Source organism: Muricoccus pecuniae, assembly GCF_014199205.1.
GTDB classification, from domain to species: domain Bacteria; phylum Pseudomonadota; class Alphaproteobacteria; order Acetobacterales; family Acetobacteraceae; genus Roseomonas; species Roseomonas pecuniae.
In genome coordinates this window covers 1-41090 of record NZ_JACIJD010000028.1, presented here as the reverse complement: position 1 = coordinate 41090, position 41090 = coordinate 1, and the positions used below count along the sequence as shown (strand labels likewise).

The window sequence follows — 41090 nt, the reverse complement described above, 5'->3', positions numbered from 1 at the left end:
TCCACCCGCTCGGCGCGGGCGAGCTTGGCAGCCGCCTCCGCGGCATTCGCGGTCGCCATGCGCTCCTGCTCGATCGCAGCCAGGCGGAAGCCCTCGACCGCCTCGGCCATCTGGCCCACCTCGTCGCGCCGGCCGGCGCCGGGTACCGGGCTCTCCTTCTCGCCACCGGCCAGCAAACGCATGCGCTCGGCAATGCGCCCGATCGGGCGAGAAACGCTGGACTGCACCATCCAAAGCGCCAAGCCGACCGAAATGGCGGCGCCCAGGACGGAGGCGGCCAGGGTGGTCCACCAAGCGACGTTGGTGTCGGCAGTGGCGTCGTCGGAGGCGCGCTGCGCCATGCTGTCCACCCGCTCGATCAGCTCGAGCGAGAGGCGGCGCGCCTCCATAGCGGCCGGGTCGTAGCGCTCGGCCATGACGCGCAGCGCGCGAGCGTTGTCGTCCACCAACGTCGCCGCCTCAGCCTCGGCTGCGGTCTCCACGGCGCGGCGGAAGGCGGAACCCACCGCCTCGGCATCGCGTGCGATGGACGGGAGCACCTTCGCAGCCTCGGCCAAGCGCTCGTTCACCTGCCGCCGCACGCCCTGCATCTCGCGCTGGATGGCGCGCATCTGCTCGGCCTCGGGCTCGGCGATCATGCGGTTGAGCAGCCGGCCGGCGTCGATGATCGAGCTGTTGGTCCGGGCCATCCAGGTCGCGGCCTTGGCCTCGCGCTCGAGGAGGGCGCTGTACCGGGCGTCAGTAGCCGACAGGCTGGCTACGGCGAACCAGGCGGCACCCAGGGCCGAAGCGGTCATGAGGGCAAGAGCCAGCATCACCTTGCGGGCGATGGGGACGTTGTCGAGGAAGCGGTTCATTCGGCGTCGGTGCTCCGATGCGGCCGCTCCTTCATGAGGGCGCGACGGCTGCTGGGCGGGTCGGCCCGTGTCGGGCCCCGCACCATAGTCGTTCCGAATAGTCACTAGATTGTGAAAATGTCGACGGACCGCGCCCACTACCAGCCTCCGTGAACGATGCGGGCAGTCGAGGCTCCAGCACGGCCACTTTGGATTCGGAGGTCGACAATCGTTTGGCGTCAACGGAGCGGTAATGGTCGGAACATTAGTACAACGGTGCCTTGGGATCGAGTGTCGCCGCTCGCCTGCGCAAGGCTGCTGATTTCGGAACGGCACCCGTTGGAGATGCTCATGGCTTCCAGCCTAGACCCTCAGCAGAGCAGGCGCTTCGCCGCTTTCGGCATCACGGAGAGGGACCTTCTGCTACTGAGAAGCCAGTCCGGCTTCGCACGGGATCGCCTTCCTTCTCTGATCACCGAGCTGCACCCGGCGTTTGCCGGCTGGCCGGAGATCCAGGCAGCCCTGATGGATCCCGAGGTGCACCAGGTCCGCGTGGCCCATTGGCAGCGCGTGATCTCGGGCGAGCTGGGTGAGGGCTTCATGGAATCGGCCGAGCGGCTGGCCAAAGCCTTCTATGAGCGCGGTGTGCCGAGCTATGCGGTGGCCCTTTGTCACTCCAACGTGGGTGCCGCGATCTGCCGCGACCTCGGGCTGGATGCACCGCCGCCGGCAAACCCTTTGCTGACCCTGCTCGGCCGTGGACAACGGGCGGCACGGAGCCGCGGGGCACTGGCCGCGGCGCTGAACCGGGCTGCGTGGCTCGACCTTGAGGTGCTGCTCGAGACCTATGTGGCGGCCGAGCGGGCCTCCCGCCGCGCAACGCTGGACCAGTTGGCGCAGGCCTTCGAGATCAAGATCGGCGGGGTGGTGCAGGGCGTGGCCGCGTCCTCGCAGCTGATGGAGGGCGCGGCGCGGCCCATGGCCGAGGTGGCGGCGCGCACCACCGAGGGATCGGCCTCCGCCGCCGCCGCGGCCCAGGCGGCAAGCGGCGATGTGCAGACCGTGGCGGCAGCGGCAGCGGAGCTGACCGCCTCCATCGGTGAGATCACGCGGCGGATGGGCCAGTCCTCCCTCATGGCGGAGCAGGCAGCGAAGCAGGCGCGGGACACGGATCTCGTGGTGCAGGCGCTGGCGGCCAACGCGGGACGGATCGGCGAGGTGGTGCATCTGATCGGCGACATCGCGGGGCAGACGAACCTGCTGGCGCTCAACGCTACCATCGAGGCGGCGCGGGCCGGCGAGCACGGCAAGGGCTTCGCCGTGGTGGCCTCCGAGGTGAAGGCGCTCGCTGCCCAGACCACAAGGGCGACGGGCGAGATCAGCGGGCAGATCGATGCCATCCGAACGGCGACGGAGCAGGCAGTCGAGGCGATCGGCGGCATCTCGCGCCAGATCGGTGACATCAGCGGTGTCATGATGGGGATCGCCGCCGCGGTCGAGGAGCAGGGTGCCGCGACGGTGGAGATCGCGCGCAGCGTGGAGCACGCCGCTGCGGGGAATGAGCGCGTGACGGCGCTGATGGAGGGCATCCACTCGGACGCGGCTGGAGCCTCAAGGATCGCGGGCGAGCTGGTTGGCACGGCGCAGGACCTTTCCGCGCAGTCCGGGATCCTGCGCCACGTGGTTGACGGCTTCCTGGCAGAGGTGCGGGCCGCTTAGGGGCGCTGGCAAGCAGTCCGGCACGCCGATGCGCGACCTCCTCCCCGCCCTGGCAATGTCCCTGGTAGCAACCATCGCCATCACGGGGAGCCGCCTCCTGCCGAGCGGTGATGGTCTTATGCTGGTGCGGCTCGGACCTTCCGGCTTCTCCGGCGCCCTGGACGCGCCCGACATGGCCGACATTGCCCTGGTTGACTTGCCAGCGCCCGGCTTTGCCGTGCTGCGGGGCGATGCGGCCCAGATCCGCTCCGTCTTCGGCGCTGGCCTTCGTTGGAAAGGAAATGCTCCATGCTCCCCACTGCTCTAGTCTCTGGTGCCACGCGGCTTGCCCACCTGCGCGCGTCCGCGGAACGCGTCATCGTTGGCATCGTCCTCCTGCACGGCCCGGCCCTGGCACTCACTGGATGGCTGTTCGACGGTTCTCTGCTGTTACCCTTTGTTCTCTGGGCAGGCATTGCTGCCACCGCCGTGTTCACGCACCTGCTGCTCCCGGGCAAACCCGCCACCCGCGCGACCGTCGCCACGGCCCTGTGCCTCATGCCCGGCCTGCTGGTAGAGCAGCTGATGGGTCACCCCTGGCAGGCCGACGCGCACATGCACTTCTACGCGGTGCTGGCCGTCACGGCCGTGCTTCTCGATCTCGGCGCCGTGCTGGCGGGCACGGTGGCCATTGCCCTGCACCACCTGATCCTGAACTACGCCCTGCCGGCGGCCGTGTTCCCCGGCGGCGGCGCCCTGGACCGGGCCGTGCTGCACGCCATGATCGTCGTCTTTGAGGCTGCCGCACTCGGCTGGCTGGTCCACCGCGCCGCCAGCGCTCTCGTCGAGGCGGAACGCGCCGGGACAGAAACGGTGCGCCTGGCCGCTCTTCGGGCGGAGGAGCAACTGGCTGCTCAAGCCGAGATCCAGACCGAGAAGGAACAGCGTGCCGTTCGGCTCACAGGTTTGGTTCACACTTTCGAAGCCGAGGCGGCCGAGGTTCTGCGCAAGGTAGCGGCAGCCGCCACCAAGCTAGATACGACGGCGGAGGAAATGGCTACGACCGCTCAGGACGGGGTGGGGCGCGCGACTTCAGTGGCGGCGGCCTCGGAGCAGGCAAGCGCGAACGTGCAGACGGTCGCGGCCTCGACCGAGGAACTGGCTGCCTCAATTGCCGAGGTATCGCTGCAGGTTACGAGCTCGGCTGCTGTAGCCCGGCAGGCGGTGGAGGCTGCCCAGCGGACGGATAGGGCGGTGCAAGGGCTCTCGGAAACGGCCCGTAGCGTTGGCGACGTTGTCAAGCTGATCAGTGACATCGCGGGCCAGACCAATCTCCTGGCACTGAACGCAACGATCGAGGCAGCGCGCGCCGGCGAAGCGGGGCGGGGTTTCGCGGTGGTCGCCTCCGAGGTGAAAGCCCTGGCCGCCCAGGCTGCCAAGGCGACGGAGCAGATCGGCAGCCAGATCGCGGCCATGCAGGAGGAGACTAGGCAGGCAGTGTCGGCGATCGACGGCATTGTGCGCACGATCGGGCAGATGAACAGCATCGCCACCCAGGTCGCCGCAGCGGCCGAGGAGCAGGCCTGCGCGACCCGCGAGATTGGCCGGGCCGTGGCCGAGGCGGCTGCCGGTACCCAGGACGTGTCGCGGCACACGGCGGGTGTCACGGAGGGGGCGGAGCGCACGGGGGTGGCGGCCGCCCAGGTGCGATCGGCTTCAGGCGAGCTGGCGCAGCGGGCGGAGCAGCTGCGCAGCCAGGTAGACAAATTCCTCAACGGAGTACGCTCGGCATGAGCAGCGACATGCAACACAGCAAGCCGGTCGCTCATCTGGTGGAGTTCGCCACTGTTGCGGCTAACCTCAACCAGGATTTCGAAACTGTAGCCTTGCTGCTGGAACAGCTCGGAGAAGTGGACAAGGCTCGGCAATTGCGAGCGCTTGATATTCCGAAGCTGCTGACTTTGCCTCCGGATCAAGCAAAGGAAGCATTGACGAAACTCGCTCATTATCTGAGCCGGTTCTATGTTCAGATTTGTGCATGGGATAACCATTCGCGTCAGCTTGGCTGACGATGATGCTTCGCGATTCTTGATGTCACTTGCTGTGTAGTCCCGGGGAGTAGTGGTGCATCTTTCACCCGCGAGGGGGAGGATGCCCTATGGCAGGCGGTCTTCACGGTTCAGCCCCAACGACGCCGCATGTTCGAGCCGAGCTCCAAGCGTCGCAAGAGGGCTGCCGCGCCCTGGCCGCCCGCTACGGGCTGAACCCCAAGACAATGGCGAAGTGGCGGGGGCGAGCCAGCACGGCTGATGCCCCGATGGATCCCGCCCGGCCCCGCAGCACCGTTCTGACCGAGGCTGAGGAGGCGATCGTCGTGGAGTTCCGGCGTCGCACCCTCCTACCGCTGGACGATGTCCTGGGCTGCCTGCGGGAGACCATTCCGGCCCTGTCCCGCAATGCTCTCCACCGCTGCCTCGCTCGCCTTGGCATCCCTCGCCTGCCCGAGAACGAGGAGATGGCCTCGAAGCGGAAGCGCTTCGCCGAGACCACAATCGGCTACCTTCACATCGACGTCTGCGGACTGCGCCGGGCGGACGGCAGACTCTTCATGTTCCTGGCCATCGACAAGGTGTTCAAGTTCACCCACGTCGCCTTTCTGGATGCCAACACAAAGATGAACGGCGCCGCTTTTCTACGCGAGGTCGTCGATGTTTTCCCCGAAGCCATCCATACCGTCCTGACCGACAACGGCATGGCCTTCGCCGACATGCCGAAGTACCGCGACGGCTCAACAGCACGATGGATGGGCCACATCTTCGACCGGGTCTGCCACGAGAACGATATCGAACATCGCCTCATCAAGCCTTACCATCCCTGGACCACGGATGAGATTGAACAGCCTTTTCTTGGTTCCGATGCTATGTTTCTCCAGGTCACGGGTGACCGCGTGGCACAGAGTGGGGCCTGGAGGTGCAAGCCCCGCCGCGCCGCCTACGACAGTCGCGCCTCCGTAGCGGCAACCGTGGGCACCCGCCGCTCTCGCTTTGGTTCAGCCCTCGGTCGGGCGCCGGTACGCGACCTCCGCCTGCTCGGCCCGGCGCTTCTCCTCCTGCCGGGTGCGCGTCAGGTTGTACTCGCGGGCGGAGCCACGTTGTCCGCGCCGCTCCGGCTATCCTGAGCGCAGTTCGAGGTCGCGCAGCTTCTTGGCGTGCAGCGCAGGCCTGACCCTCGCGTAGTCCTCCGCCTTGCTCTGCATGTGCCAGACGATGACGGCCAGCTTCTTGGCGACCGCCACGGCAGCGATGTGGGTGCCCCGCCGGGCTAAGACGCGTTGGTAGAAGGCCCGCAACGGCCCACGCCCGCGCACGGCTTGCCAAGCAGGTTCAGCTCGCCTCCGACCGGCTCAATGCCGTGCTGGAGGTAGCCGGCGCCAGCTTCCGACGACGTGGTGGACGTGACCACCTTCCACACCGACCTGGGAAAGCAGTTTGAGACGGGGATGGTCGTACGCGACTGGGCGATTGGCGCGTTACCCTATCCCAACTGGACCGCGGTGGGCGTGATGTTGCTTGCGGGCTTCGCCTTGAGATCAAAGCTGTCGCGCGCATCCCCTTGATAGCCGATCAGCTTAGAAGCAGTGAGCCGCGGGTTGGCAACTTCACCTCGCGTACCGCCCGTAGAAAGGAAAGAAATGCGCGGCCGCTGATCCCATGCTCCTGGTTGGGCCAAATGTTCGTGTGGAGCGAGCCACCCCGCTCCACATGAACATCTGACTGAGGATCTCGGCCAGGGTCAGCGCTGGGCGGAGAACATTCCGTCAGCCGAACCGCTCCCATGCCATTTGCCCCGAGACGCCCAGAGCTTGGCCGATCGCGGACCAACTAACCTCCTGCGACCGAAGCGCATCAACAACACGTTGAAGGTGTTCTCGATGCGTCACGGCTGTGGCGTTAAGAGGGCCAAGCAAAGCTATCAGTCGCTCCTGCGGCCAGGTTCCCGGATCGAATGCACAGCTCGGACCAACGCTGTCCGTTCGCATGATCACGTCGCACACTGCCACGCACTCATTGCAGATATGAACGCCGCCCGGCCCGGCAGCTAGCTTCTCGATCTCGGCCTCCGACTTGCCGCAGAAGGAGCAATGCAACGTCCTGCGCATGATGCACCTGTCAAGATCAAGTTGGCAGCCACATAAAACTTGGCAGGCCCAAATGCAAGGCGGCCCGGATGCAAGATCCAGATCCGCTTAACAACTCCAGCAACACCCGGTGTAGCTACGTCTACCCTTAAGAAACGTATTATCCTGAAACATCTACAGCAAGTTTTGCCCGGCAGCCTATACTTTGGTTTACATCTCTGTGTGAATGTATGCTGGCCCCCAGCATGAAACGGATAATGTTTAGCTCGCGCAACTTGGCGTACTCAGCCCGCGCGGTTCAGCTTTGACCGGTTCTGCGGCAGCGGCTCAAATATCGTTCAAAGGTTATCAGCAATGAGAGCCGCAGTTACTCCCTGGTGCCCCAGCCCGAAGTTACCTTGAGCTTTAAATGTTCTTTACGGTTTACACATGAAACTGCCTGCTTCAGAAGGTTAGTGGGTAGCAGATCGATGCGCGACAACGGACCGATTACCAACCGCGAGGTGTCGCTTCCTGACGGGGAGCTCCTCGTTTCACGAACCGACACTGGTGGTCGCATCCAGTTTTGCAACAAGGCTTTCGTGGATGTCAGCGGCTTTCTGACGGAGGAGTTGACTGGCGCACCGCATAACCTCGTCCGCCACCCGCACATGCCGCAGGAGGCGTTCAAGGACCTCTGGGCCACGATCAAGGGCGGCCGCCCTTGGGAAGGGCTGGTAAAGAACCGTACCAAGTCCGGCGACTACTACTGGGTGCGCGCCAACGTCACGCCGGTGGTCGAGAACGGCCAGGTCACCGGCTTCGTCTCCATCCGCTTCAAGCCGGAGCGGGCGTCGGTTGCAGCGGCCGACGAGGCCTATGCCAAGATCCGCACCGGCCAGGCGCGCGGCATTGGTCTGCGTGACGGCGAGCTCATCGCCACCGGCTGGCGCGCCCGCTTGGCCACCGCGGCGGCGGGTGTCACCGGTCGGCTCGCTGCCACGGTGGGCATAGCTGCCCTCTCACCGGCCCTCACGGCCGGCTGGGTCTCGTTCACCGGTGTGCCGGCAAGCGGCACCTTATCTGCAGCAGTCGCACTGTGCGCCGCCACCGCCGCCGCGGTTCTGGGATGGCTCACGCTCGCCGCCGTACGTCGGCCGGTGCACGATTTAGAGACGCACCTCTCGGCCATTGCCGCTGGCGAGTTCGGCCGTGCGGTTGAAACGCCGTCCGCGCCGGAGTTCTGGCGCCTAGCCTCCCTGATGCGGGCGACACGCGCCAAATTCGCCTATGCGGCGCAGGAACGCGAGGAGCTCGACCGCCGGGCGCGGGAGGAGCGCGCGGCGACGCAGCGCGCCATGGCGGCCGAACTGGAGCGCACCGTGGGCGGTGTTGCCAATACCCTCTCCACCGCTGCGACCACGCTGCAGGCCTCGACCGACAGCATCGCCGGCATTGCCGACCGCACGGCCCACCAAGCCACCGCCGCCGAGGCCGGCGCCATGCAGGCGAGCACCAACGTCCAAACAGTAGCCGCCGCAGCCGAGGAGATGGCGGCCTCGGTCGCCGAGATCTCCCGCCAAGTAACGGAGGCGGCCCAGGTGGCCCGCCGCGCCGCCGAGGAAGCGCGCGCGACGGACGGCACGGTCCGCCTGCTGGCTGAGGGCGCTCAGCGTATCGGTGAGGTGGTACGGCTGATCAGCGACATCGCCGGGCAGACCAACCTGCTGGCCTTGAACGCGACCATCGAGGCGGCGCGGGCCGGTGATGCAGGCAAGGGCTTCGCCGTGGTGGCCTCGGAGGTGAAAATCCTGGCCAGCCAGACGGCGAAGGCGACGGAGGAGATCGGGCGGCAGATCACCGAGATGCAGGGCGCAACCGCCTTGGCGGTGGAAGCGATCCGGGGCATCGGCGCCACCGTGGGGCAGTCGAGCGAGATCGCTGCCGCGATTGCAGCAGCGGTGGAGGAGCAGGGCGCGGCGACGCGCGAGATCGCCCGCAACGTGAGCGAGGCGGCAGCCGGCACCAACGAGGTGTCGGCACAGGTGGGCAGCCTCACAATCGGGGTTGGCGAGACCACGGGCGCACTGGGTAGCCTGCGCGCGGGTGCTGACGACGTCGCCCACCAGGGTAGGGCGCTGCGCGCCGAACTCAGCGGGCTGATCGTGCGACTGCGCGACACGGGCACGAGTATGGGCAAGAAATCAGCGTGACCTAGGCCACCTTGGGGGTGGCTTCTCTCTAGGAAGTCCTTCGAGTCTCGCGAGCGGCATATAGCGGCTCTTGGGTGGCAGCGCAGATTGGAGGTGTACTGCGACGCGCTCTTCCATGGGCCGCTCTTTCCGGAACGGCGGTCTCCTCTCACCTGAGTGCGAGACCTCCTCCGTTTCCGCAATACCAATGGAGCGCGCTGTATATGGACCGGACAGGTGGCGTGCCCTCGAGGACCTAGGATGAAGCCCGAGAGACCTATCCGGTTTGCTGGAAAGCACTCCAGTAGACACGATAAACGGATGCGAAATCTTCATCGTGGATTGTCGGTATCAGGACCATCGAGGCCAGTTCGTTATGCAGCATACGCGTGCTCTGGGCGAGAAGCGCCTGAGCCCCGTTTTGCATTCCCGTCCACTGCGGGCATGCATAGCGAGGATACACCTCAGCTTTCAGGTACGGCTGACCGCAGAAAGCCCGGTACCTATGCTTCCAGCAAAGCTCGCCCAAAATCACGGGAGCGATACTGGGCTTGACCCTTCCTTCGAGACGGGGTGCCCGGCATGACCGCGGGCGAGCCTGCTGGCAAGATACGCGACCTGCGCGATCGTTTTCTTGCCTTCGCCTTTGCGGCCGCCGACCTCCTGGTGGAGGTAAACGCGGAGGGATGTATCACCTTCGCTGCCGGTACCTTCCGTACCCGGTTCGGCGAGGCGCCTGAAGCGTTTCTCGGCCGCTCGGTTCAGGTGCTGGTCGCACCGGAGGATCAGGCCGCCCTTGCTCTCGGCCTCGGCACCCTTTCCGCGTTGGGTCGCCTGGCGCCTGTCATTCTGCGCCTGAACGATGCCCAGCGCTGCGAAGTGACAGTGGCCGGCCTCGCCCCACCCGGCCCGGGAGAGCGACTCTTCCTTACCTTTGGACCGCGCCCCGGCCCACCGCCCGTCGACCGCCCAATCAGCCCGGAGTCCCTTGCCTGCCTGGCCGAGATGCGGCTGCGCGACGGCATGCGTGGAACTCTCGGCCTGATTGAGTTGCCTCGCGGCTCTGACGTGGTCCTTGCCCGCACCCCTGGCCTGCGCATGGCGCTCATGGAGGATCTTGGCCACGCAGGCGAGGTAGCCCCCGGCCGCTTCGGCCTCCTAACCAGCGGGGAGGACGCCCTCAACGCCCTAGCCCGTGCCGCCGAGGCGACACTTGCGTCACATGGGCTACCAGGTCCCGTCGCCACCCGCGCCGTGGCCTTGGAGGCGGAAGGCTTGACTCTCATGCAGGCCACGCGTGCCCTGCGCCACGCGCTCGCCGCCTTCTCCCGCGACGGCGTCTCGGGGGTTGATACTGCGGGAGCGCCGGCCGGCCTTGGTGGCCTCGTCGCCCGGCTCGCCTCCGATGCCTCGGCGGTGCGTCGCGCCATTTCCGCCCGCCGGTTTCAGCTCGTCTTTCAGCCCATCGCCGACCTGACGACCCGCGCCGTCCACCATCACGAAGCCCTGCTTCGCCCCCCAGCCGAACTGCCCGACACGCTGAGCAGCACCGACGGCTTCGTCCGTTGTACCGAGGCGGTAGGTATGACCGAGGCGCTCGACTTTGCTGTCACCGAACGGGTGCTAGAGGCGCTCGCATCCTCGCCGGGCACCCAGGTGGCGGTGAACCTCTCGGGCCTCTCCGTCCAGAACCCCGCCTTCCGAGCCGACGTCGTCGCCTTGCTGGACAGCGCGTCAATGACCGCCCGGCGGCTAATGGTCGAAATCACAGAGTCGGCCGAGATTGAGGACGAGGCGGAGGCGATCCGCACCCTGGACATGCTACGAGAGCGCGGGGTCAGTCTCTGCCTCGACGATTTCGGGGCCGGCGCCGCGGCCTTCCGTTACCTCCGCGCATTCCGGGTAGACTGGGTGAAGGTGGACGGGCTCTACGTCTCCAACGCCGTACGGTCCGAGCGCGACCGGGCCTTCATCGCTTCCATGGTGGACCTCTCAACTGCGGTCGGCGCGAAGGTCATAGCTGAGCGGATCGAAACCGAGGCCGACGCGGCCGCAATGCGCGCACTGGGCATCCAGTTTGGCCAGGGCTGGTTCTATGGCAGGCCCGGGCCTCTCCCCCGGCCTGTCCACACCGCGCCTCGCGGAAGCGCGGACCGTGAAGTCTGGGCCTGACACTGTGCTCACAGACGTCGGCACGCAGTCCAGAGTGAACCGCTCCGTGTGTGGATCCCCCATAAATGCAAGTAAAAACTGTATCTGCTAACGACTGTGCAGTGAGGCGCGGTCGTGTGTCCGGGCTGTTGGTGCGGCTACTCCGTATGTAACTCTCTCGCAAGCAGCGGAGGCCAGAATAGCCTTACGAACTTCCAGCGCGTGCCTTTCGCCTTTCTGCAAGATGAGCGTGAAAAGGAGTTGGGAGAGATGATGGCTGCCATGGCGCCGGCCCTCAAGGACCTGTCGAGCGATCAGGACGCGGTAGCCGTCGGCGGTCTGCTCAGCGAGCTGGCCACCAAGCGGGCGAGTGGCCAGGATGCGGTGCTGATCGCCTTCGAGGTGCCTGAAGGCGCCCGTCCTCCTCAGGCGATCAGGCGCGCAATCAGTGCCTCGAGTCGGGCATTCTTGCCATGAAAGCTCTCGATCGCCGCCCGGAGCATTTGATTCGGCTCCAGCCGCTCCACGCCCAGCGGGTGTCCTGCCCGTGCGGCGAGCAACGCGAGGAAAGCAAGGCTCGTGCGCCCGTTCCCCTCGCGAAAGGGGTGGATCGCGTTCAGCTCGGCGAGCAAGTGGGCGGCATCGCGCGCGAAGTCGGCAGCCGGCAGACCCCGTAGGCACCGGCGCTCGCCCAGCCAGCCGAAGAGGCGCACCATTTCGCGGTCGATGTTCTCGGGATAGGCAAAGGCGTTGCCGTCCTTGGAGATCCGCACCGTCCTTCGCCTACCGGCCCACGAGTAGACGTCGCCGAAGAGATGGCGGTGGATAGCCATGTAGTGCCGGACACCGAGGCGACCTGGGGGTAGGGGCTCGGAGGCCCGCTGCGTGGTCATGTCGAGTTCGTAGGCGTCGAGGGCGACTTGGTCCGTCAGCCCCGCCCGGTTCCACAGGACCGTCGTGCCCGGATAGCAGTAAGGGTCCTCGACGGCGTCGTACACGCCCCCGCGTCAGCCCCCTGTGCGGCGCCGTGCGGAAGTGGCCGCGACCCTCGCGCCGTGCCGGGCGCGGATCGCTTGGCGGCGTTCCTCGGCGTCGAGGCTGCAGCGGTCGAAGTCGGCGAACATGGCCTCCGAGGCTGCGTCGCGGCAGAGGCCCTCGACAGCGGAGATGCGGTCGAAGGCGGCGCGGCCGAGGACGAAGGCGGAGCTCTGGGATGGGGCGGGGCGCTTCGGCATGCATTGAATGTAGCACCCCTGACCGTCAGGCGTAGAGCAGATCGACGGAGGCGTGCTGGCGGGCACCACCTGGAAGCCCGACACATCAGGGCCATGACACAGGGTCAGTTGCATGAAGGGTCAAGCCCTCCAGGCCACGATCCTACGCTCACAGTTGCAAAAACCGCTGAGGTGAGGAGCCATGGGCGAGGATGTGGCGGGGGTTCAACGCCGCCATCGGCAGGAACCCGGCGTCGCGCAGGCCGCGGATCGCGTCGGCGGTGGGGATGTAGGTGTAGCGCGCGCTCCGGCTCTCGTGCGCCTCCCCGGCAAAGGCTGAGGGCGCCACGCGATGGATGTCCTCGTCCAACAGAGGGGTAACGCCGTTCGGGCGGAGGATGCTAGTGCGGCCGATGAACGACATGGTGCTCGCCTTTCTTGCGCTGACCAGCAGGGAAGCAGCCCCGCTGCTTCCCTGCCCGTCGCGAGACCGGGGAAGGAGGGGTGGCATGCGGGCGGACGCGGCCGGGCCCTGGAGAGAGCGTGGCCTTGCAGGCCATGCGAGCGAGGGGTCTTGCCGTGCTGTAGCCGGCATGCCGAGGGGAACCTCCGGGGCAGAGCCCCGTGGTTCCCCTGTCCAGGCCGCGTCCGCGGCCAATGTCCCGCGTCAGCGGCCGTCACCCGCAGGGCGGAGACATGCCCGGCATGGCTCCGGGAGCGGCCGGCGGCCGCGAGTAGGACGCGGCCCCCCGAAGCAGGGGGGGACGCCCAGAGGCGGCTTGGACGCGAGGCCGACGGAGCCGATACTGCGCGGGCATGGAAGAGCCAGAGGACGCCACGACAGGAGGTGGGCAGCGGATGCCCTGGGACCTGCACCCCGCGCTGACGGAGGAGCGCCTCTCGGCCTGCGCGCGCCTGCTGGCCCGTGGCCGCACCGACGCCGTTGCCATGGCCGACCCTTGGGCCGGCGACGACGCCTGGTCCGTCGGCTGCCGCGCCTACTCCTTCTCGCGCAACCGCCTCCGCCAAGCGGCCGAGGGCGGGCGCTACCGCTGGCTCGGCGTGCTGGATCACACGCACCACTTCGTTTTCCTCATCGATGGCGTGCCGGTGCGCTTCTTCCGGGGCGACGCGGAGGAGCCCTCCAAGCGCACGCTCCGCCAGCAGGGGAGCGAGGCGCAGCAGCTCGCCCTGGCCCTCGGGGACGCCGTCGGCGCGGACGGCCTGATGTGTCGCCTCGCCGTGGAGACGGGCGAGGGCGGCGAGGTGACGCGGGTCGTGTTCCTCGCGCTCCGCGGCGAGGAGGGCCAAATGGAGTGTTTCTGGCCGGTCCCGCTCGGTAACGAGGACTTGTTCGGGGTGGGCGGGCGCAACGCCGGGACTGGACTGCCACCGCCCTTGGCCGCTGCCCTGCCTCGGCGCGGTGGCTGAAACACGTCTCTCTTTTCTGACCATTCTTACGAGTCCGGTTTTGTTCCTCACGGCAGAGTTAAGGAATTGCCTGCCCTTCTGACCGGCCATGGCCTCAATTGCATCTTGTATGCGCTCCACCACGGTCGGTAGCATCGCCCGTCTCCGCCCCTTCGGAGCCGGACCGCAATGCAACTTTCGGTATTTTGCAACCTCCCCGTGCTCCGTGCCTCACCCGTATGGGGCCTCGCCCGGACTGCGGAATTCGCTAGCCTCCCGCTGGCACGAATCGGAGGAGCGGCCGGGGGTTGGGCGACACGCTCGGCGAAGCGGACCTGCGGGAGGGATTGCTCCGCGGCGGCCGGATCGAGGCCGCCGTCGTGGTCGCGCGCCGGGATCCGGACGGCGGCGTGGACCACGTGCCCTATCTCCTGCCCTCCTGGCGCCGCGGCTACGTCGCCATCGCTCTCTTCCGCGGACCCGGCGTGCGCGGCTGGCGCGACCTCGACCGGCTCCTGCGCTTCCTCCGCGACGACATGTCCTACAAGCTGCCCGTCTCGCTCTACGAGGAGGACTGCCCCCGCCTCGCGCGGCTGCGCTCGGTCTTGCCGCGCGGCGCCACCACAAAGCACGTCAAGGCGGACGAGAGCCCATTGCCGCCGGGCGTGGACCTGCCGGAGCCTCCACCCGAGTAGCAAGGTGAGTCCCATTGGGGGCCTGCCACGCTTAGCTGCACCTCCCCTTGTTCCGTTGCAGCGGTTCGTTCTGCACCGCTGCCATGCGGGCCGGTGTTGCGGTTACACCAGGGGCAGACTTCACCGTCCGAATAGAGCTCCTCGCTTGATGCCGTGGTCGGCCTGTTCAGTTAGCAGCCCCGAACGGTTTCGGATCGCGCTCGGCTGGTCATCCGCGATCCTGTCCGACGGATCAGCCGGACGGTCGCTCGTCGGTAAAGGCCTCGCTGTTGCGCAGATCGGATACCCTGTCCCTGTGGACTGCCTCAAAGGCCAGCAAAGGGCCGAAACCCTTCTTGCCAGCCATCCCGCTGCCTCTATTCGCCAAATCGTCAGCATGACGCGCGTGTGCGGCCGCGCCTCGCCGTCGGCGCTCATCCCCAGTGTACGTTCAGATCCGCGGCTATGCCACGTGCGACAAACTCTCCCCACATGAAGTTCCGCGCTAGTGCGACCGCTTCGGCCTTCGGCAGGACACGCGGCAGCGCCACTTCCATGTCGCGCGCGAGGCGCGCGAGTTAGGTATCGCACCGCCGCTCACCCGCCTCCGACTCGTTTACACAGAGCAGGCACCGCTACCAGCACGGCCCTAACCCGTCTCAATCTCGCCCGTGACGTGTCTCAATGTGCAGACGCTCGCACACACGACGACGCAAAGACCAATAAGCGCAGAATCGTTTTTCCGTCTTTACGGGGGAACACCTGTTTCCGTAGCCTTGCCTTTGCTCACCGAAGAGTGGGCCGGCGACCGCCGGAATTTCAGCAATAGGTGGGACAATGCGGCAGCTTGGAGAGCAGCAATGGCCGGCGCCAAAGCCGAAATCGCGTCGATACGGCTTCCCCACGATGTGTGTGTTGCCTACGGTGCGCCTGCTAACGAAGAGGCGGGCGAGTCAGTGCAGCGCGACAGATCAATCTCAGAGGCTGATCTGCGCCAACGCGTGGCCGAAGGCGGACGCATCCAGCGTGTCGTCGTGGTTGAGGTTCCGGTCACGGCGGATTACGTCGCCTGGGCCCGCCTCTCCTGTTTTCAGGATTATCGCCTCCTCGCCATGCGGAAGTACGAGGGCGCCCGGACCTGGTCAGACTTCCGCACCCTCCGCCGCGCCTTCAGTGGTTGGGGGTATGCCGGGCCCGTTACGGTCTACCCTGAGGGGCATCCGCGGCTCGCTTGCCTGGGGCTCACCACGCGGGACTAACTTACTTGGGCGTCCGGACCGGGGCGCTGCCGGATTTCCGGCGGTGGGCGTGGCCGCATGAGCGAGCCGCTGACCGCTGTCCTATTCCTCGGCCACCTTGCCGCCTGCGCCGCGCTGCATCCCGTGGTGAAGGAAGCGCCGGCCGCCCGTGCGCTTGCCACCGCCCAGGCTGAGAGTGCGCTACACCCCTTCGCAATCGGGGACAACAACACCGGGCGCAGCTACTTCCCGGCCACCCGGGAGGCCGCGGTGGCGAAGGCGCGCGAGCTGCTGGCGCTGGGCCACCGGATCGACGCCGGCGCCATGCAGATCACCGACCGCAACTGGCCCGGCTACGGGCTGACGGTCGAAACCGTCTTCGACCCTCGCGCCAACATCTGCGCGGGCGGGCGCATCCTCGGTGAGGCGTTCCAGATAGAGCGCCGCGCCTCCTGCCGCTACAACACCGGCCGCCCTGACTGTCGCCGAGAGAGCGGCACGAACGGATATCCGGAGTGGGTGGACGCCGCGGCGCGCTCGGTCGGCGTGCTGCCTCCCCCGCAAGAGTCCCCGGCCCCTGCCCCACCCCCGCCCTCGCCGGCCGTCGTCGCCGCATGCGGGCCTGAGCCTGCGCCGTGGGACGGCTGGGCCCTGCAGGCGCACGAGCGATGCGCCCGCCGCCGCGGCCGGGATGCGGCTCACCCTTCTTCGCCGGACGGGGCGGGGGCCCCTGCCGTCGTCGCACTCAACCAGCCCTCGGAGCCTCGATAATGCCAAGCAACAGGACGCTCGCCATTGCGGCGCTGGCTGTGCTCGCCCTCACCGTCGCCGCGGAACCTGCCTTTGCGCAGATCGGGGGCGGCGGCGGAAGCGGCCAGCTCACGCAGCTCATCCAGTGGGTCATCACCAACATCGTGCGGGTCGCGATCTCGGCCGGCGTCATCGGTGTGGCCATCGCGCTACTGATGTTCCGCTTCAGCTTCGCGACCGTCGCCATGGTGGCCGTGGGCGGCCTGATCGCCGCCAACTACGCGACCATCGCCGGCTTCTTCGGCATCTGACATGCGGGCGCCCTCCATCCTCCATCCGGCGGAGGCGCGCCGCGTGCGCGAGGACGCGGTTCCGGTCGGCAGCACCCGGCCGGCCCGCTTCCTCGGCCTGCCGTTCCCCCTCGCGGTGGTGATGGGGGCGCTGGCCTATCTCATCCAGACCAACGTGACGGGCTGGCGCGGCCTGGGCTGGGCGGTTGCGGTGGTCGCGCCCTTCTGGTTCGTCGCGGTGCTCGCCATCGCCCGCGACCCCTACGGGGCCAACGTCTTCCTCGCCTGGTTCCGGTGCTGCGCTCTGCTGCGCGATCCCCTGCGCCTGGGCGCCCCGTCCCTCTCGCCCCTTCCTGGCAACCGTGCAGCTCCTGAGCGGAGGACGCCGCGTGTTCGATAACGGCCGCTTCACCCTGACCGACAAGCCGGCGGACGAATACCTACCGATACTCGGGCACGTCGCGGACAACGTGGTGGAGCTCGAAGACGGCACGCTGATGATGGTGCTGCGGCTAGACGGCCGCCCCCTCACGCTGCTGACCGAGGAAGCCCGTTACGCGGCTCGCCGGGAGCGGCATTCCGCCCTGCGCGCCCTCTACGACACCAACGTCACCATCCTGGAGCATCACGTCTGCCACGACCGGGTGGATGCCTTCGCTCCGGGCCCCTTCCGCTCGGCATACGGGCGCGACCTCCTCCAGGCCTATCACGCCGCCCTGGATCGCGACCTCCTGGCCCGGGAATGGTTCGTGACCATCCTCGTGCACCCCCGGCCCATCTCGGGGGCGATGGCGAAGCTCTCCCGGATCTTCGGGAAAGCGGCCGAGGTGGATGCCGCGCTGCTGCGCCAGGTGCGCGACCGGGCGGCTGTCATCCGCCGCTCCCTCCGGGCCTATACCCCCCGCATCCTCGGCCGCCGCTGGGCCGACGGCGCCCCCTTCTCCGAGATCGGTGAGGCGGTGCGCCTCATCCTCTACGGGCGCTGGTCTCCGGTGCCGGAGATGCGCGGCGCGCTGGCGAGCGCGATCTACACGGACCGGGTGGTGTGCGGCCTCGCCGGCATCGAGGTCCGCGCACCCGGCCGGAACGGCTACGCCGTCATAATGGGGCTGCGCGACTATCCCGAGATCGCACGGCCCTGGATTCTGGACGGGCTGCTGGCGGTGCGCCGGCGCATCGTGATGACCAACCGGTTTGCCTTCCAGTCGGCCGCCGCGGCGACGGGTCGGATGGCCCGCACCCAGCGCCAGATGGCCAATGCTCGTGACCGGGCGCACTCCGTCTCCGAAGGGCTGGACGAGGCCATGGACGCCGTGGAGAGCGGCCGGTCCGTGATGGGGGATCACCACTGGTCCCTCACCGTCCACGCCGATACGCAGGAAGAGCTTTCAGAGGCGCTGGGCGAGGTGTCCGGCATCCTGACGGAGCGCAGCAACGTCTCCGCCATCCCCGAGGCCCTGGGGTGCTTCCCCGCCTACTGGGCTCAGGTACCCGGGGCGCCTGGCGCCACTCTCGCCCGCCACGGCGGCGTCCACGGCTTCAACTTCCTGTCCTTCTCCTCCTGTGCCGGCTTCCCCAAGGGGGCGGAGCGGCCCTGGTGGGGCGCGCCCCTGCTGCGGCTCGTGACCGAGGGGCACACCGCCCACGACTTCGACCCGCACGTCCGGCGCGTCGGCCACACCCTCATGCTCGGCCCGACCGGCTACGGGAAATCCACCTTCCTCGGCCTCGTGGCGGTGGCGCTGGAGCAGGTACTGGCCCCCAAGGGCGGCGTCTGCGTCATCCTCGACAAGGACGCCTCCAACGAGCTAACCATCCGGGCCTGCGGCGGCTACTACGCACGGGTCCGGCGGGGTGTCGGCAGCGGCATGGCCCCGCTCAGGGCACTGCAGGACACGGACGAGGCCCGGAGCTGGCTGGAGGGGTTCGTCCTGGGCCTCATCCTGCTGGACGGGCGGGGCGAGCCGCCGCCGCACATGACCGATCGCCTCCGCACCGCCATCGCCTTCCTCATGCGGCGCCCGCCGGAGATGCGGTCCTTGGGCGGCCTTCGGCAGTTCCTCGACCACGGGGCGGAGAGCACCGGCGGGCGGCTGGAGCGGTGGTGCCGCGGTGGCGCGCTGGGCTGGGCCTTCGACGGGGAGGAGGATCTGATCCGGCTGGATGCCGGGATCGTCGGCATCGACAACACCGAATTGCTAAGCGACGACATGGCCACCATCCGCATCCCGGCGGCGGCCTATCAGTTCTTTCGCATCCGGGAGAGGGTCGGCCGCGGCGTGCGCGGCGCCGTGCTGGTGGACGAGGCCGCCTCCTACTTGCCCAACGACGGCAGCGGCTTCGCGGAGGGCTTCGATGCCTTCTCCCGCGAGCTCCGTAAGGGCAACGGCCTCCTCTGGCTGGCGGCGCACAAGCCCGAAGACATGGCCCGCACCGAGGCCGGCCGGACGCTCCTCACCAATACCCCCACCAAGATCCTCTTCCCCAACCCGGAGGCCAACGAAGCGGCCTATCGGGACCTCCTCCACTGCTCGGAAGGCGAGATGGAGCAGATCACGGGGCGGATGCGGTCCCTGGGGGAAGGCACGTTCCTGGTGAAGCGCCCAGAAGGCAGCTTCGTGGCCCGCGCGCCTCTCGACACCCTGCCCGAACACATCGCGGTCCTGTCCAACGACCCGCTCCGCTCCGCCCTGTGGGAGCGCATCGGCCGGGAGATCGGCACCACCGACCCCGCCGCGATCTGGCCCGTCTACCGCACCCGCTACATGGAGGCTTCGGCATGAGGCTCGCAGTTCTGGCGGCCGTCTCCGTTCTGGCGCTGGCCGCCCCGGCACAGGCGCAGATCCCCGTCACCGACACGGCCAGCATCGCTGCCCGCGCGCTGGAAGCTGCTCGGTCCCTGCAACAGGGGCTCCAGCAGCTTCAGCAGCTCCAGGCGCAGTATCAGCAGGCCGTCACTACCTACAACGCCATCGCGCACGCCACCGACCTCGGCGGCATCGCGAGCGCGCTGGGCGGCGTCAGCCGGTCCTATCTGCCGCCCGGCAACACCATCACCGAGGGCCTGTCCGCGGTGACGAGCGGCGCCTATGGCGGCATCCCCGGCGCCCTCGGCGGCGCGGAGCGGTTCCTCAGTAGCAACCAGCTCTATGCGATGCCCGGCACCCCCGACGCCTGGCAGATCGAGCAGAACCGCCGCGCCATGGTCACGGCGAACGCCCAGGCGATGGCGGCCGAGAGCATGATGGAAGCCGATCAGCGACTCGCCAACCTCTCCGCCCTGCGGGCGCGGCTGGAAGCGGCGAAGGACGGGACGGAGGTCGCGGCCGTCAACGGGCTCATCGCGATTGAGCAGCAGAACCTGGCCATCCATCAGGCCCGTTTTCAGAACATCTCGGCCATGGTCTCGGCCGACAACCGCGTCATCGAGCAGCGGATCGAGCAACGCCAGCGCCAGAGCGCGGACGAGCTGCGGCTGATGACGGCCCCGATCACGGGGAGCCTCCGGTGAGGCGCGCCCTCCTCCTCGGCCTGGTCCTGCTGGCGCAGCCGGCGGTGGCGGAGCCGTATGACGTGCCCTGGTTCCAGCAGAACCCGTCCGCCCGCGCCGACTGGCTCAAGCGGTGCGGCAACGATGCCCGCCTCAGCCGCACGGACGAGTGCGCCAACGCTCGCGCCGCCCAGACCCGCGGGCGCCTCGGCCGCCCCCTGCCGAACGCCCCCACGCAATTCGAGCGGGAGTTGCCCGCCTACCTGCGGCGGACCTGACCCATGCCGGCGCCCGCCATGCCCACCATCTTCACCGATATCGCGACCTCGATGGACACCATGCTCATCGCGAGCATGGACGCCATCATTTCGAGCGGCCTGGCCAGCATGCGGCCCCAGATCGCGCTGGCCCTCTCGCTCTACATCATCGGCTTTGCGGCGCTGACGGTCTTCGGGAAGACGGACATTGGCGCAGCGGCGATGGCGGCGGTTCGGGCGCTAGTAGTCGCCCAGATCCTCCGGGCCGCCTCCTACACCTCCTACGTCCGCGACTTCTTCTTCACCGACCTGCCCAACACCATCGCGGCCGCGCTCGGCGGGCCCCGGTCAGGCATCTCCTCCGCCCAGCAATTCGACCTGCTGTGGTCGGCCGCGCTTCACGCCACCAGCATCGTGCTCGGGCAGGCAACCGGCTTCACGATGATGCTGGAGCGCGGGGTGGCCTGGATCGAGGCCGGAGCCATGCTGGTGGCGCTGGGCGCCATCTTCCTCGTGTGGCTGATCGCGCGCGTCTTCATGGCCATCGTCATCTGCCTGGGCGTCTTCATCATCTTGCTGTTCCTGTTCAGCGCCACGCGCGGCTTCGTGGAGCAGTGGATCGGCAAGCTGGTAGGGCTGATCGTCCTGCAGATCACCTCCTCCATCCTCCTCCGCATCGTGCTCGTGGTCATCTCGGACAAGATGCGGGCCATGGGCGCGGCGCCTCCCGGGGACGTGGACGCCATGCTGGCCCAGCTCGGCAGCATCGCCGCCGTCTACTGGATCGGCGCCGCCCTGATGATCGTTCTTCCCTCTTTCTTCGCCATCGGTTCGGGCGTGAGCGCCGGGGCCGTGGTCGCAGCCGGCCATGTCAGCCGCTTCGCCAGCGGCGCCGGCCGCGCCGTCGTAGCCCCCTTCCGTCATGCATCCAGGAGCTAACCGAATGATCCGCCCTGCCGTCCTCGTGGCGGCGCTGGCCCTCTCTGCCTGCGCCGGCCACACCCCGCCGCCAGCCTGTCGCGGCGAGATGTTCTCCCTGAACCCGCCCCAGATGGCGAGCGCCACGCCCCAGGCCGGGGCCGGGCTGATGCCGGCGGTGGCGCCATGAGCGCCCGCGAGGCAACACCGCAGGAGGTCATGGACGCGGCCGATATCATCATCCCGGCCTCCGAGCTCTCCCGCGCGATCAAGGATCGCCAGGACGATCAGGCCCGCCGCCGCCGCGGCGAGTGGTGGCGGCAGACGGGCAAGAACGTGACGATCGGGCTCCAGTGGGCGGCCATCTTCGGCCTCGGCGCCTTCATCTGGGTGCGCCCGCCCCAGACCGATCCGGTGCCTGTCATCGTCTACCAGCGGCCGGACGGCACGGTCACGAACTACGCGCAGTGGGACGCTCTGCCGGCCCAGGTGCGGCGGGACAGCACGGTCAACGTCGTGTGGACCTATGTCCAGCAGCGCGAGAGCTGGAACGACGGCAATGCCGGCTGGGCGTGGCAGGTCGTCTCCGCTCTCTCCTCCCCTCCGCTCCGCGATCAGTTCCAGGCCTGGTATCGGCGCGAGAACCCGGAGAGCCCGGCGCGGCGCTACCGGGACGGGACCACCGTCGAAGCCCAGTACGTGAACTGGGGTGTCGTCTGTCCCATCGAGGGCTGCACGGGGGACCCGGACACCTACCGCATCTGGTTCAAGCGCGTGGAGACGCCGGCCGGCGGGCAGCCGATCGACCGCGGCACCTACGCCTCCACCGTCCGCATCCGCCGGAACGTGCCGATCCCGCAGGACCGCATCTGGCAGCGGTGGACCTTCAACGCCCCGCAGATCCAGGTGGTCGATTACGCCGGCCCCCAGCGCGACGGAGTGACGCAATGAGCCGTGCCCTCACCCTCGCCCTCGGGGCGACCCTCTCCCTGCCCGGGCCGGTCCTGGCGGCCGAGACGCCCGCCCCCTGCGGCCCGGACCCGCGGGAGCGGTGTGTGGCCTTCTCCCCGGGCCAGATCGTCCGGATCTACGCCGCGCCGGGCGCCACGCTGGCGATCGAGCTCCCGGCAGCGGAGCGCGTGGCCTTCGTCGGCACCTCCGACAACCAGCTCCTCCAAGGCGGGGAAGCGGTGGAGCGCGTGGCCGCCGGTGGGGACGGCAGCAGCACGGCCGATCCGAACCTGATGACCAGCGTCCCGCGCACGGACGGCGCCACGGGCAACTTCGTGATGATCAAGCCCCTCCGGCACCTGGAGCCGCAGCCCTTCACGGTGCTGGCGTGGTGGGTGAACCCGACCAACCAGGCGCGGGAGCTGCGTCGGCACACCTTCGAGCTACGCACCCGGCCGGGGGAACTGACGGAGGACGTGCCGGACACCTTTTTCGCCGTGCGCTTCTCCGACCCCGTGGGGGAGCGGATCGTGGCCGAAGCGGAGCGCCGGGCAGTCCAGAAGGAGGCCAGCGAGCGGTGGGCGGCGCAGCGCGCGGAGCGGGAGCAGCGCGCCGCCGCGGCGCGGCTGGTGCAGGCTGCCGCCCTCGGCACGACCCGCCAGAACACCGCCTATGACGGCCAGGGGACGGCCACGGATCGCACCGCGCTGGCCCCGGCCCCTTCCGCCACCGCCCCGGCGATCTGGGACGACGGCCAGCGCACCTACCTGCGCTATCCCGGCAACCGCCGCCCGCCCATGCCCTACCAGGTGCTTGCCGATGGGACGGAGGCGGTGGTGGGCCAGAGCACCAACCCCGACCCCACCACCAACGGCAACATCCTCGTCCTGCACGGCGTCTTCCCGATGCTCCGGCTGCGCGACGGGGACAACGTGCTGTGCATCGTCAACCGCGCCTATGACCCGACCGGGCAGAACCCAGGGACGGGCACGGTGAGCCCGGACGTGCTGCGCGTCAGCCGCTCCACGCCGCAAAGGGAGGCGCCCCGTGCCGCGCGGCGCTGATCGCAAGGAGGAGGGCGAGCCCACATTCTCGCCCGTCGCCGGCCGCAGGCCCATGTCCGGCCGCATGAAGGCCCTGGTGGGCGTCCTGGGCGTCACCTCCGCTGCCGGCGTCTTCTGGCTCCTCTCGCAGGGAATGCAGGCGGGAGACGGCGCGGAGAACGGGGGGCGGCCCCTGAACGCGGAGCGCGTGGGCGAGGTGGGGGAGCGGTGGTCCCCGATCCCGCGCGAAGCCCCTCCCCCGCCTCCGCCAGTGCTCCAGCCGGCCATGGTGGTGCCTCCGCCGCGCCCGCCCTCGACTATGGGAGCGCCCGGGGCCTTCACGCCCTTCGCCCAGCGCGCCGCGCCGTCTCGTGTGGGCATCGTGGCCTTCGAGCTGCCGGGCGGTGGCGGTCCGCCGACGCCTGGGGGCGGGCCGTCAGGAGCGCCGGAGGTGACGCCGGGGATGCCGGCCACGCTGACGGCCGGGCGCCGGGATGCCCTCGCTGATCGGCTCCAGGCCGGTGACGACATGGATACCGCCGTCGCCACGGTGCTGCCGGACCGGAACCTGTTCATCACCATGGGCACCCCCATGGCCTGCACGCCGGAGCAGCCGATCAACACCGACCAGCCGGGCCCCTTCCGGTGCAAGGTCTCGGCGCCGGTCTATTCCACGAGCGGCGCCGTGCCCCTGCTGGATGCCGGAACGTGGTTCGTCGGCCAGGTACGGGAGAGCCTACAGCGCGGCCGACGGCGAGCCTTCGCCGTGATGACGCGGATCGAGACGCCGCAGGGCTGCCTCATCCGGCTGCGTGCGCCGGTGGCGGACCAGCTCGGGGAGGCCGGGCTGGACGGCGAGGTGGACAACCACTTCTGGGAGCGGTTCCGCGGGCTCGCGGCCGTGGCCTTCCTCGACGCCGCATCCCAGGCCGCCGCCACCGCCGCGGCGAACGCCCTGGCCAGCCGTAACGGCAATTCCGTCAGCTTCAACTCCTTCGGCGGCGTTGGCGGGCGCGCCGGGAGCGGTTTCGCGGATGAGGCGGACATTTCCCCAACGCTGCGCCGGAACCAGGCGCGGCCCATCCTGGTGATGGCGATGCAGGATCTGGACATGCGGCCGTGCTTCCAACTCCGCATGAGGGAGGTCCGCCGATGAGCCGCCAGATGGAAGCCCTGCCCCTCCTGCAGATGGCCCTCTCCCTACTGGACCCGCTCTGGGCGGACCCGGAGGTGGAGGACGTGCTGATCAACCGCCCGGGCGAAGCCTTCGTTCGGCGGCGGGGCGAGATGACCCGACATGAGGTCCCGCTGGACTTCATCGACCTGGAGGGCATCGCCATCCTGGCGGGGTCGCTCAAGCGGCAGAACGTGGGTCGGTCGCAGCCCCTCCTCTCCTGCGACCTGTCGGGCGGGATGCGGATGCAGGCCATCCTGCCGCCCTGCGTGAATGACGGCTCGGTCGTGCTGGCCATCCGGCGGCCGAAGAAGGTGGCCCCCACCCTCAGCGAGCTTGGGGAAGGCGGCATCTTCGCGGACGTGCGGCCGGCGGCGCGCGGCCTGTCGGAGACCGATCGCCACCTCGTCCACCTCTACCGCGAGGCGCAGGAGGCCAGGCGCTGGCGCGAGTTCTTGAGCGCCACCGTCCAGGCGAAGCGGACGCACGTCCTCTGCGGCCTGGTCGGGACGGGCAAGACGCACACGGCCATGGCGCTGGCGGGAGAAATCCCCCTCTCCTCCCGGCTGGTGACGATCCAGGACGCCGACGAGATGAGCGCCCTGCCTCACCCGAACCGCGTGGATCTCTTCTACAGCAAGGGGGACCAGAGCGAGGCGTCCGTCTCGGCCAATGACCTGGTGGAGGCATCGCTCCGGCTCTCCATGGAATGGCTGATCCTCCAGGAGCTGCGCGGCGGCGAGGCGTTCTCCTTCGTGCGGGCGCTGCGCTCGGGGCATCCGGGCATCACGACCTGCCACGCCCCCTCTGCGGCCGAGGCCATCCCTGCGCTGGCGCTGATGGTGCGGCAGCACCCGGCAGCAGCCACCGTGGACCTGGACACCATCGGGGCCACCTTGCGCGGGCTCGTGGACGTGGTGGTCCATATGCATCGCCCCGGCGGACGCTTCGAGATCTCGGAGGTCTGGTTCCGGCCGGCGGCGGATGGAGCAGAACGGTGAGCAACACGAAAGATGAATGGCATCCGATTCACACGGGGCCGATGAATGGAACCGGCGTACTGCTCTGGGCTGCGGGGTGGAAACGGGTGCGGGAAGGGTTTTACCGCTCACCCCAGCAGCGGCCCGACGGGACGGTGGAGGCCGGCTCATGGGTGACTTCTGAGTTCGGCCGGATCTTGCCTTTTCCGACCCACTGGCGGCCACTGCCGGACCCGCCTGAGACATGAGGAAGGCTGTCCTCAACCTTCTCCTCCTGCCCTTGGTAGGGGGACTGGCGGCTGTGGCTTGGCTCGTGATGGCGTCCCTGCTCTTCCTCTATGGGGTCGGGCTCTGGGGCCATCCTGAGCTCTCTTGGTGGGAGTATCCTTGGGCGTGGTGGCGGTACGCCCCCTATGCCGGGCGGAGCTGGGAGGAGAGCGTGGCCATCGCCGCCTCTGCCCTCTTCGCCTTCGCCCCGCTCCTGGCGCTGGGGCGCTGGCAGTGGCGCCGGTGGGGCGGCGTCGCCGGCATGGCGCGCAAGGGCCTGGGGATCGACCGCATCCGGCGCGGCACCACGAACAACCACGGCTCTGCGACCTTCATGAACATGGCGGAGGCGGCGAAGCTGTTCCCCTCCACCCCGGACCCTGACCTCGGCGGGGTGGTCGTAGGCGAGGCGGAGCGCGTGGACCTCGGCCCCGTCGCCCGGGTGCGCTTCGTTCCAGGGGACCGCGAGACCTGGGGGAACGGCGGCAGGGTTCCGCTGCTGATCGACCCGTGCAAGTCGGGCACTACGCACTCCATCGTCATCGCGGGCGGCGGTGCCTACAAGTCCACCACCCTCGTCACCTCGCTGCTCACCTGGAAGAAGTCGCGAGTGGTGCTCGACCCCAGCACGGAGCTTTCCGAACAGGTCGGCGCGGCCCTCGCGGAGACAGGCCAGCAGGTTGTCCGCCTCGGCATCGGGGACGTCGGCCCGAACGTCCTGGAAGCGATCGACATTGACGACGACATGGCGGAGACGCGCCTCCGTGCCGTGGTCGGGCGCATCATAGGCCCCATGCCGGACGCCGGCAGCGGTGGTGGGGACGGGACGAATGCCCGCTTCAAGCAGTGGGGCAGGACCATCGTCACCGCCCTGCTCGCGCACATGCTGTGGGATGACGAGTTCCCGGCCGAGCTGAAGACGCTGCGGACCCTGCGGGCCGGGCTCTCGGTGTCGGAGGAGAGGATGCGCGACCGCCTGCGCGGCATTCACGAGACCAGCCCCTCCCCTCTCGCCCGCAGCCTCGCGGGCTCCATGATGGGGCTGGCTGACGTGACCTTCTCGGGCGCCTTCGGCAACGCCACCGATGACACGGAATGGTTGGCGAGCGAGGTCTATGGGGATCTCGTGAGCGGCGATGCCTTCCGCATGTCCGACCTGGTGCGCGGCAATCTCTCAGTCTTCGTGCAGGTCCCGATGGAGGCCCTGCGCGAGACGCCGGCGGTGGCGCGCGTGCTGGTCGGATCACTGTTGGATGCGGTCTTTGCGGCTAACGGCAAGGTCAACGGGCGAGTCGCCTTCTTCCTGGATGAGGCGGTGCTGCTCGGCCCGATGAACGCGCTGGAGACGGCGCGCGACCAGGGGCGTAAATACAAGGTCACGCTCCAGCTATTCTACCAATCAGAGGGGCAAATCGAGAAGGTTTGGGGCCGGCCCGGCAAGGATGCGTGGTTCGACGGCGTGAGCTGGCGCACCTATGCCGGCATTCAGAACCTCAACACCGCCAAGGATCTGTCCGCGACGCTCGGGACCTATGGCGCGGTCGCGACCAGCAAGGGCGAGAACAAGGGCCGTAGCGGGCGCATCCTCGACCTGCCGACGAGTTCGGTGGGCGCGAACCTGAACGAGCACGAGATCAGCCGCGAGGTCGCGAAGCCTCACGAGCTGCTGCAAGAGATGCGCGGGGATGAGCGGATCACCCTGCCCCGCGGCGAGCGGCCCATCCGGCACGGTGCCGCCATCGGCTTCCGGCGGCCCGCCATCGCGGCGCGGCTCCGGGAAACCTCCTACACCGCGACGTGGGAGGACGAGGAGGAGGCGGCACCGGCCTGACGGTGCCGCCTCCTGCGTCTAACAAGCGAAGGAGAAGGCAATGGCGATTGCAGAGCCCAAGGAAGTGAAGACGGCGCGGGCCAAGGTCCGCGCGAAGGAGGCAGGCGCCTGGGACAAGGTGGAGGCGGCCGGCCGCACCGCGCGCCAGGCCGAGGGCGCGCAGGCGTCCAAGGCCACGACCAAGGCCAGCAGCGACGACACCGACGAGAAGGCGAAGAAGCGGCAGGGAATGACGGCCTGACCGAGCATGTCCCATTTTGCTGCCTCAGATGAGGCGGGGTTTTGGGACATGCTCTCTGCTACGCGCTCAAGCCCTGCCTTTGGCGCGGCTTGGGCGCCCCTCCTGCATCCGCCACGCGAACCCCCTGCCCTCCCTGCTGTAGCTTCGTCGCAAAGCGGTCCACCGCGGCGGCCAGCGCGCTCTCTGCCCGCTCCATGATCGTCTCCGAGGGCAAGCCGCCCCGCGGCAGACGGTGCACCGGATCCAGTTCGGCACTCCGGTTCTGGGCGGCCCGCTCGCGCTTCAGCATCAGCGTGGCCGCCTCGCTGAAAGCCATCTGCCCACGCGCGACCAAGGGCGAGTAGACCCGCGCCGTATAGACCAGGCGGTTCTCCATCTGTTGCTCCGGCGAGACGGAGCGAAGCCGGTCGAGCACCGGCGCCAGCGCTGCGAAGGCGCCATCCAACCTCTCCGCCAAGCGCGCCACCGCTTCCTTGGCGCGGCGCAGATCGAAGGTTCGGCGCAGGGTCGTGGGCGCCTGTCCTGCTGCCGCACGTGCCTCCTGCACCCTGAGCCCTTCTTGGAGCGCGTGCGCCGCCTTGCGCGTCTCGGCCGCCACGCTGGCGACGAAGGCAAGGGCGCTTTCCTTCACCGGTTGGCGCTCCAGGTTCTTCGCCACCGCGTCCCAGAGATCGCTTGCGCTCAACGGATCGTTCACGCCCAGCGGTCGGTGGTCCTGCGCTTCCCGCAGCTCGGCGCCATGGCTGGTCACAAGCCAGGATGAGACGCGGTGGCGGCTCTCTGCCACGTAGCCCTTGAAGCCCTGCACCGCACGCGAGCCGGCCGGCAGCGCGTTGATATGCTCGTCCGAGGTAAGGCCCTGGCTGCTGTCAATCGTGCGGCAGTCACCGTGCGCCAGCTTGATCCGCTCGGACCCTTCATCGCGCAGGGCGGCCCAGGGGACGAAGCCGACCTTGCCGCTCTCGGCGCGGAGGTGGATGCCGTCACGCGGCTGCACGCGCACCACCTCGAGCACGCTGCCGTTGTCCCCGATGTTGGCGGATTTCCGGCGCCCCTGCTCGTCCGTGAAGGTGGCGCGGGTGCGGGCGAAGAGCCGCACGCAGTCGCCTTCCGCCAGGGGCAGCGAGTACGTGGCGCCGTTCTGGTCAGTGGCTTGGATGCTGGCGCGATCCGCGCCGAGTTCGCCGGCCGCGCGCCGCCTCTCACGGATCGCGAGGCTGATGGCGCGCGCATCCGCGTTCGTCGGCGCGGAGATGCTGACGGTGTAGCCGGCCGCCGTTGCCTTCCCGGCCTCGGTGCGCTCCTGCCATAGTTCCGCTACACGCTGCACCGCCTCGCGATAGCCGCCCGGCACCATCTCGGCCGTTCCGTCTTCCCGCTTCATCGCCAGCGCGTCGCGCGCCTTGCCCTCCCGGAACAGGCCGGCGATCTCGCGCTCGCGTTCCGTGCGCTGGCGGACGGTGGTCAGGATCTCGGGGACGGCTTCCTTCCCCAGCGCCTTCCGCAGCAACTCGATGACGGGCCCGGCCTCGATGCTCTGGCATTGCTTGTCGTCGCCCACGGCCACCACGGAAAAGCCGTGTCGCTGCTGGAGGCGCAGGAGGTGCAGCATCTGTCGCGTCCCGACGCGCCCCACCTCGTCCACCACCACGACGCTCTGCGCGGAGAGGGCGAAGCGCCCGGCCTCGACGCCATCTAGGAAGGGCTGGAGCGCGCGCGTCCGGGCATCGGTCACGCCCGCCTCCTGCAGCGCCGTGGCTTGGCGCCACGCATCGGCCACGCCCCACACCTCGCGGCCCCGCTCGGTCCATGCGTCCACCAGCGGGCGCAGCATGGAGGTCTTACCAGCGCCTGCCACGCCGATGGCCACCCCGAAACGCCCGCCGGTGCCCAGGGCTTCCATCGCCTTGCGCTGCGCCTGTCCATGCTCCCCCGTGAAGGCGAGGCCGCTACGCGCGACGGCCGCAGCGAGAACCGAGGAGGGGAGGGCGGTGGAGCGATCGGCCGCGGCACTCTTCGCCAAGGCCACCAGCTCCCGCTCCTGGGAGACGTGCAGTTCCGTGGTGAGCTTCGTCCGGCCGTCGCTGCCCTCCTTCCAGATCAGGCGCGTGAGGGCGCCGTCCTGCTCCACCCCGCGCTTGGCCATGGCGCGTGTCAGGGCGCCTATGTCGTCGGTGGTCTCAATGCCGGCGGCGATCAGGCCCCGCACTGCGGCGAGCCGGGCATCCGTGCCCAGGACGACGGCGCGCTTGGCCAGCTCCTCGGATAGGAGGGGGAGGGCGGTCTGATACCCGGCCTCCAACCGCTCCTCGCGGCTCTGCGGGGCCGGGCGGGGGCCAGCGCCGATGGCGGTCCGGTGCGTCCACCCCATCGCCTCGGCCTGCGTCCTCCACGCCTCGACGTTGGCCAGGTCGTCGGCCTTGAAGCGCCGGCTCTCCTTCGCCCCGCCCTTCAGGAAGTCGATGCGGGCATTGGTGGGCATGGCGTCCCAATCCAGGCCGCGCGCCATCGCCTCGGTCCGGGCGGAGCCCTCGGCGTCCCGGGTGCGCTTGGAGAACTCGTCCGCCACCGCCTCGGCAATGGCGGGAAGGCGGGCCATTTTCGTGCGCTCGCAGAGATCCACGTCGATCCCGGCCCGGCGCAGGTTGCGGGCGAGGAGGGCCTGATAGACGGCGCCGAACTCGTGGATCCGGTTCCGCAGGTGGTCGCGGTTCACCGCCACCAAGCGCCCGCTCTCCGTGACCATCGCGTTGGGGACGATGCAGTGGCTGTGGATCTGGGGATCACCGGCCACGCGGACGGAGTGCAGCTCGGTATCCATGACGCCCGTCACCGGGTCAGGGCGCGTTACCGCTACCGTGGGACGGCTGGTGAAGTGGTCGAACGTCATCCAGGCGAGGCTGCCCCGCTCCTCGCCCTCCCGGCCGCCATGACCGAAGCCGGCCTTGGCGATCTCCTTCTCGACGTAGCGGAGGGCATCGTCCCGGGCGTCCCTGTGCGCCTGCAGGATGGTGTTCCGCTCGGCCGCGGTCTCCGCGAAGGCCCAGGCGAGGGAGGCTGTTTTGGGCGCCGAGAAGCACAGGTCCACGTAGGAGATGCGGAAGCGGTCGGGCTTGCTCCCGTCCTCGCTCTCATAGCGCCTCACGTCCCGCTGGTGCCCGGGTAGCTCCTCCCCGTCCGCCCGCCGACCGCCCAGCAGGTTCGCAACGGCGGTCTCGTCCAGGAAGGCACCCGGCGCGATGCCCAAGGTGTCGGCCAGGTCGGCGTGTATGTCCGCCCGGACGGTCGGCACGCACCCCATACCCCGCACCAAGGCCTCCTCCACCCCGGAGCCGCCTGCGTAGTATTCGGCCAGCCGCATCTCCTCGTCCGGGACCGTCCTCTCCAGCAGGTGCGCCGCCATCGCTGAGGCCGCCGAGGGGGCGCCCGCCGCTCCGGTGCGGTAGGTCAGCACGGTCAGTCTCCCTGCGAGGGCTCGCGCTCGGGTGAGGGGGCGAAGGCCGGGGTGGCATCAGGGCTGGGGGTCGGCCGGACCATCTGCTCCACCGCTCCCGGCAGTCGGACGATGGCCGCTTCCATCCGCTCCATGGTGGCGAGGATCTGGGTCAGCAGCTCGGGGAGGTTGCTGTCCCCGGGCGTCTCCTGCGTGGCCGCGGCGAGGAGCAGCCGGAGCATTTCGGTCTGCGCCCCCAGCAGGGGGACCAGCCCGGAGATGCCCTGCACCACGGCGGCGATGGAGGTTTCCAGGTCGGCCGTAGCCTTGGCCTGGGCCACCTGTCCGGCCAGAAGGCGGTCCAGCTTCGAATGGATGTCGGTGCTCATCAGTGGCTCCGCTTGTTGAGGGTGAGACGGCCCCGCTCGGTGAGCACAACTCTGGCTTCGCGTGAAAAGGGACCGTCGCCCCAGGACACGAGACCCCGGCCAGCAAGCGCGCGCAGGGTGGCAAGGGAGGCGCCATGGGACGCTCCCTTTTGCATGTTCAGGAGCGTCCGGCGCTGAGGCTGCGAGATCGATCGCCACTCGTTGGCTGCGTCGAAGTCAGCCGCTTCGCCTTGCGAAGCGTGTGCATCCGGGGCGTTTCCCATGAGCCTGTCCCTTGGACAACTGACCGCGTGAGCGGTCACTTGGTCTGCAGGGGATTGCTTCACTCTGCAAGAGGAACAGTATTCGGACTAGAAACGGGATGCATCCAGGACAGATGCCGGATAAGGTTCGGAACGCGAGAGGGACGGAAACCTGGCCGGACGGCCGGCTTCCGCCATGGTGACGGGCTCGTGAGCAGGGGTGGTAATGGGCATGGGAGCCGACACGGAGGAGAGCGGGGCGCGACTACACGCGATCCTAGCCGCGGCGAAACGGAGACCGGCCGGGGGAACCCGCAAAGCCCACTCGCCCCTCTATGAGTGGATGTGGGCCCACGCCTCAGACTTGGTGGCGGAGCTGAACCCACCCCGGACGCCCAACTGGCAGGCCATCGCGGAGGAGTTCCAGCGCGCCCAGGTGACGGATGGGCAGGGACGCCCCCCGACTGCGGAAAGGGTGCGCAAGACGTGGTGGAAGGTCCGAGCGGATCGCCGGGCCCAGGAAGGGGGCGAGGCCGTGCGGCAGGCCCCCAGGCGAGCGGTGCTGCCACCGCCAGTGCAGGAGACGCCCGCGCCCCAGCCGGCCGAGGCATCGAGTGAGCATGAACCGGCGAGCCCGCGCTTCGGGTTCGCCAAGCCGAGAACGTGACGCAGCAGGAGGGATGACGATGGCAGCACAGACGAAGAAGCCGGGGGCGGTGAACGTGGTGCCCCTGTTCAAACGTGGAGCCTCCTTCGAGGGGGAGGAGGAGTTGCCGGTGGGCCTGCCGCCCTCCGCCGTCCCCAGCGCGGGGCCGGTCGCGAAGGCGGGGGTGGACCTGGGCGGCCTTCCGCCCGTGTGGTTCCTCGTCGGCGCGGGCTGGAGCGGTAAGACGATGCTCGCCCGCTGGCTGGGCTGGCGGACGGCGGAGGAGGGCAGGGCGGCCGTGCTCGCGGCCCTGGATCCGCAGAACCGCACCCTTCCCGGCTTCTTCGAGGGGGTGGCCCAGCCGCCCAACGCGGACCCGACGCAGACGGCCCGGTGGCTGCGCGAGCTGGTGGAGTGGGTGATGGGGCAGAAGGCGCCCGCCATCCTCGACATGGGCGGTGGCGACACGTCCCTCGCGGCGCTGATCGACAACGCGCCCACCGTCGCGGCCGACATGGAAGAGGCCGGGGTTGCCCCGGTGGCGGCCTACCTGCTCGGCCCGCGCGTGGACGACCTGGCCAGCCTGGACACCTTCGAGGCGCGCGGCTTCAAGCCGAAGGCGACAGCAATCATCCTGAACGAGGGCCGCGTTGAGGGTGGCATGGAGCGGGAAGAAGCGTTCGCCCGGGTGCTGCGGCACTCGGCCGTGAAGCGCGCCATGGACCGCGGCGCCGTGCAGGTCTGGCTCCCACGCCTGGACCCGCCCGAGGTCGCGCAGGAGATCGAGGCGAAGCGGCTGACCTTCGGCTTGGCCCGTGACGGGTTGGTCCCCGAGGGCAAGACCTTCGCGCCGATCGGCGGTCTGAACCGCTCCGCCGTCCGGCGCTGGCTCGATCGCATGGAAGCGGAGTTCGCCCCGGTCCGCGGCTGGCTGCCGTGAGCCAAGGGGCGCCACCGGCCGAGGCCGTAACCTACGAGGATCTGGCGGAGGCGGTGGCGTCTGCTCAGGCGGAGATTTCCGAGGCGGTGCGGCGCGCGGAGTTGACGCGCGACCCTTACCGCTTCGTGCTCGGTGCCCTCTTCGTGTCGCTGGGGCTGTTCCCCCGGCTGGTGGAGCGCATGGAGGAGGCGGCCGAGGCGGCGCGCGTCCCCATGACGTCGGAGGAGAAGGCGGCCTTCCGCCGCGACGTGCGCGACGGCCTGCGCCAGGAGGCGGGAAATCTGGCGAGGGCAACCACCCGCCGGACCGCGCTCCTCGCCGGCGCCGCTCTCGCCCTTACCGCGCTGGCGGGGGTGGGAGGCGGTTACCTACTGGGGCGTTCCTCCGTGCGGGAAGAGGTGGCGGCCCTGAACGCCCGCCTGGCACTGCCTTCAGACGCCTCGCGCGCGTGGCTGGAACTGATGCGTGCGAACCCGGACCCGCGCCCCGCCATTGCTGCCGGCGCCGCTTGGCAGGACCCGGCCACCCAGCGGCGGGCGGTCGAGTTCCGCTTGTGGACCGACCCGCCACCCGCTACGGCGCCACCGCGCCGATAGGAGGGCCCCGCCGTGGTCTCGTTGCTCTGCCTGGTGGTAGCGGTGGCGGTGGTCCTCACGGCGGCGGGCCTTGTCGCCCGCCTCATGCTGCTTGGTGTCTGGGCTCTCGCGGTGGCCGCGCTGCTCGGCTGGGTCGCCGTGTCTCCCGAACCCCAGATCTTCCCAGCAGCATGGTGGGTGCTGGGGGCTTGGGCGAGCGCTTGGGTACTGGCATGGGGGCTAAGGCTCCGCCGATGGTTCATCCGCGCCTAGACGACTTTCCTCGTCTCCCCGCAGCAAGGCCGCGAGTAGCGAAGCCAGAGCGCGAGCCTGTTCCTTGTGCCCCCGCTCTACAGCTTCGCTGGAGATCAGGGGCGGGGGCGGCTGCTGCGCGGCACTCTCTACGAGACGCGCTGCGGTTTCTCCGGCGACGGGATCAGCATGCATCGCAAGTCCAGCAACAGCAGCTTGAAGGAGGTGAACCTGTGTCCTCGTCGCGTCCAAGGCGCTGAGGATGGCCGCCAGAGAGGGGCGTGGGAGTTCGGGATCGGCCATCACGCCGTCTTCCTTTCTGTACTCTGACCGGCAGACTCTTCGAGGTGTCGCTCCATCTCGCGGCCGAGCTGGAGTGCGCCCGTCACGGCAAAGTGGGTCAGGGTTTTCAGCCGCTCCCCCGTCCTTTTTAGCGCCAGCTGGAACTCCGGCTTAGCGGCCACATCTCCCAAGACCTGATACGGATTGGATTGCCTTCTTCCGAGGGCTCGCATGGCGGCTTGCGGCTCACGGGACAAGATAGCGAAGAGCACGCGCGCCGCCGGATCGGGCGTCACGCGGCCCTGCTCCCAGTTCCGCAGCGTCCCCAGGGGAATGCCCGTGAGACCCGAGAAGGCCTGTTGCGTCATGCCGAGTTGCGCGCGCACGGCCGCGGCAGGCACCACTAGGCGCCCCGCCGGCGGCGGACTGTCCGGGTCCTCGCCATCTTCCACCTGATAGCGCCGGATATCGGCTTCGCTCGCTCCCTCGATCTTAGCCCGATCCACGTTGTGGGCCCTGGCCTTGATCTCCGCGAAACTCATCCGCGTGACTGCCATTGCCTGCGCTCCTTCCTGCTGGCGGCCCGGGCGGAGATGATCCGGCGGGCGTCCTCCCGATCCGTGTAGACCACGACCAGAATCGATCCCTCTGCCTCGCCCAGTGCCCGCATCCGGGTCTCACCGTAGTCGCGGCGGGCGTCTTCGGCCTCGATGGTCTCCCCACCGAAGATGAGAGCGGCAAAGACGAAATCGAAACCGCGTTTTTGAAGCGTCTCGTCGTTCTTGTCGCTGTCCCACTCGAATTCCATGGGCAGATTGTACGCTTCCAGCGTGCTTGCTGCAAAGGGGATATGCGCTTGAAGCGCATCTCCGATGGGAAGGAAATCGGAGCGGGAAGACTCGGCTGGTATGGCTGCCTCCTTTGTGGAAGAGCCAAACTGGCATCACGACCGTGTGATATCGGTCACATCGGGAGCGCGTGGAGCACGATTTGCCCCGCCGGTCGTCCGGACCAGGACGAGAACTCGGATTTCTCTTAGCGCCTGCTCGTCATGCTCCCCTCCTCGGCTGCCATGCCCGAGTTGACGTCACGCCGGCCGGAACTCGGTGCCGTCCACCCACATGCGGTGGAGGATCACGCCGAGCTTTCTGGCAAGTGCGACACTGGCCTTCTTGTGCCCGACCTTCGCTCGCAGCCGCAGCTATGGCGCGACAATCAGGATGCGATCGCGCATTGCCTCACCGTGATCACCGCGCAGCACGCAGCGCCCATTCCCGCAACGCGCCACCTCCGCCTGCGCGGGTGATCAGGCTGGATGCCGCCTCGAACAGCAGCGTCCTGAGCAACCCGTCGCCCCGGCGGGTGATACGACCTGAGTAGTTGATCTCACCCGACTGATAGCGTCTGGATGTCAGGCCGACATAGGCCCCCACCGATCTCGAATGAGCAAAGCGGGTCGGATCATCCACGGTGGCGACAAAGGCATAGGCGGTGATGGCGCCGACCCCTGGCACCGTCATGAGCCGGCGGCACAGCCCCGAGTTCCTGGCCTCAGCCAGGAGCCTGCGGGTCAGCTCCAGCAGGGAGCGCGCCAGGTCCAGGCGCAGCAGCAGTCGCAGGGCCAGGGCAAGCGCCTCGTTCGCCTCAAGCGCCAGCTCGACACGATCAGACCAGCGACGCGGCCCCTTGGGCAGCCGCACCCCCATGCTGGTCACCAGGCCACGGATGGTGTTGTCGAGGTCCATCCTCTGGCCCAGGACGAGGTTGCGGGCCTTGAGCAGCGCCCGCATGGCTTGGGACGCCTCGCTCTTGACCCGCACCGCCCGGTAGAACCCCGTCCGCGCCAGCTCGGCCAGCATCGCCGCATCGTTCGCGTCCGTCTTGTTCGGCATCTGGCTCAGCACCGCATGCGCCTGGCGGGCGTCCACGCAGACCGCCGGCAGATCACGGGCGACCAGCTGCCGGTGCAGCCAGTTCGCCATCCGGCCCGTCTCCAGCACCACCCGCTCGGGGTGGCCAAACCGCGCCAAGGCGCCGACGATCGCCTCCGGGTCGGTCGCCACCTTACCCTGGCCAAGGATGCGGCCCTCAGGGCCGCGGACACAAAAGGCCGTCTCCTCCATGGAGACGTCGAGGCCAACATAGCAGGTCATCTCGCACTCCTCCTGTTCGCCGAACCGGCAGCCCATTCTGGCCACCAGACCGGGAGTGCGCCCGCCCTCAGCTACGCCGTGTCTGCTCGGTCATCCTGATCGTGCGCACCGCCTCGGCGGCGGTCTTGCCCTGCGCCAGCAACACCTCGACCTGCCGCAGCTTGGCAACTATACTTCCGGCTTGTGGTGCTTCCTTGCCATCCTGACACCCTCCACGGTTCCGCCGGTCTCACCTTACCGGCGGACCGCTTCTACGGGGGAAGGTCAGGGGGATTTCGGCCATCAACATGCTCTGCTGAGTTGCATAGGAGGGTATGGGGTGGCGAGGAACTAGAAACCAGCCTGCGCGAGTGGCCGGAGAACGCATCTGCCAGCCCTATCGGTTTTGGCCGCCGCGACCGGTAGACCTTCGTTAACCCGCCCTGTGCATACTGCCTTCTGAGAGGGCCACACCTCTACTCGGCATGGCGGCCTTTCCTACGTGGCCTGGCCCGGCGCGACACCCCTCGCGTCGGGCCCCCTCATTCCTCAGCCTCGTCGCTACGTGCCGGCGTTTGCGGGCTTAAGGATCGGATCTTCGCGAGCGCCGGACTGCCCTCCTCATGCAGCGCGATTGTACCGCGGTAGGCTAGATCCTCGCGCACGAACCTGACCAAGCGGGTCAGGTCACGATAGGCTCGTACGCCGGCGCCCCGGAACAAGCCGATCGGAACGTATCCCCTCCGCCAACTCGGCAGCAGGTAGGGGACGTGCTCACCCCCCCCCCCCGGCTTCGTCACGACGAGCCACGATGACGACGGCCTCGATCCAGCCGCCTCGCTGAAGGCCGGCGCGGAAGTCGGCCTCCTGAATCGTTTCTGCCATGAGCTTGTCCTCAGGTATTCATTTCCGCGGTCTGCGTTTGATCGAAAGTGCAGGCCAGCCCTGTGCCGCCTCTCCCACCGGATTTGGACGCGCCAGGCACCTGACGCCTTTCCTGACGCCACTCTCCAGGGTGGCACCCTCTACGTTTCGGGCAGCGCCCACAGCCCGCGCCGCAGCGCTACGCCGTTTCCCTCATCACCAGCAGCGCCGCGTCATGACTGTAGCGTCGATACACCCAGGCCGCAGCCGGCGCGTCACGAAAACTCACAGTTCTGGCCTGGCGCCTCTGGATGGCACCCCGTACACCCCGTCGCGACCCAGCCTTTCACTGGGCTGATTAGGACTGATTGCAGACGAGGAGACGTCCTGCCACTCGCCATCGGTCCTTGTGTTCCTCGCGAGTGGGCGGGGGCTGGAACTCTTCGGCGCTCCCTCGCCGTGGACTTCGACCCTCGTCGCGCGCGGGCTAGCTGCGGGTGGATCCGGAGGCGGATCCGGCAACCTGGTCCCCCATGGGGTCGCTCCCCTCACGACCACGCCCGCTGTAGCCCCTCTCCTGCACCAAAGATGGTCGGCTGCTTGGTGGGCCGGAAACTGACTGGCCGCCCTGCGGCCGTATTCCGCTGGTGATCTCCCGGCGCCTCGGATTCAACCTCTCCTTTACGGTCTGCGTTACGGCGAAAACCACCATGGAGGTTCAGCATGTCAAAGGCAGGCTATTTCGCGCGCCCGGTCGAGGCGGACGGCAAGCACCATCCGCAGGGCGCCCACAAGGAAGAGCAGGAGCCGGAGCGGTGGTCAGATACCGTCCACAAGGTTGCTGACACCATCCGGAGTTGGCTGCCCTCCTCCACAACCTCCAAGAAGGGGTAGAGGAGCGGCGAAATCGTCACGGTCTAGCGCCGCCACCTTCCCGTGCCGCGCTGAAGCAGTTGTCGATTTTCCTCATCGAGGATAATGGGCCCGATACGCTCCCGAATTTTCCTTAACCGTGAGAATGGCACGGTGGGCTGGTGGGGCCTTGGCCGGAGGTGAGCCCTGCCAGACGTTCGACCATTTCCGTTGCTTATGGGCGAGCGCTCTTCGGTCGTCGTCACCGAGCCGTCGACCCAATGTTTCCAGATCCGCTTGCCAGTTCCCGGGCAATGGCAGGAACGCTTGGCGCAGGGATGATGACCCGGTGAGGACCGCGGCCGTTGCCATGAGCAGATGGCGTTCGGTGACATGCAAGCGCCTGAAGTCAGCCGGACCGGGCCGACGCCCCTGGGCCATGATCCAGGGGTTGTCCAGGACTGGCGAGGCGAAGGCCTCGTAGACCAGCCGGTCACGGTATGGATAGTCGGTGCGGGTAAAAGCCCAGACTAGGTCCGACACGATGAGTGCCCGCTCCTCCGAGGCGCTGCGTCCCCGACCCGGCTGATTTCCGGCTTCCACCGTTAGGATCCCGTCCTGGAGCTCCGCCATTTGCTGGTGGAGGGCCGCAGCGGCGGCGGTGTCCGGAGCCCAATGTGCATGGTGGGCCACGGCCTCGACGCCAGGAGGGAGAAAGCAGAGAGGGTTGTCGGAGCGCTGGTGCTGACGAAGGTACGCGGCCAGCACGGGGTGCAGCAGCGTGCCGGGCCGCGCCTCCACGAGCGTCACGCGGTGCAGGGAACAGACGGTCCGCGGCGCCATGCCCCAGGCCCGCCGAAGGTAACAGATCCCCCGGTCGGCCCGCTGCTGCTCCAGGCAGTGCGGACAGGCCGCGTAGCGCAGCCTTGGACGGCTGAAGCCGTCCGGGCGGGCGGCACCGAAGGCGACGAGTTCCCCCGCCCGAGGATAGGCGGCGGCCACGGTATGTGGGAGCAAGCCGTCCAGGGAGAGCCCGAGCAGTTTCGCGACCGGTGAGAGACCTCTCCGCGGGTGGCCAAGATCAATCGCAGCCAGGTCGATCGGCTTTCCGCCCGGTGCAATCCGACCCAGAAGTGCCTGTAGAGGCTGCCCGTAGAAGCGGGCGGTCCGATCGAGCCATGAAGAGATGAGCTCATCCTCCTCTGGCGGCGGCACGATGGGCCGAGTTCCAGGACGGCTTCGCATCGGAGGAGGACCTACCATGGACCATCACGCTGGGATTGACGTTTCGTTGGCGACGAGCGCTGTGTGCATCCTCGACGCAGCTGGGCGCGTCGTTCGGGAGGCCAAGGTTGGCAGCGAGCCGGAGGAACTCGCCGCCTTCCTGACTGGCTGCGGTCATCGCCTCATCCGCATCGGCCTGGAGGCAGGACCGTTGTCGCAATGGCTCCACGCCGGGCTGGTACGGGCAGGGTTGCCGGCGATCCTCGTCGAGACCCGGCACGTGAAGGCGGCGCTCTCGGCCATGCGGGTGAAGACTGACCGCAACGACGCCCGCGGCATCGCGCAGCTGATCCGTCTGGGCTGGTTCCGGCCGGTTCTCTAATCGCCTCTCCTTTGTCAATGGCCGTCGCTACTCAGCTGCTGCTGTTGTCGCCATACTAGGTCACGGTTCTCTCCGCGGTCGGCGTTTGCCGCCGCAACATCCGGTTCGAAGCACAGGTGCTGCAATGTCCACAACGGGCTCACGTGGATGCCACGCGGCCCAACGGCCTCCCTCGCAGCCAACCTGCACCCTCGCCCTGGCGGGCAACTCGCACCCGCGCTGCGTCGTGCGTGGGTGGATCTTGTCAGGGTCGGGTCAGGCCGCCGCTGCTTGCTCCGACCAGCGGAACGGCTCGCCGGACCGCCAGATGCTGTGCAGGATCACGCACAGCTTCCTGGCCAGCGCCACGCGCGCCTTGCCGGGGCCGGACCGTTTCGCAATCGCCTGTGCCCAGTCCTTCAGCGGCGAGGCCCGCTTGACCCGCGTCAGCAGAACAACAGCCGCCTCGTACATCAGGGTGCGGGCCAGCGTGTCGCCACACCGCGAGATCCGGCCGCTGCGGTCGACCTCGCCGGACTGATACCGTCGCGGTGTCAGGCCTACGTGTGCACCGACCGACCGTGATCGGGCAAAGCGCCGCGGGTCCTCGACAGTGCTGACGTAGGCCAGCACGGACAGAACCCCGACGCCGGGTACGCTCATCAGCAGGCGGCAGGTCGGGTCCTTCTTCGCCAATGCCCGTACCTCCTTATCGAAGGTTGCGATCTGCTCGCGCAACTGCCGCCAAGCCACCAGCATGGGCCGGACAAGCGGTGCCAGGTCGTCGCGGTCGACCAGCAGCTCCTCGACACGGCGGTCGAACTGCAAGCCCCGCATGCCACCCGGCAGCAAGCCGAACGTCTTGAGCACGCCCCGGATGTGGTTCGACAGCCGCGTCGTCATGCCGACGAGTTGCGCCCGGGCGCCCAGCAAGGCCCGCGCACGGTGGGCGTCGAGCGACTTCACGTGCACGGGCCGATACCAGCCGGTGCGCATGATCTGCGCCAAATCCTCTGCGTCGTTCTGGTCGGTCTTGTTCATCTGCATCTTGAGGGCGGCGCTGGCGTGCCGAGCGTCTAAGTGCGGATTCCGACGGAAGTCGGCCACCGTTTCCGATTTGATGTCGGCCAGTGATTCCGAGATGAAGTCGGCCATTCCGATTTGATGTCGGCCACC

The 41090-nt window shown here is 68.5% G+C and carries 38 protein-coding genes and 5 pseudogenes; 28 read left to right on the top strand and 15 right to left on the bottom strand.

The features are described 5' to 3' along the window. A partial coding sequence (locus tag FHS87_RS20480) for a HAMP domain-containing protein (protein ID WP_184521183.1) occupies window positions 1-857 on the bottom strand: 857 nt, incomplete at its 3' end. Between the two features lie 330 nt (window positions 858-1187). On the opposite strand from FHS87_RS20480, the gene FHS87_RS24335 reads away from it, so the two are divergent. From FHS87_RS24335 to FHS87_RS20455, 5 genes and pseudogenes are all read left to right on the top strand, one after another. Continuing rightward, a complete protein-coding gene (locus tag FHS87_RS24335; RefSeq protein ID WP_184521182.1) occupies window positions 1188-2555 on the top strand; it encodes a methyl-accepting chemotaxis protein in 1368 nt (455 codons plus the stop codon). Between the two features lie 28 nt (window positions 2556-2583). Then, window positions 2584-2862, top strand: coding sequence for a hypothetical protein (locus tag FHS87_RS20470; RefSeq protein WP_184521181.1), 279 nt, complete (start codon window positions 2584-2586; stop codon window positions 2860-2862). Next, window positions 2844-4328: a methyl-accepting chemotaxis protein gene (locus FHS87_RS20465; protein ID WP_184521180.1), complete on the top strand. Its 1485-nt coding sequence runs from the start codon at window positions 2844-2846 to the stop codon at window positions 4326-4328. Before FHS87_RS20470 ends, FHS87_RS20465 begins: the two co-directional genes overlap by 19 nt. Then, the gene (locus FHS87_RS20460; protein ID WP_184521179.1) at window positions 4325-4603 is read left to right on the top strand and encodes a hypothetical protein; all 279 of its coding nucleotides are present in this window, start codon (window positions 4325-4327) and stop codon (window positions 4601-4603) included. The genes FHS87_RS20465 and FHS87_RS20460 overlap by 4 nt, the downstream gene beginning before the upstream one ends. Before the next feature lie 89 nt (window positions 4604-4692). After that, window positions 4693-5433 (top strand): annotated as a pseudogene (locus FHS87_RS20455) (IS481 family transposase); the annotation flags it as partial. A 92-nt stretch (window positions 5434-5525) separates the two neighbouring features. On the opposite strand, the pseudogene FHS87_RS20450 reads toward FHS87_RS20455, so the two are convergent. Continuing rightward, window positions 5526-5919 (bottom strand): annotated as a pseudogene (locus FHS87_RS20450) (IS110 family transposase); the annotation flags it as partial. A 63-nt stretch (window positions 5920-5982) separates the two neighbouring features. Here FHS87_RS20450 and FHS87_RS20445 point away from each other — a divergent pair. Further along, the gene (locus tag FHS87_RS20445; RefSeq protein WP_184521178.1) at window positions 5983-6150 is read left to right on the top strand and encodes a RidA family protein; all 168 of its coding nucleotides are present in this window, start codon (window positions 5983-5985) and stop codon (window positions 6148-6150) included. 201 nt (window positions 6151-6351) lie between these two features. Here the strand turns inward: FHS87_RS20445 and FHS87_RS24690 are convergent, their stop codons facing one another. Then, window positions 6352-6693: a ClpX C4-type zinc finger protein gene (locus FHS87_RS24690; protein ID WP_184521177.1), complete on the bottom strand. Its 342-nt coding sequence runs from the start codon at window positions 6691-6693 to the stop codon at window positions 6352-6354. 449 nt (window positions 6694-7142) lie between these two features. Between FHS87_RS24690 and FHS87_RS20435 the strand changes: the two genes are divergently transcribed. Both FHS87_RS20435 and FHS87_RS20430 read left to right on the top strand, forming a co-directional pair. After that, entirely contained in the window at window positions 7143-8864 is a 1722-nt protein-coding gene (locus FHS87_RS20435; protein WP_184521176.1) for a methyl-accepting chemotaxis protein, read from the top strand. Between the two features lie 561 nt (window positions 8865-9425). Next, complete coding sequence (locus FHS87_RS20430) at window positions 9426-11015, top strand: EAL domain-containing protein (protein ID WP_184521175.1); 1590 nt, start codon at window positions 9426-9428, stop codon at window positions 11013-11015. 404 nt (window positions 11016-11419) lie between these two features. Here the strand turns inward: FHS87_RS20430 and FHS87_RS20425 are convergent, their stop codons facing one another. From FHS87_RS20425 to FHS87_RS20415, 3 genes are all read right to left on the bottom strand, one after another. After that, window positions 11420-11992 carry a Fic/DOC family protein gene (locus FHS87_RS20425; RefSeq protein ID WP_184521174.1) on the bottom strand — a complete coding sequence of 191 codons (573 nt, stop codon included), beginning with the start codon at window positions 11990-11992 and terminating at the stop codon, window positions 11420-11422. Window positions 11993-12001: 9 nt separating this feature from the next. Then, window positions 12002-12229 carry a hypothetical protein gene (locus tag FHS87_RS20420; RefSeq protein ID WP_184521173.1) on the bottom strand — a complete coding sequence of 76 codons (228 nt, stop codon included), beginning with the start codon at window positions 12227-12229 and terminating at the stop codon, window positions 12002-12004. Between the two features lie 148 nt (window positions 12230-12377). After that, window positions 12378-12632, bottom strand: a complete 255-nt coding sequence (locus FHS87_RS20415; protein WP_184521172.1) for a hypothetical protein — start codon at window positions 12630-12632, stop codon at window positions 12378-12380. Window positions 12633-13066: 434 nt separating this feature from the next. On the opposite strand from FHS87_RS20415, the gene FHS87_RS20410 reads away from it, so the two are divergent. Next, window positions 13067-13639, top strand: a complete 573-nt coding sequence (locus FHS87_RS20410; RefSeq protein ID WP_184521171.1) for a hypothetical protein — start codon at window positions 13067-13069, stop codon at window positions 13637-13639. 287 nt (window positions 13640-13926) lie between these two features. Then, the gene (locus tag FHS87_RS20405) at window positions 13927-14313 is read left to right on the top strand and encodes a hypothetical protein (RefSeq protein ID WP_184521170.1); all 387 of its coding nucleotides are present in this window, start codon (window positions 13927-13929) and stop codon (window positions 14311-14313) included. Between the two features lie 413 nt (window positions 14314-14726). On the opposite strand, the pseudogene FHS87_RS24685 reads toward FHS87_RS20405, so the two are convergent. Next, a pseudogene (locus FHS87_RS24685) lies at window positions 14727-14855 on the bottom strand (MobA/MobL family protein); the annotation flags it as partial. Window positions 14856-15152: 297 nt separating this feature from the next. On the opposite strand from FHS87_RS24685, the gene FHS87_RS20395 reads away from it, so the two are divergent. The 15 genes from FHS87_RS20395 to FHS87_RS20325 all read left to right on the top strand — a co-directional run bounded on the left by FHS87_RS20395 (window position 15153) and on the right by FHS87_RS20325 (window position 27722). Beyond that, window positions 15153-15551, top strand: coding sequence for a hypothetical protein (locus FHS87_RS20395; protein ID WP_184521168.1), 399 nt, complete (start codon window positions 15153-15155; stop codon window positions 15549-15551). Between the two features lie 57 nt (window positions 15552-15608). Further along, window positions 15609-16301, top strand: a complete 693-nt coding sequence (locus FHS87_RS20390) for a transglycosylase SLT domain-containing protein (protein ID WP_184521167.1) — start codon at window positions 15609-15611, stop codon at window positions 16299-16301. Next, the gene (locus FHS87_RS20385) at window positions 16301-16591 is read left to right on the top strand and encodes a TrbC/VirB2 family protein (RefSeq protein ID WP_184521166.1); all 291 of its coding nucleotides are present in this window, start codon (window positions 16301-16303) and stop codon (window positions 16589-16591) included. The genes FHS87_RS20390 and FHS87_RS20385 overlap by 1 nt, the downstream gene beginning before the upstream one ends. A gap of 1 nt (window position 16592) precedes the next feature. Next, the gene (locus FHS87_RS20380; RefSeq protein ID WP_184521165.1) at window positions 16593-16970 is read left to right on the top strand and encodes a VirB3 family type IV secretion system protein; all 378 of its coding nucleotides are present in this window, start codon (window positions 16593-16595) and stop codon (window positions 16968-16970) included. Next, entirely contained in the window at window positions 16960-19353 is a 2394-nt protein-coding gene (locus FHS87_RS20375; protein ID WP_184521164.1) for a VirB4 family type IV secretion/conjugal transfer ATPase, read from the top strand. The genes FHS87_RS20380 and FHS87_RS20375 overlap by 11 nt, the downstream gene beginning before the upstream one ends. Continuing rightward, window positions 19350-20081 (top strand): type IV secretion system protein, encoded by a 732-nt coding sequence (locus FHS87_RS20370; protein WP_184521163.1) that lies wholly within the window; start codon window positions 19350-19352, stop codon window positions 20079-20081. Before FHS87_RS20375 ends, FHS87_RS20370 begins: the two co-directional genes overlap by 4 nt. Beyond that, complete coding sequence (locus FHS87_RS20365; protein WP_184521162.1) at window positions 20078-20338, top strand: EexN family lipoprotein; 261 nt, start codon at window positions 20078-20080, stop codon at window positions 20336-20338. The genes FHS87_RS20370 and FHS87_RS20365 overlap by 4 nt, the downstream gene beginning before the upstream one ends. 3 nt (window positions 20339-20341) lie before the next feature. Continuing rightward, on the top strand, window positions 20342-21256 hold the full coding sequence (locus tag FHS87_RS20360) for a type IV secretion system protein (protein WP_184521161.1): 915 nt from the start codon (window positions 20342-20344) through the stop codon (window positions 21254-21256). Between the two features lie 4 nt (window positions 21257-21260). Continuing rightward, window positions 21261-21425 (top strand): hypothetical protein, encoded by a 165-nt coding sequence (locus tag FHS87_RS20355; RefSeq protein ID WP_184521160.1) that lies wholly within the window; start codon window positions 21261-21263, stop codon window positions 21423-21425. After that, complete coding sequence (locus FHS87_RS20350; protein WP_184521159.1) at window positions 21422-22186, top strand: VirB8/TrbF family protein; 765 nt, start codon at window positions 21422-21424, stop codon at window positions 22184-22186. Before FHS87_RS20355 ends, FHS87_RS20350 begins: the two co-directional genes overlap by 4 nt. After that, a complete protein-coding gene (locus tag FHS87_RS20345) occupies window positions 22183-23250 on the top strand; it encodes a TrbG/VirB9 family P-type conjugative transfer protein (RefSeq protein ID WP_184521158.1) in 1068 nt (355 codons plus the stop codon). The genes FHS87_RS20350 and FHS87_RS20345 overlap by 4 nt, the downstream gene beginning before the upstream one ends. After that, window positions 23234-24385 (top strand): TrbI/VirB10 family protein, encoded by a 1152-nt coding sequence (locus tag FHS87_RS24525; RefSeq protein WP_184521157.1) that lies wholly within the window; start codon window positions 23234-23236, stop codon window positions 24383-24385. The genes FHS87_RS20345 and FHS87_RS24525 overlap by 17 nt, the downstream gene beginning before the upstream one ends. Next, complete coding sequence (virB11, locus tag FHS87_RS20335; RefSeq protein WP_184521156.1) at window positions 24382-25404, top strand: P-type DNA transfer ATPase VirB11; 1023 nt, start codon at window positions 24382-24384, stop codon at window positions 25402-25404. Before FHS87_RS24525 ends, virB11 begins: the two co-directional genes overlap by 4 nt. A gap of 223 nt (window positions 25405-25627) precedes the next feature. Continuing rightward, on the top strand, window positions 25628-27481 hold the full coding sequence (locus FHS87_RS20330; RefSeq protein WP_184521155.1) for a type IV secretory system conjugative DNA transfer family protein: 1854 nt from the start codon (window positions 25628-25630) through the stop codon (window positions 27479-27481). Window positions 27482-27521: 40 nt separating this feature from the next. After that, a complete protein-coding gene (locus tag FHS87_RS20325; RefSeq protein ID WP_184521154.1) occupies window positions 27522-27722 on the top strand; it encodes a hypothetical protein in 201 nt (66 codons plus the stop codon). Window positions 27723-27780: 58 nt separating this feature from the next. Here FHS87_RS20325 and mobF read toward each other — a convergent pair whose 3' ends face one another. Both mobF and FHS87_RS20315 read right to left on the bottom strand, forming a co-directional pair. Further along, complete coding sequence (gene mobF, locus FHS87_RS20320; RefSeq protein WP_184521153.1) at window positions 27781-31176, bottom strand: MobF family relaxase; 3396 nt, start codon at window positions 31174-31176, stop codon at window positions 27781-27783. Window positions 31177-31178: 2 nt separating this feature from the next. Continuing rightward, window positions 31179-31544 carry a hypothetical protein gene (locus tag FHS87_RS20315; RefSeq protein ID WP_184521152.1) on the bottom strand — a complete coding sequence of 122 codons (366 nt, stop codon included), beginning with the start codon at window positions 31542-31544 and terminating at the stop codon, window positions 31179-31181. Window positions 31545-32472: 928 nt separating this feature from the next. On the opposite strand from FHS87_RS20315, the gene FHS87_RS20310 reads away from it, so the two are divergent. Continuing rightward, window positions 32473-33372 carry a hypothetical protein gene (locus FHS87_RS20310; protein ID WP_184521151.1) on the top strand — a complete coding sequence of 300 codons (900 nt, stop codon included), beginning with the start codon at window positions 32473-32475 and terminating at the stop codon, window positions 33370-33372. Then, window positions 33369-33968: a hypothetical protein gene (locus FHS87_RS20305; protein ID WP_184521150.1), complete on the top strand. Its 600-nt coding sequence runs from the start codon at window positions 33369-33371 to the stop codon at window positions 33966-33968. The genes FHS87_RS20310 and FHS87_RS20305 overlap by 4 nt, the downstream gene beginning before the upstream one ends. Window positions 33969-34501: 533 nt before the next feature. On the opposite strand, the gene FHS87_RS20300 is transcribed toward FHS87_RS20305, so the two are convergent. The 5 genes and pseudogenes from FHS87_RS20300 to FHS87_RS20285 all read right to left on the bottom strand — a co-directional run bounded on the left by FHS87_RS20300 (window position 34502) and on the right by FHS87_RS20285 (window position 39544). Then, entirely contained in the window at window positions 34502-35038 is a 537-nt protein-coding gene (locus FHS87_RS20300) for a helix-turn-helix domain-containing protein (RefSeq protein ID WP_184521149.1), read from the bottom strand. Continuing rightward, on the bottom strand, window positions 35020-35289 hold the full coding sequence (locus FHS87_RS20295; RefSeq protein ID WP_184521148.1) for a BrnT family toxin: 270 nt from the start codon (window positions 35287-35289) through the stop codon (window positions 35020-35022). The genes FHS87_RS20300 and FHS87_RS20295 overlap by 19 nt, the downstream gene beginning before the upstream one ends. Before the next feature lie 439 nt (window positions 35290-35728). Further along, a complete protein-coding gene (locus FHS87_RS20290; RefSeq protein ID WP_184521147.1) occupies window positions 35729-36634 on the bottom strand; it encodes an IS110 family RNA-guided transposase in 906 nt (301 codons plus the stop codon). Between the two features lie 79 nt (window positions 36635-36713). Then, a pseudogene (locus FHS87_RS23955) lies at window positions 36714-36835 on the bottom strand (IS3 family transposase); the annotation flags it as partial. Between the two features lie 1608 nt (window positions 36836-38443). Continuing rightward, a complete protein-coding gene (locus FHS87_RS20285) occupies window positions 38444-39544 on the bottom strand; it encodes a TniQ family protein (protein ID WP_184521146.1) in 1101 nt (366 codons plus the stop codon). 46 nt (window positions 39545-39590) lie between these two features. Here FHS87_RS20285 and FHS87_RS20280 point away from each other — a divergent pair. Further along, window positions 39591-39929, top strand: a pseudogene (locus FHS87_RS20280) (IS110 family transposase); the annotation flags it as partial. A 261-nt stretch (window positions 39930-40190) separates the two neighbouring features. Here the strand turns inward: FHS87_RS20280 and FHS87_RS20275 are convergent. After that, window positions 40191-41090, bottom strand: a 900-nt coding sequence (locus FHS87_RS20275) for an IS110 family RNA-guided transposase (protein WP_221300187.1), incomplete at its 5' end; no start/stop codon positions are given.

Excerpts from the sequence above, each read along its gene's own strand:
- FHS87_RS20295 (WP_184521148.1), bottom strand. The coding sequence starts at position 35,289 with ATGGAATTCGAGTGGGACAGCGACAAGAACGACGAGACGCTTCAAAAA.
- FHS87_RS20370 (WP_184521163.1), top strand. The coding sequence starts at position 19,350 with ATGAGGCTCGCAGTTCTGGCGGCCGTCTCCGTTCTGGCGCTGGCCGCC.
- FHS87_RS20380 (WP_184521165.1), top strand. The coding sequence starts at position 16,593 with ATGCGGGCGCCCTCCATCCTCCATCCGGCGGAGGCGCGCCGCGTGCGC.
- FHS87_RS20325 (WP_184521154.1), top strand. The coding sequence starts at position 27,522 with ATGGCGATTGCAGAGCCCAAGGAAGTGAAGACGGCGCGGGCCAAGGTC.
- FHS87_RS20355 (WP_184521160.1), top strand. The coding sequence starts at position 21,261 with ATGATCCGCCCTGCCGTCCTCGTGGCGGCGCTGGCCCTCTCTGCCTGC.
- FHS87_RS20315 (WP_184521152.1), bottom strand. The coding sequence starts at position 31,544 with ATGAGCACCGACATCCATTCGAAGCTGGACCGCCTTCTGGCCGGACAG.
- FHS87_RS20310 (WP_184521151.1), top strand. The coding sequence starts at position 32,473 with ATGGCAGCACAGACGAAGAAGCCGGGGGCGGTGAACGTGGTGCCCCTG.
- FHS87_RS20300 (WP_184521149.1), bottom strand. The coding sequence starts at position 35,038 with ATGGCAGTCACGCGGATGAGTTTCGCGGAGATCAAGGCCAGGGCCCAC.
- FHS87_RS20385 (WP_184521166.1), top strand. The coding sequence starts at position 16,301 with ATGCCAAGCAACAGGACGCTCGCCATTGCGGCGCTGGCTGTGCTCGCC.
- FHS87_RS20350 (WP_184521159.1), top strand. The coding sequence starts at position 21,422 with ATGAGCGCCCGCGAGGCAACACCGCAGGAGGTCATGGACGCGGCCGAT.
- FHS87_RS20415 (WP_184521172.1), bottom strand. The coding sequence starts at position 12,632 with ATGTCGTTCATCGGCCGCACTAGCATCCTCCGCCCGAACGGCGTTACC.
- FHS87_RS20410 (WP_184521171.1), top strand. The coding sequence starts at position 13,067 with ATGCCCTGGGACCTGCACCCCGCGCTGACGGAGGAGCGCCTCTCGGCC.
- FHS87_RS20430 (WP_184521175.1), top strand. The coding sequence starts at position 9,426 with ATGACCGCGGGCGAGCCTGCTGGCAAGATACGCGACCTGCGCGATCGT.
- virB11 (WP_184521156.1), top strand. The coding sequence starts at position 24,382 with ATGAGCCGCCAGATGGAAGCCCTGCCCCTCCTGCAGATGGCCCTCTCC.
- FHS87_RS20435 (WP_184521176.1), top strand. The coding sequence starts at position 7,143 with ATGCGCGACAACGGACCGATTACCAACCGCGAGGTGTCGCTTCCTGAC.
- FHS87_RS20460 (WP_184521179.1), top strand. The coding sequence starts at position 4,325 with ATGAGCAGCGACATGCAACACAGCAAGCCGGTCGCTCATCTGGTGGAG.
- FHS87_RS20420 (WP_184521173.1), bottom strand. The coding sequence starts at position 12,229 with ATGCCGAAGCGCCCCGCCCCATCCCAGAGCTCCGCCTTCGTCCTCGGC.
- FHS87_RS20290 (WP_184521147.1), bottom strand. The coding sequence starts at position 36,634 with ATGACCTGCTATGTTGGCCTCGACGTCTCCATGGAGGAGACGGCCTTT.
- FHS87_RS20360 (WP_184521161.1), top strand. The coding sequence starts at position 20,342 with ATGCCGGCGCCCGCCATGCCCACCATCTTCACCGATATCGCGACCTCG.
- FHS87_RS20330 (WP_184521155.1), top strand. The coding sequence starts at position 25,628 with ATGAGGAAGGCTGTCCTCAACCTTCTCCTCCTGCCCTTGGTAGGGGGA.
- FHS87_RS20390 (WP_184521167.1), top strand. The coding sequence starts at position 15,609 with ATGAGCGAGCCGCTGACCGCTGTCCTATTCCTCGGCCACCTTGCCGCC.
- FHS87_RS24690 (WP_184521177.1), bottom strand. The coding sequence starts at position 6,693 with ATGCGCAGGACGTTGCATTGCTCCTTCTGCGGCAAGTCGGAGGCCGAG.
- FHS87_RS20465 (WP_184521180.1), top strand. The coding sequence starts at position 2,844 with ATGCTCCCCACTGCTCTAGTCTCTGGTGCCACGCGGCTTGCCCACCTG.
- FHS87_RS20395 (WP_184521168.1), top strand. The coding sequence starts at position 15,153 with ATGGCCGGCGCCAAAGCCGAAATCGCGTCGATACGGCTTCCCCACGAT.
- FHS87_RS24335 (WP_184521182.1), top strand. The coding sequence starts at position 1,188 with ATGGCTTCCAGCCTAGACCCTCAGCAGAGCAGGCGCTTCGCCGCTTTC.
- FHS87_RS20470 (WP_184521181.1), top strand. The coding sequence starts at position 2,584 with ATGCGCGACCTCCTCCCCGCCCTGGCAATGTCCCTGGTAGCAACCATC.
- FHS87_RS20345 (WP_184521158.1), top strand. The coding sequence starts at position 22,183 with ATGAGCCGTGCCCTCACCCTCGCCCTCGGGGCGACCCTCTCCCTGCCC.